Below are 57671 nucleotides of genomic sequence, written 5' to 3' on the forward strand. Positions count from 1 at the left end.
GGCGGGCCCGGCGGGAGCACCGCCGAAGGTGACCTGTCCGGTCCGGTGACTGCCGCGGGTGACCTGTCCGGTCCGGCGCGGGGTGACGTCCGGTGGGCGGTCGTGGGGCTGGTGGCGGGGCTCGCGGCCGGCGTCGGCGGCACGCTGCTGACACGCCGCGTGGCGGCCCGGCGGGAAGCCGGACCGCCACGGGAGGGGCCGCGTCAGGTGCTGATCGACCTGGACGAATGACGAGCCGTGGGCATCAGCCCAGGTCGATCTCCGGGTACAGCGGGAAACCGGCCACGAGGTCGGTCGCGCGGTGCGAGATCTCGTCGGCGATCTTCGCGTCGAGGACGTGGGACGCCTTGGAGGGGGCGCCCGACTTGGTCGTGCCCGCCTCCGCCGCGGTGAGGACACGGTCGATCAGACCGGCCACCTCGTCCATCTCCGCCGTGCCGAGACCACGGGTGGTCAGGGCCGGGGTGCCGATGCGGATGCCGGAGGTGTACCAGGCGCCGTTCGGGTCGGCGGGGATCGCGTTGCGGTTGGTGACGATGCCCGAGTCGAGCAGGGCGGCCTCGGCCTGGCGGCCGGTGAGGCCGTAGGAGGAGGCGACGTCGATCAGGTTCAGGTGGTTGTCCGTGCCGCCCGTCACCAGCGTCGCGCCGCGGCGCATCAGGCCCTCGGCGAGAGCGCGGGAGTTGTCGACGATGCGCTGGGCGTAGTCGCGGAAGGACTCCTGGCGGGCCTCCGCGAGGGCGACCGCCTTGGCGGCCATGACGTGCGGCAGCGGACCGCCGAGGACCATCGGGCAGCCCCGGTCGACCTGATCCTTCAGCGAGTCGTCGCACAGGACCATGCCGCCGCGGGGGCCGCGCAGCGACTTGTGGGTGGTCGTCGTCACGATCTGGGCGTGCGGGACCGGGTCGAAGTCGCCGGTGAGCACCTTGCCCGCGACCAGGCCGGCGAAGTGGGCCATGTCGACCATGAGCGTCGCGCCGACCTCGTCGGCGATCTCGCGCATGATCCGGAAGTTCACCAGGCGGGGGTAGGCCGAGTAGCCCGCGACGATGATCAGGGGCTTGAACTCGCGGGCCTGGGCGCGCAGGGCCTCGTAGTCGATGAGGCCGGTGGCCGGGTCCGTGCCGTAGGAGCGCTGGTCGAACATCTTGCCGGAGATGTTCGGGCGGAAGCCGTGGGTGAGGTGGCCGCCGGCGTCCAGGGACATGCCGAGCATCCGCTGGTTGCCGAAGGCCTGGCGCAGCTCGGCCCAGTCGGCCTCGGTCAGGTCGTTGATCTGGCGGACGCCGGTCTTCTCCAGGAAGGGCACCTCGACACGGGCGCCGAGGACGGCCCAGAAGGCGACGAGGTTGGCGTCGATGCCGGAGTGCGGCTGGACGTAGGCGTGACGGGCGCCGAAGAGCTCCTTGGCGTGCTCGGCGGCGAGGGACTCGACGGTGTCGACGTTGCGGCAGCCGGCGTAGAAGCGGCGGCCGATGGTGCCCTCGGCGTACTTGTCGCTGAACCAGTTGCCCATCGTCAGGAGCGTGGCCGGGGAGGCGTAGTTCTCGGAGGCGATCAGCTTGAGCATCTCGCGCTGGTCGGCGACCTCCTGGCCGATGGCGTCCGCTACACGGGGTTCGACGGCGCGGATGACGTCGAGGGCGGCGCGGTAGGCGGTGGAAGCGGTGGAGAGGGGCTCGGCTGACATGGATGGGACCTCCGGACGTTGTGTTCAGCGTTCACGGTACGGCCCAGGCGCACGGCTCTGTCTGCTCGGGCCGCTCCCCGATGGTTGGTCCCATCCCAGCGCGCCAGTCACGGCCCGGTGGTCAGCCTACCGGGTGGGGTGGGCGGGGAGCGTCTGCCGGGTTGCTCGTCGGTGCCGGGTGCGGGTGCATTGTGGTTGATCGCGCAGTTCCCCGCGCCCCTCAAGGGCGAGACCCCCGCACCCTGTCTAGAGGATCACGTGGGGCAGGAAGCGGGCGTACTCGTCCGTGATCAAGCCTGAGGACTCCCGGATGCCCAGGCCCGCCGACTCGTTCTCCACCACCCAGGCGCCCAGGACGACCCGGTTGCCGTCGAAGTCGGGGAGGGGGGCGAGCTGCTGGTAGCAGCAGGGTTCGTCGCGCAGGGCGGGGGCCGTGCCGGGCTCGTGGATCGTGACGCCCGCGCCCTCGCGGCCGAGGAGGGGCTTGGCGACCCAGCCCGTGGCGGGCAGGTCTCGGGGGCCGTCCAGGTACGCGGGGAGGAGGTTCGGGTGGCCGGGATACAGCTCCCAGAGGATCGCCAGGAGGGCCTTGTTGCTGAGGAGCATCTTCCAGGCCGGTTCTATCCACAGGGTGGAGCCCGTGCCGCCGCCGTTGTCGAGGGTGTCGAGGACGTGGTCCGCGAAACGGTCGGTGGTGAGCCACTCCCACGGGTAGAGCTTGAAGATGCTGCGGATGAAGCGGAGGCGGTTGTCGACGAAGCGGCCGGAGAGGCGGTCCCAGCCGATCTCCTCCATGGCGATCCAGTCGGTCGCCAGGCCCGCCTGCTCGGCCGTCTCCTTGAGGTAGGCGACCGTCATCATGTCCTCACCGAGCTCGTCGGCGGAGGAGTACGCGAAGTACAGGGGGCTGCCGGGCGGGAGGAGGGCGGCCTGTTTCCGCCAGGCGGCCAGGAGGCGCTCGTGGAGGGAGTTCCACTGGTCGGCGCCGGGGAAGCGGTCCTCCATCCAGAACCACTGGGGGGACGCCGCCTCCACCAGTGAGGTGGGGGTGTCGGCGTTGTACTCCAGGAGCTTGGCCGGGCCGGTGCCGTCGTAGCGGAGGTCGAAGCGGCCGTAGACGGAGGGGAGTTCGGCGCGGCGGCGCCAGGCCTCGGCGACCGCCCGGGCCACCCGGGGATCGGTGATGCCGAGGTCCGCGAAACGGTCCTCGGCGACGATGTGTTCGGCCGCCGCCAGGCACATGCGGTGGAGTTCCTCGACCACCTCCTCCAGTGCCTCGACCTCCGGGAGGGTGAAGACGTAGTAGGCGCTCTCGTCCCAGTAGGGGCGCAGGGAGTCGTCGGGGTAGCGGGTGAGGGGGTAGATCAGGCCCTGTTCCTCGACGGTCGGCTGCCAGTCGGGGCGGGGTTCGATGGTGCGGCGTTCCATCTGCGTGCGTCCCGGTCAGCCGCCGCCGCTGCCGGAGCCCGAGCAGCCGAAGCCGCCCCGGTCGACGGCCTCGCTGCGGCTGAAGGTGCCGTTGTCGGCGTAGCCGCTGCTGACGTCGGCGTCGTAGTACCAGTCGGCGTCCGTGCCCTTGGTCTTGCCGGTCTTCTTGCGGCCCTTGCCCGAGGAGGAGCTGCCCGACGCGCAGTTCTTGTCGGCGACGATCTTGTAGCCGTTGATGTAGTCGTAGCTGTCCCGGTCGACACAGCGGCGGTCCGGGTCGGAGCCGCAGGCGGACAGGGCCGCCGCGAGGACCCCCATGCCGCCCAGCACCACCGTGCTCGAGCGCAGTCGTCGCCGTGTTTCCGCCATGTCCGTGTCTCCCCGTCGTGTCCCCGTCATGTACTGCCGAGCGGTCAGCCTAGAGAGCGGTGTGAGCGGTCGCGCACGGCCCCCCGCCCGGGATCCCCTCCCCTGCCGTCGTTTTGTGATTTTTGGAATGGTGTGCGCCCTTGGTGCCAGTGCCGGTGCCGGTGCCGATCGGCGGTGCGGCTCATCGACGGGCTGGCGCCCGCCTCGTTCCTGTTGCCGACCTCGCCCTCCAGCGCGGGTCGGTGACCACCCCAGCCCCGGGGGCGGTGCCGCCGCAGTGATCGGAAGGGCTTTCCCATCTGCCGAAAGTCTCCAATCATCTGGACAGTCCGCGAGCAGCCGGAAAATTGTTTGTTGAATCTTGAACGCGCAGGGAGCGCTTTCCGTAAGGGACGGCGTGGCCAGTAATCCCGTCACGGTCACCGTGGCCTATCGCGTGCTGCCGGGCCGTGCGGCCGACTTCCACTCCTGGGGGTGGGCCATGCTGGGCGCGACCGCGCGGCAGCCGGGGTTCCTGGGGGGTGGGGTACTTGTCGACGGAGAGGCGGAGTGGCATGTCGTCTATCGCTTCGCCAGCGAGGGTTCGGCTCTGGCCTGGGAGCAATCGCCCTCCCGGGCACAGTGGGACGCCCGGCTGGAGGGCGTCGCCCGGGAGGCGGAGCGCAGGAGGGTGCCGGGCGCCCGGGCCTGGTTCGACGCGCAGACGCTGACTCCCAAGCCGCCGGCTCCGCCGTCGAAATGGAAACTGTGGTTCGTGAATATGAGCGCGGTATTTCCGCCGGTGCTCCTGTTCAATCTGACGGTGCTTCCCTATCTCGGTGACCTCAACGCCCTGATTCGCACGCTCCTGTTGTGTCTGTGTGTGACAGCCCTTGTCACCTGGATTCTCATGCCTCGGCTCCAGCGTTTCTTCCGGAAATGGCTGTACCCGTCGCTCCAGGCGCTGCGCGGGCGGCACAAACGCCGGGCCACCTAGGCCCGCGAACGAACAGAGGGAGGTGGGCGGGTGAAGACCCTGCTCATCGACAATTACGACTCGTACACGTACAACCTGTTCCAGTTGATCGCCGAAGTGAACGGCGAGGAGCCGGTGGTGGTCCGCAACGACACCCCCGCCGGTGAACTGCCGGACCTCCGGGGCTTCGACAACCTCGTGGTGTCCCCCGGCCCCGGGCACCCGGCCGACGCCCGTGACTTCGGCATCGGGACCAGGCTGCTCGCGTCGTCCCCGCTGCCCGTGCTCGGCGTGTGTCTCGGCCATCAGGGCATCGCGCTCGGGGAGCGTGGGATGGTGGAGCCCGCTCCGGAGCCGCGCCACGGGCATCTGTCCACGATCCGGCACGACGGACAGGACCTGTTCCACGGCCTGCCGCAGCACTTCACCGCCGTCCGCTACCACTCGCTGTCCGTGCGCGAGCCGCTGCCGGAGACGCTTCAGGCCACGGCCTGGGCGGAGGACGGTGTCCTGATGGGACTGCGGCACCGCAGCCGGCCGTTGTGGGGCGTGCAGTTCCATCCGGAGTCCGTCCTCAGCGAGTACGGCCACCGCATGCTCGTGAACTTCCGGAACATGACGGCCGAGCGGGCCGGCAAGCTGCGGACGAAGAACACGGCGGTGCCCTCGCACGAGGCGCCCGCCCGGCGGCGGACGGTCGTCCCGGAGTGCGACGCGGGGGTCCGGCGGCCGGCGGGACGAACGGCGGACGTTCCCCAGTCCCGGGCCACGGCCGCGGCCGTCTTCCAGGTGACCACCCTCTCCCAGGCCGCCGCAGGCGCGCCCGGCGGGGCCGTCGCGACCAACGGGACCGCAGCGCCCGGCGGGGCCGTCGCACCCAACAGGACCGTAGCGAGCAACAGGACCGTACCGAGCAGCGGGACCGTCGCAGCCAGGGGGACCAAGACGGCCACCCCGCCCGCCACGGCACCCACCGCCGCCATCCCCCGCCCCCGGCGCCCCGAACGGGTCGGCTACCGCCTGCACACCCGCCGCATCACCGGTGCCGTCGACACCGAAGCCGCCTTCACCCGGATGTACTCGGGCTCCTCGCGCGCCTTCTGGCTGGACAGTTCGCTCGTCGAGCCGGGACGGTCGCGCTTCTCGTTCCTCGGGGACGACAGCGGGCCGCTGGCCGAGTCGGTGCGGTACGACGTGACGACCGGCCGGTGCGAGATCGAACGGGCCGGGCGGCCGGTGCGGAAGGTCGCGGCGAGTGTCTTCGACTACCTCAAGCGGCAGTTGGCGAACCGCCGGGTCGACGCCACCGGGCTGCCCTTCGACTTCACCGGCGGGTACGTCGGCTACTTCGGCTACGAGATGAAGGCCGACTGCGGGTCCGCAAACCGGCACCGCTCCCCCGCCCCGGACGCCGCCTGGCTGTTCGCCGACCGGGTGATCGCGGTGGACCACCAGGAGGGCTTCACGTACGCCGTGTGCCTGGCGGAGGACACCCCGGAGGCCGCCCGGGAGGCCGCCGACTGGCTGGAGGGCGCGCTGGCCGACCTCTCCTGCGTGTCGACGGAGCGGCCGCCCCTGCCCGGGTCACCGGCCGCCGCGGATTCCGGCGCCGCCGAGCCGTGGCTGGTGCGCGACCGGGCGCGGTACCTCGCGGACATCGAGGCCTGCAAGCAGGAGCTGCGCGCGGGCAACAGCTACGAGATCTGCCTGACGAACGCCGCCCGTTTACCCGCTCCGCCCGACGCGTTCGCGTTCTACCGGACGCTGCGCCGCGACAACCCGGCCCCGTACGCGGCGTTCCTGAGGTTCGGGGAGCTGGAGGTGGCGGGCTCCTCGCCCGAGCGGTTCCTGCGGATCGATCGGTACGGAACCGCCGAGGCCCGGCCCATCAAGGGCACCGCGCCCCGGGGCGACGGGCCGGAGGAGGACGCCCGGCTGCGGGACGCCCTCGCGTCGGACGCCAAGACGCGGGCCGAGAACCTGATGATCGTCGACCTTCTCCGCAACGACCTGGGACAGGTGTGCCGGACGGGCACGGTACGGGTCTCCAAGCTCATGGCCACGGAGACGTACGCCACGGTGCACCAGCTCGTGTCGACCGTGGCGGGACGGCTGCGGCCGGGCACCGACGCGGTGGACTGCGTCCGGGCCTGCTTCCCCGGCGGGTCGATGACCGGCGCGCCGAAGCTGCGCACGCTGGAGATCATCGACTCGCTGGAGACCGAGGCCCGTGGCGTCTACTCGGGCGCGCTCGGCTACTTCGGGTGCGGCGGCGGCGCGGATCTCAGCATCGTCATCCGGACCGCCGTGTTCACCGGCGGTGAGATGCACCTGGGGGCGGGCGGCGCGATCGTCCTCGACTCCGATCCGGACGCGGAGTACGAGGAGATGCTGCTGAAGACCGCGGCTCCCATGCGCGCCCTGCACCAGCACACGGCCGACCGGATCCGGCAGCAGGGCCCGCCGGGGGACCGGGCCGGGGCGGCCGAGGAGGCCCGGCGATGACCAGTACCCAAGTCGCGCCGCATCCGGCCGAGACCGAGGCGCCCGGGAACCTCGCGGCCCAGCTGGCCGGGCTCGCCGAGCGGCGCGGGTGGGGCGGGCGGACCGCCTTCCACCAGGGTCACCGGGCCTGGACCCACGGCGAGGTGCACGACCTGGCGGCCCGGGCGGCCACCGTGCTCGCCGGGTACGGGGTGCGTCCCGGCGACCGGGTGCTGCTGGCGCTGCCCGATTCCGTCGCCTGGGTGACGGCCTTCCTCGCCACCGCCCGGCTCGGGGCGGTCGCGGTCGTGGTCAACCCCGAACTCCCCGCGGCCGACCACGCGTTCCTGGCCGAGGACACCGCGGCGGTGCTGTGCGTGACAGGGCCGGGTCTGGAGGAGCGGTTCACCGGCCGGCCGGGGCTCGGCGCCGACCAGCTGATGGCGCTCGCTCCCGCCGCCGACCCCGCCCCGGCCCACCAGGTCGACGCGCACAGCCCGCTGTACGTCCAGTACACGTCCGGCACCACGGGCCGCCCCAAGGGCGTGGTGCACACCCACGGCGACCCCCGGACATACCACGATCTGATCGGCCGGCGGGTGCTGCGGATCACCGCGGACGACGTGACCCTGTCGGTGTCGAAGCTGTTCTTCGCCTACGGCTTCGGCAACGCCTTCGTCTTCCCGCTGTTCTCCGGCTCGTCCGCGGTGCTGGTGGACCGGCGCCCCACTCCGGCCGTCATCGACGAGCTCGTCGCCCGGCACCGGGTGACGCTGCTCTACTCGGTGCCGTCCGCGTACGCCGCGCTGGTCGCCGAGCGGGGCCACGGGCACGAGGGCTGCTTCGCCTCGGTGCGGGCCGCGGTGTCGGCCGGTGAGGGGCTGCCGGAGGGGCTCGCGCGGCAGGTGGGCGCGCTGCTCGGCGCTCCGGTGCTGGAGCAGATCGGCTCCACCGAGGCCGGTCACGCGTTCTGCGCCAACGGCTTCGCCCACAACCACCCGGGCACCGTCGGCCGTCCCGTCCCCGGTTTCGAGGTGGAGCTGCGGGACCGGGACGGGGGGCCGGTGCCGGACGGTGAGGAGGGCGAGATGTGGGTGCGCGGGCCGACGGTGACGCCCGGCTACCTCAACCGGCCCGAGGAGACCGCCCGCACCCTCGTCGGCGGCTGGCTGGCCACCCGTGACCGGGCCTGCCGCGAGGCGGACGGCACCTACCGGCATCTGGGCCGCGCCGACGACATGGAGATGGTCGGCGGCATCACCGTCTCCCCGCTGGAGGTGGAGGCCGTGCTGCGCGGCCATCCGGCGGTCCGGGAGGTGGCCGTCGCGGCCGTGCCCGACGGGCGGGGCGCGAGCCGGCTGCGGGCCTTCGTGGTCCCTGAGCCGCCGGTACGGGACGGGCTGGCGGACGAACTCGTCGGCCTGGCGCGGGAGAGTCTCGCCGCGTTCAAGGTCCCCCGCAGCGTCAGCTTCGTCCCGTCGCTGCCCCGCACCCCCACCGGCAAGCTCCGCCGCCATCTGGTCCGCAGGGGCGCTTGGTGAACACCACGGAAAGGAACGGCCACATGCGACAGCGGCACCTTCTGCCCGGCGAGCGCGGCTTCTACCTGGGGCCGGTCTTCCGGCGCGCGGCCGACCGGCACGGGGCCGTCTTCGTCACCCTGGACCGGCCGCTGGACGTCGCCCCCGGCCTCGGGACCGACCTGAGCTACACCGTGCTGGCCGACCTGGTCGAGGAACTGTCCGGGCGGCTGTGGGAGGCCGGAGTGCGGCCCTCGGAGCAGGTCGTGGTGCACAAGGCGGACAACGTCGACATCATGCTGCTGACCTGCGCCGTGTCCCGCATCGGCGCGGTGCCGGTGCTGCTGTCGCCCACGCTGGCCCCGGCCGTGGCCGGGCAGCTCCTGGAACGGTTGCGCAGGCCCTGGCTGATCACCGACGGCGCCACCCTGGACGGCCTGCGGGAGCTCGCCCTGTCCGGGCTGGTGCGGCGGACGCTGACCGTGGACGACTCGCCCCATGCGGAGGCCCTGGCGAAGTACGCCGGCGCCGAGCCGCCCCCGCCCGTCCGGCTCCACCCCCGCGAACCCGCCCTGATCACCCACAGCTCGGGCACCACCGGCGTCCCGAAACTGGCCGTGCACTGCGCGCAGACCATGTGGAACCGGCTCGTGCCGCAGCAGGCGATGGGCTGGCCCACGCGCGGCGAACCGGCGGCGCTGCACATGTCCTTCGTGCACTCGCGCTTCTACCATCTGCTCGGCGTCCTGCTGCACTTCGGCAGCCCGCTCGTGCTGATCACCGACCCGGACCCGGCCTCGGTCGGCCCGCTGCTGGTGCGGCACCGGCCCGGCATCGTGGAGACGCACCCCAACACGTTCGTGCTGTGGGAGGAGCTGGTGGACGCGCCCGGCGCCCCGCTGTCCCGGGTCCGGGCCTACGGCTCCACGTTCGACGCCATCCATCCGCGCACCGTACGGCGGCTGCTGGACGCGTCCCGGCGCCGTACGCCCTGGCTGGTCCAGCTGTACGGGCAGAGCGAGACGGGTCCGGTGGCGTTCCAGGTGGTGACCCGGCGCAGCGCGGCCCGGGCGGACGGCCGCCGGGTCGGGTTCGGGATACCCGGCTTCACCCGGGTCCGGGTCACCGACGAGGAGGGCCGGCGGGTCCCGCCCGGCACCCCCGGCCGGATCGAGGCCCGCACCCGGGGCCGGATCCTCACCTACCTCGGCATGCCGGAGCGCTACGACCGTCAGCTCACCGACGGCTGGTGGGAGATGGGCGACATGGGCTACCGGAGCCGGCTGGGCGCGCTGCACCTCATCGACCGGGAGATCGACCGGATCGACGCGGTGCACAGCAACCTGGAGGTCGAGGACGAGCTGATGTCCCGGCTGGAGGAGCTGCGCGAGGTCGTCATCGTGCCGGGCGCGGACCGCGAGCCGGTGCCGGTGGTGTGCGTGCGCGGCGACCGGCCCCTGGACCCGGAGCGCTGGCGGCGGGCCACGGCCGGGCTGCCGACGATGGCCGAGCCGCGGCAGTGGCGGTTCGAGGACCTGCCGATGACCGCCACCTGGAAGGTGAAGCGCGTGGAGATCGCCCGGATGCTCACCGAGGGCGTGCGGGCATGACACCCGTCCTGGTCGTGGGCGCCGGTCCCGTGGGCCTGTCGGCGGCCCTCGCGCTCCGGGCGCACGGGCTGCCGGTCGTGCTGCTGGAGGCCGACGCCGAGGACCGGGAACGGCCCGGCAGTCGCGCCCTGTTCGTGCACCGGGAGACCCTCGGCCTGCTCGACGCCATGCTGCCGGGCCTCGCCGCCGAGATCACCGGGTACGGGCGGACCTGGCACACCAGGCGCACCTTCTACCGGGGGCGCGAGGTCTACGCCCGCACCTTCCCGCCGCCGTCCGGGCCACCGCCCTTCACCAGCCTGCGCCAGACGGACACCGAACGGTTCCTGCGCGCGGCCTGTGAGCGGGCCGGGGTGGAGTTCGTGTGGGGCGTGCGGGTTACGGGCGTCCGCACGACGGAGACGGAGGTCCGGCTGACGGGTGAGGACGGCCGGGTGTGGACCGGTGCGTACGCCGTCGCCGCGGACGGGGCCCGCTCGATGGTCCGGCGGGAGCTGGGCATCGAGCTGGAGGGCACGCACGGCGAGGGTTTCCACGTCGTGGTGGACGTCGCCGACGTGCCGGGCGCCGAACTGCCGCTGGAGCGGGTCTTCCACTACGAGCATCCCGGGGCCGGCGGGCGCAGTGTGATGCGGGTGCCGTTCACCGGCGGCTTCCAGGTCGACCTCCAGTGCCGGGACGACGACCGGGAGGAGGAGTACGGCACCGAGGAGGCCGTACGCCGCTGGCTGCCCGGAGTCGTCGGGGACGGCTACGGCGAGCGGATCCTGTGGGTGTCGACGTACCGCTTCCTGCGCAAGGTGGCCGCGTCGTTCACCGATCCGCACCGGCGGGTGCTGCTGGCCGGTGAGGCGGCGCACCTCTTCCCGCCGTTCGGTGCCCGGGGGATGAACAGCGGGATCGCGGACGCGGCGAGCGCCGCCGAGGCGATCGCCGCGGGGACCGGCGAAGCGGTCGCCGGGTTCGCCGAGGTGCGGCGCGCGGCAGCCCTGTTCAACAGCGCCGCCGCTGGTACGGCGCTGGACCATCTGCGGCCGCGCCGCCGGACCGTGCGGGTCAGGCAGCGGGCGGCGGCGGCTCTGGCGCCGGTGCTGCCGTGGTGCGGGTCGTGGCTGGAGCACGCGCCGTACGGTCCCCGGCACGGGGCGCCGGCCGTCGCGGGACGCAAGTACTGAGGAGGCTGTTGGTGATCGGACCGGCGGTGGCGGAAGGCCTGTGGACGTGGACGCCCGGCGGTGGCCTGGCCCCGGCCCCGGACCGGGCGGCCGGGGGACGGCTGCTCGTGGCGGACTCGTGGCTGCTGCGCGAGGGCCGGGTGCGGGCCTATGCCCGGCACCGGGAGCGGTTCTCGCGGTCCTGCGCTGAGTGCGGCGGGCCCGAGCCGCGCCGGCTCGCGGAGTTCTGGCAGGAGGTGACCGCCGTGCTGCCGCGCACGGGCGTGTGGTTCCCACGGGTGGAACTCGCGGCCGGGTCCCTGGAGTTGCGGCTGCTGCTGCGGCCCGCGCCGCCGCTCGGCACCGGGATCCGCCTGTGGGCGGCGGGCCAGTCCGATCCGCGGACCGTGCCCCGCCGCAAGGGCCCCGACCTGGACACGCTGGCCCGGGTGCGCCGCCGGGCCGTGGGCGAGGGAGCCGAGGAGGCGCTGCTGATCGCGCCCTCGGGCACGGTGCTGGAGTCGGCCACCGCCACTGTCCTGTGGTGGGAGGACGACACCCTCTGCCTGCCGCCTCCCGGGCTGCCCGTCCTGCCGGGCGTGACGGCCGGGCTGGTCCAGGAGAGGGCGCTGCGGACCGGGATCCGGATCGCCCACCGTGAGCGGACCGTGGCCGAGCTGGACGGCCGGGAGGTGTGGCTCGTCAACGCGCTGCACGGGATCCGGCCGGTGACGGGCTGGACGGGACGGCCGATGGGGGTGCCTCCGGTGGAGCGCGCCGGGGAATGGCGGACCTGGCTGGACGGTGTCATGGAGCCGCTGCCCGAAAAGTGAATTCAAGAACTACGACGGCGCCGGGCCGAAGGAATTCGACCCGGCGCGCATTGTGCTGCCCGATTCAGTTTTTCGGCACCATGCGCGTCGCTATCGCGATGCGGTTGTACGCGTTGATGACGGTGGCCGACCAGATGAGGGCCGCGATCTGGTTCTCGTCGAAGACCTCGGCCGCCTCGGCGTAGACCGCGTCCGGGACGCGCCCGTCGTGGACCAGCGTCACCGCCTCGGTCAAGGCCAGTGCGGCGCGCTCCCGTTCGGTGAAGAAGGGCGTCTCCCGCCAGGCGTTCAGCGTGTATATGCGCTGCTCGGTCTCGCCCTGGGCGCGGGCGTCCTTGGTGTGCATGTCCAGGCAGAACGCGCAGCCGTTGATCTGCGAGGCGCGGATCCTGACGAGTTCCAGCAGTTCCGGTTCGAGCTTGGCGTCCTGCGCCGCGGAAACGGCTGCGGCATGCAGGGAACCCATTGCCGCGGAGACGTCGGGGGTGATTTTCTTCAGGGCCACACGGGATATGGAAGGGCTTTCGCTCATGAGGTGACCATATCCTTCGTGCGTCATTCGGGAGGGGGAATTCACGCGATTATCCGGGGAGGACGGCGCACAGCGCGTCCAGCGCGCCCGACCACGCGTGGTCCGGCGGTGTCCCGTATCCGACGACCAGGGCGTCGAGCGGCTCGGTCGGCGCGGCGGGGTCGGTGTAGCGGGCGAGTCCGTGCAGCGCGAGACCCCGCCAGTGGGCCGCCTCGACCACCGACTGCTCGGTGCCGGGCGGCAGCCGCAGCAGGACGTGCAGTCCGGCCGCGATGCCGGTGACGCGGGCTTCGGGGGCCCGGGCCGCGACGGCGGCGACCAGGGCGTCCCGGCGGCGCCGGTAGCGCAGCCGGGTCGCGCGGACATGGCGGTCGTAGGCCCCGGAGGTGAGGAACTCGGCCAGGGTCAGCTGGTCCAGCACCCCGCAGGTGTCGACGCCGCCCTTCGCCTCGACGACCTCCTTCACGAGGTCCGGCGGCAGCACCGCCCAGGCCAGCCGCAGCCCGGGCGCGAGGGACTTGCTCGCGGTGCCCAGGTGGACCACCCGGTCGGGGTCCAGGCCCTGGAGCGCCCCCACGGGCTGGCGGTCGTAGCGGAACTCGCCGTCGTAGTCGTCCTCCAGCACCAGCCCGCCCGTGCGGCGCGCCCAGTCCACGACGGCCGCGCGGCGGTCGCGGTGCAGGGGCACGCCCATGGGGAACTGGTGGGCGGGGGTGAGGAGAACCGCGTCGGCGGCCCGTGACCCGGCCGGGTCGGTGCCCAGCCGGTCGAAGGGCAGCGGGGTGGTGCGCAGTCCGGACACGGCCAGGATCCTGCGGTGCACGTCGAGGCCGTACGACTCGACCGCGACCGTCCGCGCCCCGCGTGCCCGCAGGACCGTGCCGAGCAGCTTCAGACCGTGCGCGAAGCCGCCGCACACCACGATCCGTTCGGGATCCGCCCGTACGCCCCGGGCCCGGGAGAGGTAGCCGGCGAGCGCGGCCCGCAGTTCGGGGCGGCCGCGGGGGTCGCCGTAGTCCAGCGCGTCCGACGGGGCGGCGGTGAGGGCGCGGCGGGCGGCCTTGAGCCACTGGGCGCGCGGGAAGGACGCGAGGTCGGGGCTGCCGGGGCGCAGGTCGTAGGCGGGGCGGGTGGGTGCGCGCGGGTGGGGGGCCGTGCCCGCCGGCGGGACGACCAGACGTTCGGCCACCCGGGTCCCCGAGCCCTGCCGGGCGGTGAGCCAGCCCTCGGCGACCAGGTCGGCGTAGGCGTCGGCGACCGTGTTGCGGGCGATGCCGAGGTCGGCGGCGAGCGCCCGGGAGGAGGGCAGCCGGGTCCCGGGGGCCAGCCGGCCCGAGCGGACGGCCTCGCGCAGGGCGTCGGTCAGTCCCCGGCGCAGGGCCGGACCGGTCGGCTCCAGATGCAGGTCGACGCCGAAAGTGGCCCAATGATCCGCCATGGAAATGGACCATACCCCTGGGCTGCCTCGCTCCTAGGGTCGAGGGCATGACGACGCAACCCGACGACCCGACGACCACGGCCACGGCCACGGCCACCGTGGAGTACGCCGCCGAGCGGCCCGCCCGGCTGGAGTGGGCCAAGCACGCGCCCGACGTGTACAAGGCGATGGTCCGGCTGGAGGCCGCCGCCCGGCAGGGTCTCGACCACACGCTGTACGAGCTGGTGAAGATCCGCGCCTCGCAGATCAACCACTGCGCCTTCTGCATCGACATGCACACCAAGGACGCCCTCGCGGCGGGCGAGAGCGTCGAGCGGATCGTGCAGCTCGGCGCGTGGGACGAGTCGCGGCACTTCTACACCGAGAGGGAACTCGCGGCGCTGGAGCTGACGGAGGCCGTGACGGTCCTGACGGACGGATTCGTGCCGGACGAGGTGTACGCGCAGGCCGCCAAGCATTTCGAGGAGGCCGAGCTGGCGCAGCTGATCGCCGCGATCACGGTGATCAACGCCTGGAACCGGTTCGGGGTGACCTGCCGTATGGCGCCCGGGCACTACCAGCCGGGCCAGTACAAGTGACGCCCCGGACCCGGCTGCTGGATCCGGCGGTCGCCCGGGCCATGTCCGCCCTCAGCGCGGTGGCGAAGAAGGGCCTCGGCGACCCGGCCCTGGCCGAACTCGTCGTGCTCCGCGCCTCGCAGCTCAACCACTGCGCGTTCTGCCTCGACATGCACCTCGCGATCGCCCGCGAGTACGGGGTGAGTGAGAGGCAGCTCGATCTGCTGGCCACCTGGGAGGAGGCCGAGGACGTCTTCGACGAGCGGGAGCGGGCGGCGCTGACGCTGACCGAGGCCGTGACCGCCCTGACGGACGGATTCGTTCCGGACGAGGTGTACGCGCAGGCCGCCAAGCACTTCGACGAGGTGCGGCTCGCCCATCTCGTGGGGCTGGTCGTCGCCATCAACAACTGGAACCGGGTGATGGTCAGCCGCCGGATCCCGCCGGGGGGATACACACCATGAGCAAAGCCGACACGTTCCGCGCCCTGCACCACCACCGTGCGCCCGAGGATCCGCTGGTGCTGCCCGGGCCGTGGGACGCGGTCAGCGCCCGGGTGTTCGCGGAGGCCGGGTTCCCCGCGCTCGCCGTGCCCAGCGCCGGGGTCGCCGCCTGTCTCGGGTACGAGGACGGACAGGTCCCGGCCGACGAGATGTTCGCCGCGGTCGCCCGGATCGTCCGGGCCGTCGACGTGCCCGTGTCGGCGGACGTCGAGGGCGGCTACGGGCTCGCGCCGAAGGAGCTGGTGGAGCGGCTGCTGGAGACGGGTGCGGTGGGCTGCAACCTGGAGGACTCCGAGGACGGGCAGCTCAAGGACCCGCACGCGCACGCCGAGTGGCTCGCCGAGGTGCGGGCGGCGGCCGGTGACCGGCTCTTCGTGAACGCGCGCGTGGACACCTTCGCGTACGGGGCCCCCGACCCCGAACGGACCATCGAGCGGGCGGCGTTGTACGTGGCGGCCGGCGCCGACTGCGTCTACCCGATCGAGGCACCCACGGAGGTCCTGCCGCTGCTGCGGTCCGGGATCCAGGGGCCGGTCAACGTGGGGGTCTTCACCGAGGAAGGCCCCTCGCCCGCCGAACTCGGCGCGCGAGGGGCCACCCGGGTCACCTTCGGACCGGGGCTCCAGCGGCGGGCCACCCGCGCGCTGCGGGAGATCGCCGCTCGGCTGACGTAGCGGACGTCAGGACAGCCACTTCTTCCACGTGGACTTGTGGCTGTCCACCCACTTCTTCGCCGCGTCCTCCGGCGTCATCTTCTTGTCGGCGATCATCAGGGAGACCTCGTTCTGGTCCTCGGTCGTCCACTTGAACTTCTTCAGGAAGGCCGCCGCCTTGCCGCCCTTCTTCGCGAAGTCCGAGTTGAGGTACTTCTCCAGCGGCGTGTGCGGGTAGGCGCAGGCGACCTTGTCCGGGTCGGCGTCGCAGCCCTCCTTGTAGGCCGGCAGCTTCACCTCGGTCATCGGGACCTTCTTGAAGAGCCACTGCGGCGAGTACCAGTAGGTGAGGAAGGGCTTCTTCTCCTTGGCGAACTGTCGCATCTGCGTGATCTGCGCGGCCTCGGAGCCGGCGAACACCACCTGGTAGTCCAGCTTCAGGTTCTTCACCAGCGCCTTGTCGTTGGTGACGTAGGACGGCGAACCGTCCATCAGCTGGCCCTTGCTGCCGCTCTCCGGGGTGCGGAAGAGGTCGGCGTACTTGTTGAGGTTCTTCCAGTTGGTGATGTCCGGGTGCTGCTTGGCGAGGTACGTCGGGACGAACCAGCCGATGTGGCCGGTGACGCCGAGTCCGCCGCCGCGCGTGATCGTCTTCTTGTCGTCGACGTACCGCTTCTCCTGCTCCGGGTGACCCCAGTCCTCCAGGAGCGCGTCGACGCGGCCCTGGCTGAGCGCGTCCCAGGCGGGCACCTCGTCGACCTGGACGGTGTCGACCCGGTAGCCGAGCTCGTGCTCCAGGATGTACTGGGCGACGGCCACGTTGGACTGGGCGCCCACCCAGGACTGCACGGAGAGGGTCACGGTCTTGGAGCCCTGCGCGTTGGCGAAGGGCGAGGCCTGCTTGGTCATGTCGGCGGCACCGCAGCCGGTGAGCAGCGCCAGGGAGCTCGCCGCGGCGATCACGGCGGTCTTACGGACCTTACGGACTCGCATGTCACGCTCCCTTCGTCGCGCGGCGTTCGGTGGGCTGGGTCACCCGGTCGAGCATCAGGCCGAGGCAGACGATCGCGCCACCGGCCACCAGACCGGTCGCCAGGTCGCCCTGGGCGAGGCCGAAGACCACGTCGTAGCCGAGCGCGCCACCGCCGACCAGGCCGCCGATGACGACGACGGCGAGGACCAGCACGAGGCCCTGGTTGACGGCGAGCAACAGGGCCGGGCGGGCCAGCGGGAGCTGGACCTGCCGCAGTTGCTGCCAGCTGGTGGCGCCGAGCGAGCCGGAGGCCTCCAGCGCGGCCGGGTCGACCTGGCGCAGGCCCTGGGTGGTGATGCGGACGACCGCGGGGAGGGCGTAGACGATCGCGGCCGCGACGGCCGGGGCGCGGCCGACACCGAACAGGGCGACGACCGGGATCAGGTACACGAACTGCGGCATCGTCTGGAACACGTCCAGGACCGGGCGCAGCGCACGCTCCAGGCGATCGCTGCGGGCCGCGGCGATACCGATGGCGAAGCCGACGACGAGGGTGACGACGACGGCCGCGAGCACCTGCGACAGCGTGTCCAGGGACGGCTTCCAGACGCCCAGCACTCCGATCGCGGCCATGGCGAGGACGGCGGTGAGCGCGGTGCGCCAGGTGCCGATGACCCAGGCCAGGGCGGCGACGATCAGCAGCACCGACCACCAGGGCAGCCATTGCAGGCCGTCGCGCATCGGGTCGAGCACCCAGGTGGTGAAGTGGCCCGCCCAGTCGGCGGTGCCGCCGATGTAGGGGACGCCCGAGTACAGGTGCGCGGTCATCCAGTCGACGGCCCGGTTGACCGGCTCGGCGATGCCGACGGTCCAGGCTTCGGGCCAGTCGAGGCGGCCCGCGAGACGTCCGGCGACCGCCACGGCGACGACGCCGATCAGGGCGTAGAGCCAGCCGCGTCCGCTGTGGGGCTGCGGTTCGGCGCCGAGCCGCTCCCCCGCCGCGCCCGTGACGCGGTCCAGGACGACGGCCAGCAGCACGATCGGGATACCGGCGGCCAGCGCGGCGCCGACGTCGACCGAGGCCAGGGCCTGGTAGACGCGGTCACCGAGACCGCCCGCGCCGATGACGGCCGCGATGACGGCCATGGACAGCGCCATCATGATCGTCTGGTTGACGCCGAGCAGGAGTTCCTTGCGGGCCAGCGGGATCCGGGCGGTCAGCAGCCGCTGGCGTGCGGTGGAGCCGAGCGACTCGACGGCCTCCAGCACCGACTTGTCGGCGCCGCGCAGACCGAGCGAGGTCAGGCGGGCCATGGGCGGGGCGGCGTAGATGACGGTGGCCAGGACGGCCGCCGGGACGCCGATGCCGAAGATCAGCACGACCGGCAGCAGGTAGGCGAAGGCGGGCAGCACCTGCATGGTGTCCAGGACCGGGCGCAGGGCGCGCTCCATGCGGTCGGACAGCCCGGCGGCGAGCCCGAGCAGCACACCGACGACGACCGACGCGAGGACCGCGACGACCATCAGGGCGAGCGTCTGCATGGTCGGCACCCACATGCCGAGCAGGCCGCAGGCGAGGAACGCGGCGGCGGTGCCGAGGGCCAGCTTCACGCCCGCCACGCGCCAGGCGACCAGCGCGCCCAGGGCCGTGACGCCCGCCCAGCCGATGGCCAGGAGGGTGAGGTAGACGGCGCGTACGGCGATGACGACGACGTTGCTGACGTGGCCGAAGAAGTACAGGAACAGCGGGTGGCTGTCGCGGTTGTCGATGATCCAGTCGCTGGCCTTTTCGAGCGGCGCGGAGAAGTCGACGGTCAGCGCGCTCGGCCAGGTGCCGCTCGCCCAGCGGGCGTTCGCCAGCGGCACGAGGACCGCCGCGGCGAGGGCCAGCAGCAGCAGCTTCTGGAAGGCACGGTTCTTCAGCAGTCCGGGCAGGCCGAGGCGGGGCGGGGACGCGGTGATGGTCGCCATCACACCGCCTCCTTGGGCTGTTCGGTGCCCGGCGGCTCGGGCTGCTCCGTACCGGCGACGACCCCGAGGAGCGTGTCGGAGTCGACCACGCCCACGCAGCGGCCCTTGTCCACGACACGGGCCGGTGCGCCGGCGCGGGCGACCGCCTCGATCGCCTCGGAGACCGTCGCGTCGGGCCGGACCGCCGGTCCGTTGCCGTCCTGGTCGGCCGAGGGGCGGCGCATGGCGGTGCGCACGGTCATGACCTGCTCGCGCGGGACGTCCCGGACGAATTCGCGGACGTAGTCGTCGGCGGGCGAGCCCACGATCTCCTCGGGGGTGCCGAGCTGCACGATCCGGCCGCCCCGCATCAGGGCGATGCGGTCGCCCAGCTTGAGGGCCTCCTGGAGGTCGTGGGTGATGAAGACCATCGTCCGGCCCTCCTCGTGGTGGAGCCGGATCACCTCCTCCTGCATCTCGCGCCGGATCAGCGGGTCGAGCGCGCTGAACGGCTCGTCGAAGAGCAGCACCTCGGGGTCGACGGCGAGCGCGCGGGCCAGGCCGACGCGCTGCTGCTGGCCGCCGGAGAGCTGGCCGGGGCGGCGGTGCTCCATGCCCTCCAGGCCGACCTTGGCGATGACCTCGGCCGCCCGCTCGCGCCGCTCGGCCTTGCTCATGCCCTGGATCTCCAGGCCGTAGGCGACGTTGTCGAGGACCGTGCGGTGCGGCAGCAAACCGAAGTGCTGGAAGACCATGGCGGCGCGGTGCCGGCGCAGTTCGCGCAGCCGGGAGCGGTCCATGGCGCGGACGTCCTCGCCGTCGATGGCGATGGTGCCCGCCGTCGGCTCGATCAGCCGGGTCAGACAGCGCACCAGCGTGGACTTGCCGGAGCCGGACAGGCCCATGACGACGAAGACCTCGCCCTTGCGGACGTCGAAGCTGACGTCCCGGACGGCGGCCGTGCAGCCGGTGCGGGAGCGCAGCTCGGCCGGGTCGAGGGCGGTGAGGTCGGGATCGCCCGGGACGCGGTCGGCCTTCGGGCCGAACACCTTCCACAGGCCCTCGACCGAGAAGACGGGGGCGGTTTCCATGGTCTGCTCCGTAGGGGGCTCGAGGGTCGCGGTCACCGGGAACCACCACCGATCAGCTCGGCGGCCTTCTCCCCGACCATGAGCACGCCGATCATCGGGTTCACGGTGGTCATGGTGGGGAAAACGGAGGCGTCGGCGACGCGGATGCCTTCCAGGCCGCGGATGCGCAGCTCGGGGTCGACGACGGCGAGCCGGTCGTCGGCGGCGCCCATCTTGCAGGTGCCGGCGGGGTGGTAGACGGTGTGCGCGACCTTGCGGGCGTACTCGCTGAGCTCCTCGTCACCGGTGATGTCCGGGCCGGGGGCCACCTCGCGCTTGAGCCAGCCGGCCAGCGGCTCGGTCCTGGCTATCTCGCGGGCGATCTTGATGCCGTCGACGAGGGTGCGGCCGTCGTAGTCGTCCTCGTCGGTGAAGTAGCGGAAGTCCAAGGCGGGCTTGACCTCGGGGTCGGCGCTGGTCAGGTACAGCCGGCCGCGGCTCTTCGGCTTGGGGATGTTCGGGGTCATGGAGACGCCGAACTCGGGCCGCTCGTAGCCCAGTCGCTCCGGGTTGTCCGTGAACGGGATCTGGTAGAAGTGGAACATCAGGTCGGGATGGGGCAGTTCGGGGTCGCGCCGCACGAACAGGCCCGCGTCGGAGTCCATCGCGGAGTTCTCCGGGATGGGGCCGTTGGTCTCCCACACGATGACCGACTCGGGGTGGTCGAGCAGGTTCTCGCCGACGCCCGGCAGGTCGTGCGTGACGGGGATGCCGAGCTTCTCCAGGTCGGCCTTGGGGCCGATGCCGGAGTGCATCAGCAGCCGGGGCGAGTCGACGGCGCCGGCGCACAGCAGGACCTCGCTGCGGGCCTTGACGAGGAACTCCTCGCCGTCCTTGGTGCGGACGTGCACGCCCTCGGCGCGGTCGCCGTCCAGCTGAAGCTTGTACGCCCAGGTCTCCAGCAGGATCGTCAGGTTGGGCCGCTCGTCCATCACCGGGTGCAGGTACGCCACCGAGGCCGAGGACCGCTTGTTGTTCTCGGGGTGGTAGGCGAGGTCGAAGAAGCCGACGCCCTCGGTGAACGGCTTCTTGTTGAAGCCCTCCACGCGCGGCACGTTCAGCGCCGCCTGGGCCGCGTCCACGAAGTCCCGGGCGATGGCGTTGCGGTCCTGCTCGTCGACCGGGACGACGTTGTTGAGCAGCCGCGCGAAGTACGCCTCCATCTGCACCGCGCCCCAGCCCTTGGCCCCGGCGTCCTCCCACTCGTCCCAGTCGGCCGGCAGCGGCTTGAAGGCGATCAGGGTGTTGTGCGAGGAACAGCCGCCCAGGACCCGGGCCCGGCTGTGCCGGATATGCGAGTTTCCGCGTGGCTGTTCGGTGGTGGGGTAGTCGTAGTCGAGCTCGCCGCCCAGCAGGCCCATCCAACGGCGCAGGGTCAGTACGTCGTCACGGCCGACGTCGCTGGGGCCGCCCTCGATGACGGCGACGGTCACGTCGGGGTTCTCGGTCAGGCGGGAGGCAATGACGGAACCAGCGGTTCCGCCGCCTATCACGACATAGTCGTACTCATGGAGGGTGTGGGACATGGCTTGCTTGCTCCAGTGGGGATGAAGTGGACGAGCTCGAAGAGTGGGGAGGTCGGCCCGGGCCGGGGGGAGGTCGGCCCGGGCCCGTGGCTCAGCCCGCGAACCAGCGCACCGGCTTGGGAGCGAGGTTCTGGTAGACGTGCTTGGTCTCCCGGTACTCGGCGAGGCCGGCCGGGCCGAGCTCCCGGCCGACTCCGCTCTTGCCGAAGCCACCCCACTCCGCCTGCGGCAGGTAGGGGTGGAAGTCGTTGATCCAGATCGTGCCGTGGCGCAGCCGTCCGGCCACGCGGCGGGCGCGGCCCGCGTCGGCGGTCCAGACACCGCCCGCGAGTCCGTACTCGGTGTCGTTGGCCAGGGCGACGGCCTCGTCCTCGGTGCGGAAGGTCTCGACGGTGACGACCGGCCCGAAGACCTCCTCCCGTACGACGCGCATCTCGCGGTGGCAGTGGTCGAGGACGGTCGGCTCGTAGAAGTAGCCGTTCTCGGGGCGCTGCGGGGAGGGCTCGGGGCGCTTGCCGCCGGAGCGCAGCACCGCGCCCTCCTGGAGGGCGGACTCGACGTACGCCTCGACCTTGGCGCGCTGCTGCTCGGAGACCAGCGGACCGCACTCGACGCCGTCCTCGGTGCCGCGGCCCAGGCGGATCTTCTCGGCGCGCCGGGCGAGTTCGGTGACGAACCGGTCCCGGACCGACTCCTCGATGATGAGGCGGGCGCCGGCCGAGCAGACCTGACCGCTGTGGATGAAGGCGGCATTGAGGGCCTGGTCGACGGCGGTGTCGAAGCCCTCGTCGGTGGCGCAGGCGTCGGCGAAGACCACGTTGGGGTTCTTGCCGCCGAGTTCGAGGGCGACCTTCTTGACGCCGGGCGCGGCGGCCTGGGCCACCTTGGTACCGCTGATCAGGCCGCCGGTGAAGGAGACCAGGTCGACGTCGGGGTGCTCGGAGAGCCGCGCGCCCACCGAGTGGCCGGGGCCGGTGACGATGTTGGCGACGCCCTCGGGCAGCCCGGCCTCGACCAGCAGATCGATCAGCGCGATGGTCGTCATCGGGGTGATCTCGCTCGGCTTGATGACGAAGGTGTTGCCGGCGGCGAGGGCCGGGGCGACCTTCCAGCTGGCCTGGAGCAGCGGGTAGTTCCAGGGCGTGATCATCGCGCAGACACCGATGGGCTCGTGCACGACGACGCTGTGGACGTCGGGCGAGCCGGCGTCCACCACCCGGCCGGGAGCCTCGCCGGCGACCAGGTCGGCGAAGTAGCGGAAGGCGTCGGCGACACAGTCGATGTCGACGCGGCCCTCCTCGACGGTCTTGCCGGCGTCCTGGGCCTCCAGCCGCCCGAGCCGCTCGCGGTCGCGCACCAGCAGGTCGGCGACGCGGCGCAGCAGTGCGGCCCGCTCGGTGACGGGCGTGCGCGGCCAGTCCCCCTCGTCGAAGGCGCGCCGGGCGGCGGCTATCGCCAGGTCGGTGTCCTTCTCGTCCCCCTCCGCGACGACGGCGAAGGGCAGGGCGTCCGCGGGGTCGAGGATCTCCCGGGTGGCACCGGAGACGGCGGCACGCCATTCTCCCCCCGCGTGGATGGTTTTACGTGCCTGAAGTTCGGTACTTTCCGCCATGATCCGTAACTGCCCTTCCGTTCCTGTTCAGCGCCCTTGTCTCACACATGTGTGACACAGGAGACCGAGTTCGCCTGCCCGGGGCTCCCGGTTGCATGCGCAATCCATGGCTGAAAGTGCGCTGCATCACTGAAGATGCGAGCAAACATGGGCAAATCACCCACAAAACCTGCCGCTGAAACGTCCGCAGGCCCCCACCGGGAGCAACCGGTGGGGGCCTGCGGGAAACGCCTGCGGAGAACGCCTACGGAGAACGTCTGCCGAGCGACGCCTGCGCGGAAACGCGGAGGGGCTCCGGTCAGATGAGGCCGAGGCCGCGGACCGCGTCGCGCTCCTCCTCGAGCTCCTTGACGGAGGCGTCGATGCGGGCGCGGGAGAACTCGTTGATCTCCAGGCCCTGGACGATCTCGTACTTGCCGTCCTTGGTGGTGACGGGGAAGGAGGAGATGAGGCCCTCCGGGACGCCGTAGGAGCCGTCCGACGGGATGCCCATGGAGACCCAGTCGCCCTCGGCGGTGCCGTTGACCCAGGTGTGGACGTGGTCGATGGCGGCGTTGGCGGCGGAGGCGGCCGACGAGGCGCCGCGGGCCTCGATGATGGCGGCGCCGCGCTTGGCGACGGTCGGGATGAAGTCCTCGGCCAGCCACTTCTCGTCGTTCACGACCTCGGCGGCGTTCTTGCCGGCGACCGTGGCGTGGAAGATGTCCGGGTACTGGGTGGCGGAGTGGTTGCCCCAGATGGTGAGCCGCTTGATGTCGGCGACCGTCGAGCCCGTCTTCTTCGCGAGCTGGGTCAGGGCGCGGTTGTGGTCGAGGCGGGTCATCGCGGTGAACCGCTCGGCCGGTACGTCGGGCGCGGCAGCCTGCGCGATGAGCGCGTTCGTGTTCGCCGGGTTGCCGACGACGAGGACCTTGACGTCGTCCGCGGCGTGGTCGTTGATGGCCTTGCCCTGCGGCTTGAAGATGCCGCCGTTGGCCTCCAGCAGGTCGCCGCGCTCCATGCCCTTGGTGCGGGGGCGGGCGCCGACCAGCAGGCCCACGTTCGTGCCGTCGAAGGCGACGTTCGGGTCGTCCGTGATGTCGATGCCCTGGAGCAGCGGGAACGCGCAGTCGTCCAGCTCCATGGCCGTGCCCTCGGCGGCCTTCAGGGCCGGCGTGATCTCCAGGAGGCGCAGCTTCACCGGCACGTCCGCGCCGAGCAGCTGACCGGAGGCGATGCGGAAGAGCAGGGCGTAACCGATCTGGCCGGCCGCGCCGGTGACGGTGACGTTCACGGGAGTGCGGGTCATGGCGTTCTCCGTATGACAGCTGGCGGTGGGGCGGGGTCCCTGCCCCGGACGTCTGATCGATCTCTTGGCATCAAGAGATCCATCCAGCGGTCAGGCTATCGCGCATCCGGGATCCCGGACGGCCGGGTCGGTGTGGCCCACCCCACAACCCACCGCACGCCCACACGAGAGGCGGCCGCCCGTCCGGGAGAGGGGGACGAAGGCGGCCGCCTTGGGGGGAACCGACCGTGCCGGACTCCCGTGGGGGTACGGGTCGCGTGCCCCCGATTTGGGCGCCCAATCCTCCGTTTTCGAAATTCGTTTCCCCCCGGGCGGGCGACCGGGGCACGTGGCGGGGAGGGGCGGCGCCATGGCTGGTGCCGGGGGGCCACACGCCGGGCATGGGGCCGCCGACCGGGCAGGGGGCACCCGCCAGGCACGGGGCCACCGACCGGGCAGGGGGCACCCGCCAGGCACGGGCCGCCCGTCGGGCACGGGGCACCCGCCAGGCACGGGACCACCGACCGGGCACGGGGCACCCGCCAGGCACGGGCCACCCACCAGGCACGCGGCCACCCACCAGGCACGGGCCACCCACCAGGCACGGGGCCATCCACCAGGCACGGGTCACCCGCCGGCACGGGGCCATCCACCAAGCACGGGCCACCCACCAGGCACGGGCCACCCACCAGGCACAGGGCCACCGACCCGGCACGGGCCACCCACCAGGCACGGGCCACCCACCAGGCACAGGGCCACCGACCCGGCACGGGCCACCCACCAGGCACAGGGGCGCACACCGGGCACAGGGGCACCCACCGGGCACGGGTCACCCACCGGGCACGGGTCACCCGCCAGGCACGGGACCACCGACCGGGCACGGGCCCACCCACCGGCCCAGGGCCACCCGCCGATCGCAGGACGCCGAGCGACCCGCCGGGGCGGGACACGCCGGTGCCGGACACCGCGCCGGGCATCCCGCTGCCCCGCGTACGGGCGTCCCGCCGGTGCCGGGTGCCGCGCCAGGCATCCGACGGCCCCGCGCACGGACGTCCCGCCGCCCCGCGCGCGGGCATCCCGCCGCCCAGCGTGGGCCGCGCGCCGCATGCTGGGCGGACCGGCGTGTGGGTGGCAGTCGGCGTGCATGCGGGTGGCAGTCGGCGTGCGAGTGGCGGGGCTGCTGCCCGGTGCGGACCCCTGCTACTCGGTGCAGCCCTTCTGCCCGGACGCGAGCGTTGCGCAGGCCTTGGCGTCGGTGGCGCTCTTCACGGCCACCATCGGCGTGTACGCGATCGCGTCCCCGGCCTCGGTGATGCTGCCGGTCTCCTTCGTCTTGCCCACGCCGATCTGGACCTCGTCGCCCTGGGTCGCCTGGGTGATGCGTCCCCAGGCCGCCTTGCAGGTCTCGCTGTAGCGGACCTCGATCGTGGTCGTGCCGACGGTCGCCGTCCGGGCCGTGGTCACCAGGTCACCACTGCATCCCATGGCCTCCGCGTCCTTGCCGGTGCAACCGTCACCGCTGCACTTCACGCCGGGCGGCAGGTCCGGGTCCGTGCTGGCCGACGGCGAGGGGGACTTGGTGGCGCCCTTGGCCTCGTCGTCACCACCGCCACCGGTGAGGTAGAAGGCCCCGGCTATCACCACGAGGACGCCCACGACCCCCGCGACGAACGTCGCGGTCCGCTTCTTGCCGCCGATACCACCGGCGACACCGGCACCACCGGAACGGGCGGCGCCGCCCGCGCGGGCCGGAGCGGCGTCCCGCGGGGGCGTGTCGTACGCGCCCGCCCCGGCACCCCGCGCCGAGGCAGGGCCGCCGGACGCCCCGACGGAGCTCCCGGGCTCCGAGCCGGTCCGGGAGCCGGTACCCGTGCCGGAGCCACCGCCCGAACCGGTGCCGCGCTGGCCCGTCGGCGAGGGGCCCTTGTACCCGGCCAGTCCCCAGGAGTTGACCTCGGTCGAACCGCCCCGGCCGCCGTCCTCCCGCACACCGGCACCGGAACCGGCACCGGAACCGGTGGAGTCCTGGACCTCGGGGGCCGTCGGCTGCGCCGGCACCGTCGGGGAGACCCCGGCCGGGCCCGCGATGCCCGGCGTGACCGTGGTGTTGCCGCTCCTGCGGGACGTGTTGCCGCCGCCCGCCGAAGCCGCCCTGCCGTCGTCCTTGGAGGCGGCCGAAGGGCCGCCGAAGTCCTGCCCGCCGAACTCCCCGAGCGCGGCCCGCGCCTGGGAGATCCGGATGGCCTCCATCGTCATGTCGTGCCGCATCTCCGAGCGGCTCCAGGCGCGCTCGGCGAGCTCCCACATGGTGGTCAGGTGCACCGGGTTCGTCCCGGTGACCTCGGCCAGCGCCACGATCGCGCCCTTGGGCGCGAGCAGCCGGCCGTTCAGATAACGCTCCCAGGACGTCTTGCTGTAACCCGTGCGGTCCGCCACCGACGCGATGCTCAGACCACTGCGGTCCACGAGCCTGCGCAACTGGCTCGTGAACTCCCTGATCTGCGGATCGAGCTCATCCGGCAAGGCCTTCCAACGAGGCATTGCTTCCCCCCTCTTCCCCCCGGTTCGTGCTGTTGTTTCCCGCGCTGTTCGCCCCGCGCGTTGGCGGCCTCGGCCGAGTCCCCGTTCTGGCTACCCACAGGGATGCGCGCACTCAGGATCTCAGTTCCCTGACGGGGGGCGCACAGGAGCACGGTGACCGCGCGCGGTACACCCCGGACCGTCCTGATTGTCCATGCCATCCGGGGTGCCGCACCACTTCGTGCGGAATCAGACAAGGTACGTACCGGAACCGTCACTTCCGTGCCACAGCGTACTGACAGGCGTTGAACGGGTCGTTCGCGGTGCACGAGGGTGAGGCGTGGCGGCGGCCCGTCCTTCCTCGGGGGAGAGGACGGGCCGGCGTTCCTGTCACTCGTTGGTGACCGTGAAGTGCAGCGTGTCCTTCAGGAACGGGAGCTGAACCCACGGATTGGGCTGCGCCATCAGGGCCAGCAGGACGATCACCAGACCCATCACGCCGTACGTGACGATGTCCGTGAAGCGCGAGCGGACGGCGAGCATGCCGACGTCCGGCAGCAGCCAGCGCATCGCGCCGCCGCCCAGCAGCGCGACGCCGATCATCAGGACCCCGAGCCGGAACTGACCGAACGCGGTCACTGTCAGTCCGATTCCGACCAGTCCGAGTACGGCGAGCACGGGCCACTGCCGAGCCGGCGCGGGCGCGTCACCGGACGCCGCCCGGCCCCCGCCCTCGGGCCGTGCGGTGTCCTTGGTGAACAGCGGAAACCGCCGAGTCACCCGCCGCGGCCGCCCCTCGGCATCGGGAGCACTGACGGGATCCCGAACGGTGATCTCCTCGGCCGCCTCCTGCCCGCCCGAACCGACCTGCCCGTCCGAACCGACCTGCCCGTCCCCACCGGCCGCGCCCCCCTGCGCAACCGCGCCGCCCTGAGAGCCCTGCACAGCCCCGGCACTCCGGGGGCCCGGGGAGGCCGCGGCACTCTGCGTGCCCTCGACGGCCCCGGCGTCTTCCGCGCCCCCGGCACCCCCGACATGCTCGGCTCTCCGCGCGGTCTCGGTGTTCTGGGCGCCGACACGCTCGGCGCTCCGCGCGCCCTCGGTGTTGTGGGCTCCCCGGGCGCCCCCATCACTTTCGGCGCCCGCAGCGGGCCCGGCGCTCCGGGTGCTCCGGGTGCTCTGGGCGCTCTGGGAGCCCCGGACGACCCCGGCGTCCTTCGCGCCCCCGGCGCTCTGCGCCTCCTCGACGGCCCCGGTGTTCCGGGCACGCCGTGCGGCCCCCGGATCCCGGGGGTCCTGGGCGTCGGCGGCGTCCGTCCCGCTCTGCCCGTCCCCGGCACTCGGAGTGCTGTCGGCGCCCGTGACGCCCGGAGGGCTTCCCGCGCCCGCGGCGCCCCGCTCAGCCGACACTGCGCTCCGCCGCCTCGACCACGTTGACGAGCAGCTGGGCGCGGGTCATCGGGCCGACCCCGCCGGGGTTCGGGGAGATGAAGCCGGCGACCTCGGCCACGTCGGGGTGGACGTCGCCCACGATCTTGCCCTCGGCGCTGCGGGAGACGCCGACGTCGAGGACGGCCGCGCCCGGCTTGACGTCCTCCGCGCGGATCAGATGGGCGGAACCGGCCGCGGCGACGATGATGTCCGCGCGCTTGAGGTGCGCCGACAGGTCACGCGTGCCGGTGTGGCACTGGGTCACCGTCGCGTTCTCGCTGCGCCGCGTCAGCAGCAGCGGCATCGGCCGGCCGATGGTCACACCGCGGCCGACCACCACGACCTCGGCGCCCTTGATCTCCACGCCGTAGCGGCGGAGCAGGGTGAGGACGCCGTTGGGGGTGCAGGGCAGCGGCGCCGGCTCGTTGAGGACCAGCCGGCCGAGGTTCATCGGGTGCAGGCCGTCCGCGTCCTTGTCCGGGTCCATCAGTTCGAGGACGCGGTTCTCGTCGATGCCCTTGGGCAGTGGCAGTTGCACGATGTACCCCGTACACGCCGGGTCCTCGTTCAGCTCGCGCACGACCGCCTCGATCTCCTCCTGCGTGGCGGTGCCGGGCAGCTCCCGCTGGATGGAGGCGATGCCGACCTGCGCGCAGTCGCGGTGCTTGCCGGCGACGTACTTCTGGCTGCCGGGGTCGTCCCCGACGAGGATCGTGCCGAGGCCGGGCGTGACGCCCTTCTCCTTCAGCGCCGCCACGCGGGCGGTCAGATCGGACTTGATCGCGGCTGCGGTGGCCTTGCCATCGAGAATCTGGGCGGTCATGGCCCCATCCTCGCGGATGACCCCGCCACGGTTCCAATCCGGCCGCAATCCGGGCACCAGGGTGCCCGTCCTCACGTATGCACCCAAGATCAGTGATGTTGCACTTGCACAACACATCGGGAATGCGGCTGGACAAGCCCGTCAGTGGTGCAGAACGATGACCTGACAAGTGCCGCGGTGCTGTTCAACGGGGGGACGGTCGCAAACTTAAGAACTCTCCTCCGTGCGGATGCCCCGCGTCGTCCCCGCACTAGAGAAAACCCAACGGAGGAACGTTCGCCATGAGCTACGGCGACCCGAACAACCCCTACGGCGCGCCCCAGGGCCAGCAGCCGCAGCAGCCCCAGCAGCCGGGCTACGGCTACCCGCAGCAGCAGGGACAGGCGCCCGGTTACGGCTACCCGCAGGCCCCGCCCGTCTCCCCCTACGGCGCCGGCCCCGCCGCCCCGACCACGATGCCCGGCTCGGTGGGCGCGGCCCGCGTGATGATGTGGGTCATCGTCGGCCTCCAGGTCATCGGCGTGGTGCTCTTCGCCTTCGCCGCCGTGGCCCTCAACGCCGCGAAGGACGACGAGACCCTCCAGGACAACACCGCCTTCCAGGACCTGGTCGGCCAGTCGACCGGTGTGCTGTGGGGCTACGTGGTGTTCGGCGTGGCCTGGCTGGTGTTCGCGGCCGTCCTGGCGACGAAGTTCAAGAACGGCGGCAACGGCGCCCGGGTCACCATCCTGGTCTTCGCCATCATCACGGCCGTCCTCGGCCTCTACCCGTTCGTCATCGTCGGCCTGGTGCACACCATCCTGGCCATCCTGGTCGCGGTGTTCGTCGGCAACGCGAACGGCAAGGCCTGGTTCAACCGCCCCAGGTACTGAACGGACCCCGGCGACCGGACCAGTTCACGCCAATCACACCCAAGGGCCGTGTCTCACCCGTACGAGGGGGGCACGGCCCTGGTGCGTCGCCCTAGTCTGACGTCCGTAGCTGTCAGGCACGGGGAGAGCACCTTGTACAGCATCATCGTGGTACCTCCGCCGACCACGGAGGACGAACCGAACCGCCGCCAGATCAGACTCGCGCCCGGCGAACGCCTCACCTTCGGCCGGTCCGCGCAGGACAACGACCTCCACATCACCCACGACGGCGTCTCCCGGCGGGCCGGAGAGATCACCGCGCACGGCGCCTTCTGGATCCTCAGCAACCTCAGCCGCGAACAGACCTACGTGGTGGAGAACCCGGAGGGCGCGGGCGAACACGTCAAGGTGGCGCCCGGTCGGCTGGACGCGCCGATCCCGTTCGAGTTCTCGCGGATCGTGCTGCCCGCCGCCGGTGACCTGCTGACACTCCAGGTGTGGGCGCCGCGCCACGACTACCTCAGCGGCACGGGCGGCCTCGACGGCAGCACCACCGCACCGGCCTTCTCCCTCGACCGCAGCAAGCGCTACTTCGCGGTCCTGGCGGCCCTGTGCGAACCCCGCCTGCGCGGCACCCCGCACGCCCCGGTGCCGACCGTCGACCAGGTCGCGGACCGGCTGCGCGCCGCCTGGCCGGCCGCGTCCCGCACGTCGGTCCAGTGGAACATCGACTACCTCGCCGTGAAGCTGCGCCTCAAACCCGGCCCGGAGAGCGCGGACCCGGGCCCGCGGCTGAACGGCAAGAAGGAGTCCCTGGTCTCCCTGGCGCTCCGCTTCGACCTGGTCCGCGAGGACGACCTGGCCGTGCTGGCCGCCCCGCCGGGCGGGGAGACCCGGTGACCGAGCCCTACGCCCTGCCCGTGCCGAAGGGCTACCGGGTCGGCGTCTGGGAGGTGCGTGAGCCCCTCGCGACCGGCGCGTTCGGCAGTGTGTACGCGGCCCGGCGCGTCGGGGAGAGCACGGAGCTGCCCCCGACGGCCGCCCTGAAGTTCCTGCCCACCGGCACCGCCACGCCGCGCCGGCTCAGCCATCTGCGGGACCTGATCGAGCGCGAGGTCGAGCTGTACCGGCGGCTGAGACATCCGCGGCTGGTGCGGATGTACGAGACGCTGACGGTCGACGACCCGGACCGCCCGGAGCTGGACGGCGCCACCGTCCTCGTCCTGGAGCGGGCCGAGGGCTCCCTGTCCGCCCTGCTCGCCGCGACGCCCCGGCCCGAGGCGGGCCCCGCGCTGCTCGCGCAGATCTGCGAGGGCCTGGCCCAGTTGCACGAGGCCGGCTGGGTGCACGGCGATCTGAAGCCGGCCAACGTGCTGCTGATGGCCGACGGTTCGGTCCGCCTCGCCGACTTCAACATGGCGGCCGAGCTGGAGGGCACCCACGCCTACACACCGGCCTTCTCCACGCCCGACTACACCCCGCCCGAGCTCCTGTGGACCGAGATCGGCGAACGAGGACGCCGTATCCGCCCGTCGGCCGACGTGTGGGCCTTCGGCGTCCTCGCCCACCTGGTCCTCACGGACACCTTCCCGCTGCCCGGCGCCACCCCGACCGCCCGCCGCGACGCGGCCGCCGCCTACGCCCGCGGCACCGACGAACTGCGTCTGTCGCCCGAACTCCCCGAGGAGTGGCGGCAGATCGCGTCCGCCTGCCTGACCCGCACCCACGAGGACCGCATCGCCGGCGACGCCCTGCTGCGCCGCGTCCGGTCGGCTGCCGCCGGCGTCGCTCACCGCCCCTTCCGGCTGCCTCTCCCGCACCCGGCCCGCCGTCGCTTCCGCCGTACTCTCGCCGCGGTGGGCGCGGCGTCCGCCGCCACCGCCCTCGCCGCCCTCGCCTACGGCATCAGCGTCTGGGCCGACGGCACCCCCGGCGGCAGTGGCTCCGGCGCGACCGCGGACGTCTCCGCCGCCGACTACGGCGCCTCCGAGCTGCGCACCGACCGGGGCATCCCGCCCGCCTACCGGCTGCTGATCGTGGAGACAGCGCACGACTGCGACCAGCGGGATGTCACGCCGGTCCTGATCGCCGCCATGCTGAAGGTGGAGAGCGACTTCGACCCGGACCTCTCCGACCCCGCCAACGACGAGTACGGCATCGCCCGCTGGACCCCGCGCGTCCTGCGCTGGTGGATGAACGAGGACGGCACACCCGGCGAGACCGTCCCCCAACCACCCTTCCCGCCCGCGGAGTCCATCCCGGCGATGGGCCGCTACCTGTGCTGGATCGCCCCGCGCCTGGAGCCCGGGGCGCGCGGTGACCGCCGCGTGCTGATCGCCACCGCCTACCGGACGTCGTACAAGACGGTGAACAAGGCGGGCGGCATTCCCCCGCAGACCCGCGCGTACGCCGACCGCGTGGCGCACTACCTCAAGGAGTACACGGTTCCCGGGGGCTGACCGGCGGCGGTCGGAAAACGCGCTGCTCCGCGCGGCGCGAGATGTGAGGATGTCCGCACCGTCGGCCCGGGGATCCGCCCGGCGCCGACGGGAGTCCCGAACTCCTCCTCGCTGAAGGCAGGTTCACATATGAGACGCACCGCCGGTGCCCTGATAGTCGCCGCCGCCCTGACGCCGGCCCTCCTCGTCGCCACGCCGGCCGTCGCCGCCGACCCGGCCTCCTCGGCCCCGGCCCTGACGGCCGCCGCGGTGACGGACGCCGCGGTGACGGACGGCACGCCGGTGGACGAGATGTCGGAGGACGATCTGCGTGTCGCGATCGCCCGCATCCTCGCCGACGAGGACAGCGGCCGAGGCGTCGTCAGGGAGGCCAACAAGGCCCTCGACGGCACCGTGGAGGACATGCGCGCCTTCCTGAAGACGGGCTACCGCCTCGCCCAGGCCGAGGACGACCGTGTCGCCATCGTCCGCATCCTGGCCGACCCGGACTCCGGCCGGGGCGTCAAGCGGGAAGCCACCAAGGCCCTCGACGTGAACACCCCGGAAGCCCTGCGGGCCTTCCTGGAGACCGGCCACCGCCTCGCCCAGGCCGAGGACGACCGCGTCGCCATCGCCCGCATCCTCGCCGACCCGACCATCAGCGACGCGCTCCGCGCGGCCGCCGAGCAGGCCATCGACGGCACTCCGGAGGAACTGCGGTACTTCCTGGAGGTCGGGCGCTACGAAGTCGACGGCTGAGACGGCTGACGGCTGACGGCTGAGACGGCTGAGACGTACGGAGCGGGCCGGCGGTACCGCCGGCCCGCTTCCGCCTGAGCGGAACGCCGTCAGTGGAAGAAGTGGCGCGTCCCCGTGAAGTACATCGTGACGCCGGCCTTCTGCGCGGCCTCGACGACCAGTTCGTCGCGGACCGACCCGCCGGGCTGCACCACGGCCTTCACACCGGCCTCGGTGAGGATCTCCAGGCCGTCGGGGAAGGGGAAGAAGGCGTCGGAAGCCGCGTAGGAGCCCTGCGCGCGCTCGGCGCCCGCCCGCTCCACGGCCAGCTTGGCGGAGTCGACGCGGTTGACCTGACCCATGCCGACACCCACCGAGGCACCGTCCTTGGCGAGCAGGATCGCGTTGGACTTGACGGCCCGGCAGGCCTTCCACGCGAAGGCCAGCTCGCTCAGCTCCGCGGCGCTCAGCGCCTCGCCGGTCGCCAGCGTCCAGTTCGCCGGGTCGTCGCCGTCGGCCTGGAGCCGGTCGGTCACCTGGAGCAGCGCGCCGCCGTCGATGGGCTTGATCTCGACAGGTGCCGAAGGCCCCTCGGGGCAGCGCAGCACACGGATGTTCTTCTTCTTGGTGAGGGCCTCCAGCGCGCCGTCCTCGTAGTCCGGCGCGACGATGACCTCGGTGAAGATCTCCGCGACCTGCTCGGCCATCTCCTTGCTGACCGGGCGGTTGACGGCGATCACGCCGCCGAACGCCGACAGCGGGTCACAGGCGTGGGCCTTGCGGTGCGCCTCGGCCACGTCCGAACCGACCGCGATACCGCAGGGGTTGGCGTGCTTGATGATCGCGACGGCCGGCTCGGTGTGGTCGTACGCGGCACGGCGGGCGGCGTCCGTGTCCGTGTAGTTGTTGTACGACATCTCCTTGCCGTGCAGCTGCTCGGCCTCGGCGAGGCCGCCGGTGCCCGACACGTACAGGGCCGCGGGCTGGTGCGGGTTCTCGCCGTAGCGCAGAGTGTGCTCGCGCTCCCAGGTGGCGCCGAGGAAGTCGGGGAACCGCGACTCGTCCACGGGCGCGTAGGAGGAGGCGAACCAGGAGGCGACGGCGACGTCGTAGGCGGCCGTGTGCTGGAAGGCCTCGGCGGCGAGCCGCTTGCGGGTGGCGAGGTCGAAGCCGCCGCCCTGGACGGCCTTGAGCACGTCGGCGTACCGGGCCGGGCTGGTGACGACCGCGACCGACGGGTGGTTCTTGGCGGCGGCCCGGACCATCGACGGCCCGCCGATGTCGATCTGCTCCACGCACTCGTCGGGCGAGGCGCCGGAGGCGACGGTCTCGCGGAACGGGTAGAGGTTGACGACGACGAGGTCGAACGGCTCGACACCCAGCTCGGCGAGCTGCTCGCGGTGGCTGTCCAGGCGCAGGTCGGCGAGGATGCCCGCGTGGACCCGGGGGTGCAGGGTCTTGACGCGGCCGTCCAGGCACTCGGGGAAGCCGGTGAGCTCCTCGACCTTGGTGACGGGGACGCCGGCAGCGGCGATCTTCGCGGCGGTGGAGCCGGTGGAGACGAGCTCGACCCCGGCCTCGTGGAGCCCGCGCGCGAGCTCCTCGAGCCCGGTCTTGTCGTAGACGCTGACGAGCGCCCGGCGAAGGGGCCGCTTGTTGCTCTCGGCGGTCACTGGATAACTACCTTTCGTCCCTCAATGCGATAGCCGTTGCGGGCGATCCGCCCCACGACCTCGACGAGCAGCCTTCGCTCGACGTCCTTGATGCGCTCGTGCAGAGCGCTCTCGTCGTCCTCGTCCCGGACCTCCACCACGCCCTGCGCGATGATCGGGCCGGTGTCGACGCCGTCGTCGACGAAGTGGACGGTGCAGCCGGTGACCTTGGCGCCGTACGCGAGCGCGTCCCGCACGCCGTGGGCTCCCGGGAAACTGGGCAGCAGGGCGGGGTGGGTGTTGACGAACCGCCCGCCGAACCGCGTGAGGAACTCCTTGCCGACGATCTTCATGAACCCGGCGGAGACGACGAGGTCGGGTTCGTGGGCGGCGACGGCTTCGGTGAGGGCGGCGTCCCACTCCTCGCGGCCGCCGTAGTCCTTGACCTTCCGCACGAAGGTCGGCAGTCCGGCGCGCTCGGCGCGGGCCAGCCCCTCGATGCCTTCGCGGTCGGCGCCGACGGCCACGATCTCGGCCCCGTACGCCTGCGCGCCGACGGCGGTGATCTCGTCGAGGAGCGACTGCAGGTTGGTGCCGGATCCGGAGACCAGCACGACGAGGCGCTTGGCGCGCGGGGCCACGGGCTTGGCGGCCACGGTGGGGGCCTTTCTCGGGGGAGCGTCTGTCCGGGCGGCCGGCGCTTGGCGCGTGGCGTGGCGTTTGTGCATTCATACGAATGCTTCGCGCCCCCGGATACGGGGAAGCCTACGAACCGGCCGACCGTCAGCAACGATACCGGCACTCCGGACGGCCCCCACGGGACGGGGGCGCGGCCGGAAGGTAGCGTCTGGGCGGAGCCGGTTCGGGAACGTCGTCCGGATGTGGTGCGTTCAGAAGGTGACGGACCCGGATCCGACACCTTTCCGTCCCGTCCACTCGCCAGTCCACTCGTTCCTACTCACCAACGGGAAGACGCTCACTTGATGCCGGACCGCAGCCTGCGACTCCTCACGTTCCCCCCGCTGTCGGCACAGGGAGGGAAGCGCGGCGCCGTGCTGCTGCGGGAGCGCCCCAGCTCGCCGCCCGACGCGCCGTCCGGCGGCGACAGCGGGGACGGGCGAGGGCGCGGCTCCCAGGAGGACAACCCGTTCGCCCCGCCGCCCGAGGGCACCCCGGACCGGCCCTGGCAGCCGCGGCACCCGTCGGGCAGGGACTCGCAGGACGGCGCGGGGGGCGACGGCTCCCGAGGTGACGGCGCGGGCGGCCGCTCCCCGTGGGGCGGTCAGTGGAGCGACCGGCAGCCCGGCCGCTCCTCCGGCGGCTTCGGTGAGCGCCCGCGCGGCGGCCCCGAGGGGCAGGGCGGTCCGCAGGGAGGCTCGAACCCGCGCTGGGACCCGACGGACCCCGCCCAGCGCCGCGCGCGCTACGCCCTGCTGTCGGGCATGTGGGCCTTCTTCTTCGCCCTGTTCAGCTGGCCGTACGTGGCGCTGCTGCTCGGCGCGCTCGCCCTCTACTGGGGCATCAGCTCCCTGCGCGCCAAGCCCCGCAGGCCCGACCCGGACTCCCCCGCCCCCGAGCAGCAGGGCCGTCCGCAGACGACGGCGGCGGTGAGCGGCCTGGTCACGGCGTCCCTGGCCATCGCCCTGGTCGCCGCGACCTTCACGGCCCAGCTGGTCTACAGCGACTACTACACCTGCACGAACGACGCCCTCACCAACGAGGCCAAGCAGTCCTGCACGCATCTGCTGCCGGACGAGCTGCGGGGACTGCTGGGGACGAACGACTGACGGGCCTTTGCCGCACTCAGGGGCTGTCCCGCTCGGCCTGGGCGTCGTCGTGGGCGGGCAGGAAGCCGTACGACTCGGGGCCCGGGTCGTACGGCAGGAAGTCGTACGGTTCGAAGTCGGTGTCGTCCCGGGCGTAGGGCTCCTCCGGCCGGGAGTCCGAGGTCCGCTGTGCCCTGCCCCTGCCGGTCGTCGCGGCACCGCCCCCGGCGGTTCCGGTGCGTTCGAACCGGTCCCGGCCGAGGCGTGAGCGCTCGCGGGGCCGCCCACCGCGGTGGACGCCGCTCTCAGACTTCTTCTCCTCCCGCCCCGGGCCCGTGGCCGGCCCCTTTGTCCGGGGCGTCCGGCACCGCCAGGCCCGTACTCCGAGTGCCGTCGGGACCGCCACCAGCACCAGCCAGGCCAGCGCCGCCGCCCCGACCTGCCACCACACCGGCCCGAAGCGGGCCAGTACGGCGACCCCGAGCGGCCCGCCCGACAGCGCGGCGAGACCGGTGAGCACGGCCGCGCACAGCACCGCGGCCAGTCCGGCCGCCCGAGCGGTGCGCCACGGCGACCAGACGGCACCCGGACCGCCGCCGGGCCGCGTCCCGCCGCGCTCCCCCGCGACCGCCCCCTTCGCCACCACCCGGCCGACGACCACCCCGGCGACCACCGGCACGACTCCGGCCAGCCAGTGCACCAGCCGCCCCTCGCCCGCCTCCGGCACCGCCGCCAGCAGCGGAAACGGGGGCAGGAGCGGCGCCGGGGCGGAGGACAGCGGGCTGACGAGGTGACCGGCGCCGAGGGCGAAGCCGGGGCCGAGGGCGTAGGCGGCACCCCACACCGCCGCGTTCGGCAGCAGGGCCGCGCACAGCAGCAGCACGGCGAACCGCCCCGACCACCCTTCCGTCAGCCCCAGCCACGCCCCCTGGGCCGCCGCACCGTGCCCCACCAGCGACACCGCCACCAGCATCACGCCGCCCCCGAGGAGCGCCGCGAGCCCGGCCGCCGCGGCCCGGGCGGCGACACCCGGGCGTCCGCCGGGGCCGACGACCAGCGGCCGTACGCCCGTCGGCAGCACGCCCAGCAGCGGCCGCAGCGGCCCGCCCGGACGGCCGTACGCCGACCACACGCCCGTCCCCGCCGCCACGACGGCGACCAGCGGGACGCACGCTGCCACCCAGACCCACGACGGCCGCAGCGCACCGCCGGCGGCGTAGAGGGCGGCGAGCGCGGCGACGGTGACGTAGCCGAGGACGACACCCGTCCACGCCGTGCGGGCGGGGACCAGCGGCGGCCCCGGGACCACCGCGACGGCCTCGGCCTCCTCGCCGAAGCCGTCGTCCGCGTCCCCCCGCCCGCCGTCGGCCGTGTCCCGCGCCGCCCGGTGCAGCAGCCAGACCGGCAGGGCGAGCAGCAGCAGGGGCGGGATGCCCACGGGGGTGGGGGCGCCGGAGAGCGTGTCGGTGCGGACCAGCTCGGCCCCGTGCGCCAGCAGCCACAGCGCCGCCGCGACGTGCATCGCACCGCCCGGCCCGCTGTCGGGGTAGGGCGAGCTGATCCACAGCAGCAACACGAGCACGGCGAACGAGGCGAGCCCCAGGCCCGCCGCGAACGCACCACCCATGAGGGCGTCGACCAGTCCGGGCGAAGGGTCGCGCAATCGGGTGAGCAGGGGCGACGGCGAACGTCGGCGAGCGGTCATCTCGATCACGCCCGCCATGCTCCCAACGACACGCGCTTTCACGTCGTAACAGACGAACCACCGTTGTGTCGCCCAATATACGTTTATGTACTTTTCCGCACGGAGGGGCGCCCGGTGACGCAGAGCCCTGCCATCCCGCTCCCCCCGCCCGACGAGCGCCGACGCCTGCGCGAGGCCGCCTCGTTGACGCGGGCTCAGCTGGCCTCCCGGGTGGGTGTCACCAGCGAGAAGGTGCGCGGATGGGAGACCGGCCGCTCCACACCGCGCGGCCGGAAAGGGGAGAAGTACGCGAGGCTGCTGAACTCACTGGGTGCGGAAAAGGAACTGACGGCCTCCCACATCCCCGCCGCCGGCCCTGACGGTCCGGCACGACGGCGTCGTGGCTGGGTCCGCGACCGCGCCGTGGGCCGGCGGCGGCACGGCGACGCCGCCGGTGCCCTGACCCCTGATCAGGCCTTCGACGCGCTGTACTCCTTCTGCGCCCCCGCGCTCGTCCGGCAGACCTACCTGCTGACGGGCCGCCGCGAGCTGGCCCGGGAGTCGGTCGAGCGTGCCTTTCACCTCGCCTGGCAGCGGTGGCCCGAGGTGGCCCGCGATCGCGACCCGGCGGGATGGGTGCGCGCGGTCGCCTACGACTGCGCCCTCTCGCCGTGGCACCGGTTCCGCCTCCGCCACCGGCACCCCGAACCACCGCCCCCCGACGCGTTCGACCGCGCACTGATGGACACCCTGCTGAAGCTCCCGCCCTCGTACCGCCGCACACTGCTGCTGTACGACGGAGTCGGTCTCGGCCTGCCGGAGACCGCGGCGGAGACGGAGGCCAGCACCCGCGCGGCCGCGAACCGGCTGGTGCACGCGCGTGAGGCGGTCGCCGAGCGACTGCCGGAGCTGGCGGATCCGGAGGTGCTGCACTGGCGGCTCGTCGAACTGGCCTCCATCGAGCGGCTGCGGGCCGCCAAACCGCTGGTCGTACGGCGCAGCGGGGAACGCCGGGCCCGCCTGTGGACCCGGGCCGCCATCGCCTTCACGGTGGCCCTGATCGCGACCACGGTGCTCACCGTGCGCACGGCCCCGGCCCGCTACGAGCCCCCGGTGCCGGCCGGGGAGACCGTTCAGGGCGTGCCCCCGCGGGTCGCACCCGGGCCGCTGTCGGAGAAGGAGCAGAGGCTGCGGAAGAAGCTCCGCAAGGAACAGCAGCGCGGGCCGGACCGCTTGCTGCCGCAGCCGCGTTGACGGCGGACCGTGCGCTGACAGCGGTGGGCCCGCCCCCTCGAAGGGGACGGGCCCACCAGTGGTTCAGGCAGTCGCTCAGCCGGCGAGGCCGTGCTCAGTTGCCGAGAATGGCCCGCGCGAGCTTGGCCGTCTCGGTCGGCGTCTTGCCGACCTTGACGCCGGCGGCCTCGAGGGCCTCCTTCTTCGCCTGCGCGGTGCCGGAGGAGCCGGAGACGATGGCACCGGCGTGGCCCATGGTCTTGCCCTCGGGCGCCGTGAAGCCCGCGACGTAGCCGACGACCGGCTTGGTCACGTTCTCCTTGATGAAGGCCGCGGCCCGCTCCTCGGCGTCGCCGCCGATCTCGCCGATCATGACGATCAGGTCGGTGTCGGGGTCGTCCTGGAAGGCCTTCAGCGCGTCGATGTGGGTGGTGCCGATGATCGGGTCACCGCCGATGCCGACGCAGGTGGAGAAGCCGATGTCACGCAGCTCGTACATCATCTGGTACGTCAGCGTGCCGGACTTCGAGACCAGGCCGATGCGGCCCGGCTTGGTGATGTCGGCCGGGATGATGCCGGCGTTCGACTGACCGGGGGTGATCAGGCCGGGGCAGTTCGGACCGATGATGCGGGTCTTGTTGCCCTTCTTGCCGGCGTAGGCCCAGAAGGACGCCGTGTCGTGCACCGCGATGCCCTCGGTGATGACGACCGCGAGCGGGATCTCGGCGTCGATGGCCTCGACGACCGCGTCCTTGGTGAACTTCTCCGGGACGAAGATGACCGAGACGTCGGCACCGGTCTTCTCGATGGCCTCCTTGACGGAGCCGAAGACGGGTACCTCGGTGCCGTCGAAGTCGACGCTGGTGCCCGCCTTGCGGGGGTTCACGCCACCGACGATGTTGGTGCCGGAAGCCAGCATGCGCTTGGTGTGCTTCTGGCCCTCGGAGCCGGTCATGCCCTGGACGATGACCTTGGATTCCTTGGTGAGGAAGATAGCCATGGTGTTGTGTGACCTCGTCCCTTACTTCGCGGCAGCAGCCAGCTCGGCGGCCTTGTCGGCCGCGCCGTCCATGGTGTCCACACGCTGCACGAGCGGGTGGTTGCGGTCGTCCAGGATCTGGCGGCCGAGCTCGGCGTTGTTGCCGTCGAGACGGACGACCAGGGGCTTGGTGACCTCCTCGCCCTTGCTCTCGAGGAGCTCCAGGGCCTGCACGATGCCGTTGGCGACGGCGTCGCAGGCGGTGATGCCGCCGAAGACGTTGACGAAGACGGACTTGACGTCCGGGTCGCCGAGGATGATCTCCAGGCCGTTCGCCATGACCTCGGCGGAGGCGCCGCCGCCGATGTCGAGGAAGTTGGCGGGCTTGACGTTCTTGTGGGCCTCACCGGCGTACGCGACGACGTCCAGGGTGCTCATCACGAGACCCGCGCCGTTGCCGATGATGCCGACCTCGCCCTCGAGCTTCACGTAGTTCAGGCCCTTGGCCTTGGCGGCCGCCTCGAGCGGGTTGGCGGCCTCCTTGTCGTGGAGCTCCTCGTACTCGGGGTGGCGGAACTCGGCGTTCTCGTCGAGCGACACCTTGCCGTCGAGGGCGATGACGTCACCGGAGGCGACCTTCGCGAGCGGGTTGACCTCGACGAGGAGGGCGTCCGACTTGACGAAGGTGTCCCACAGCTTGATCAGGACGTCGGCGACCTTGTCCGCGACCTCGGCCGGGAACTTGGCGGCGGCGACGATCTCCTGGGCCTTGGCCTTGTCGACACCGTCGATCGCGTCGATGGCGATCTTGGCGACGGCCTCCGGACGGGTGGCCGCCACCTCCTCGATCTCCATGCCGCCCTCGACGGAGGCGATGGAGAGGAAGGTGCGGTTGGCACGGTCCAGGAGGAAGGAGACGTAGTACTCCTCCAGGATCTCCGGAGCCGTCTCGGCGATCATCACCTTGTGGACCGTGTGGCCCTTGATGTCCATGCCGAGGATGTTGGTCGCATGCTCGACGGCCTCGTCGGTGGTGGCGGCGAGCTTCACGCCACCGGCCTTGCCACGGCCGCCGACCTTCACCTGGGCCTTGACGACGGACTTGCCACCGAGGCGCTCGGTGGCTGCGCGGGCCGCCTCAGGCGTGTCGATGACTTCACCGGCCAGCACCGGTACATCGTGCTTGGCGAAGAGGTCCCTCGCCTGGTACTCGAACAGGTCCACGCGCTTCCGTCCCTATCAGTGATCTCGCGGTTCGTTGTCTGCGTGGGCGTGCCGCGAGGGCAACGTGACGTCCGCCGTCTGTCAGTCACAAGGGAGGCGCACACGGTGTCCGAGCGCGCGGCATGTCCGTCTCGCAGGTTATCGCTGCTTGCAGGAGGCCCCTAAATCGAGGGTCACACCTGAGCGGTGATACCTGTCACATGATGCCGCGCTCTCCGGCACGGCGTGCCTGGAGTGAGGGGCCTCACCGGGCTGGGGTTGACCCGGTGAGGCCCGCCGAACACCCCCGAAGGAGCACGAAGGTCCGGTTCCGGGCCCTGCTCTTCGGGGCGTGGGTCAGTTGGTCCCCACCCCAATGGGGACCAACCGGCCCGATCCACGAGGTCTTGGCCTCGGACGACCGACGGCTTTCGATCGCCCTGGGCCGATGGCTCGCGGAGTCGGTGGGGTGAGGGTGCGGTGGGCACCCTTCGGTGGTGGATCAGGGGTTTCGCGAGTGCCGGTGCCGCTGCCGTCGGCGGCGGGGAACGGCGGTCCGTCCGCGCTAGCCGGGGAAGAGGGGGACGTCCCGGTGGCTGTCCCGGGTGCCGGCCGCGTGGGAGCGGGCCACGGCATCGGGGACGAGCCTGAGCGGCACGCGCAGGCTCAGGGTGACGGCGTGCGCGTCGCCGTGGCGGGGGGTGCCGTTGTCGACGGTGGCCCGGTTGCCGAGCATGCCGTCGGGGCGGTCGGGGTGCCCGGGGGCGCCCGGGGCGTGCGCGACGTGGGCGGCGGACGGCTGTGCGGGCGGGGCGGCGTCGTGTGCCCGTCTGTCGGGGTCTGCGAAGTGCACGCGGTGTGCGCCGCCGGTGCGGGCGGGACGGTGCACGGCGCCGTGTGCCATGGCCTCCGTCCCGGCATCGGCGGCTTCCGCCGCGGTGGCCGGGTCGGCCGACGCGGGCGCGTCGGCTGACGGTGTCGCCACCCGGCCCGGGGCCGGGTCGTACGTGACCGGGGCCGGGAGAGGGACGGCCGGGCGATCAGGCCGGCCGGGGAGAGGGCCTTCTCCGGGGAGAAGGGCCTCAGCCGTGGGAGGCGCGGGCAGGAGGCCGGGCAACGCAGGAAGCTCGACGAGGGACGGCGGCTTGGGCAGCGACGGCGGGTCGGGCAGAGCCGACGGGCCAGGCAATACCGGCAGCTTGGGGAGGCCCGGCGGGTCGGACAGCGTCGGCAGCTTGGGCAGTACCGGCGGGTCGGACAGCGCGGGCGGATCGGACGGGGCTGGGTGCGTCGGTGGCTTGGGCAGCTGCGACGGGGAGGGCGACGAGAGTTCCTTGGTCGGCGCCTCTCCCAACCCCCGGCTCACAGCCTCCCCCGCGTCACCGGCCTCAGCGACCACCCGTACGACCCGTTGCCCCACGGCCCCCGGACGGTGACCACTGCCGCCCCGCTCGGAGACGGGCCGGACATCTGACGGCCCGCGCCGGTCGACCGGGGCATGCGCCTCGGGCCGGGCCGGGGACCGCTGGTCGCTGACGACCCGCCGCACCGCCCTGTCCGTCAGTCCCCGCACGCCGTCCGCCGCGGACGCCCGCTCGCCGCACAGCAGCCCGATGACGAGCACCCCGCCCACCAGCAGCACCACTTGGAGGGCACGCCGCCCGGCCGCAGTGCGCAGCATGCGCAACGCGGCACCGGGCAGGGCTGCTGACCAGGTCAAGAGGGGGAGCTTCTTCCCGTGCGACGGAACAAGCGCGGAACGCTCCACACGTTACGAGCAACGCGTCGGCCCACCGCGATACTGCCCGGCGCAGCACGACGCACCGCCGAGCAGGCGCCGATCCTCGCACGGGAGTGCGCCGGTTGCGCAAGCCCTTGCGAACCGATGGGCCGTCATGTCCGTTTTGCTGCCCTCGAGTCGGACGACGACGCCTCTTCGGCTCGTCACGCCGCGTCCGGTATCGGCAGCGGCCGCTTCTCGATCGCCGCCGCCATCACCTCCGGAAACAGGTCGGGCGTACAGGCGAACGCCGGAGCCCCCAGGGCGGCGAGCGCGGCCGCGTGCTCCCTGTCGTAGGCCGGCGCCCCCTCGTCCGAGAGCGCCAGCAGCGTCACGAACTGCACCCCCGACGCCTTCATCGCCGAGACCCGCTTGAGCATCTCGTTCCGGATCCCGCCCTCGTAGAGGTCGCTGATGAGCACGACCACCGTCTCCGCGGGCCGGGTGATCTGCGACTGGCAGTAGGCGAGCGCCCGGTTGATGTCCGTGCCGCCGCCCAACTGCGTCCCGAACAGGACGTCGACGGGGTCGTCGAGCTGGTCCGTGAGGTCGACGACCGCCGTGTCGAAGACGACGAGTCGCGTGGAGATCGTCCGCATCGAGGCGAGCACCGCTCCGAACACCGATGCGTACACGACCGATGCCGCCATGGATCCCGACTGGTCGATACAGAGGATGACCTCCTTCTTCGTGGACTGGGTCGCCCGCCCGTACCCGATGAGCCGCTCCGGCACGATCGTTCGGTACTCGGGCAGGTAGTGCTTGAGGTTGGCCGCGATGGTGCGGTTCCAGTCGATGTCGTGGTGGCGGGGCCGGTTGATCCGCGCACTGCGGTCGAGGGCGCCGGTGAGGGTGGCCCGGGTGCGGGTGGCGAGCCGCTTCTCGAGATCCTCGACGACCTTGCGCACGACGGCCCGTGCCGTCTCCTTCGTCGTCTCCGGCATCGCCTTGTTGAGCGACAGCAGCGTCCCGACGAGATGCACGTCGGCCTCCACGGCCTCCAGCATCTCCGGTTCCAGCAGCAGCGTGGCGAGACCGAGCCGGTCGATGGCGTCCCGCTGCATGACCTGTACGACGGAGGACGGGAAGTACGTCCTGATGTCCCCGAGCCAGCGCGCCACGGACGGCGCCGACGCCCCGAGTCCCGCCGAACGGTCCCGGCTGCCCGGCGACTTGTTGTCCCCCTTGCCGTAGAGGGCGGTGAGCGCCCCGTCCATCGCCGCGTCCCGCCCCGACAGGGTGCAGCCGGTGCCGTCCGCCGCGTCACCGCCGAGCACGAGCCGCCACCGCCGCAAGCGCTCCTGCGCCGGGTCCGTCCCCACCGCCTCGGGCGTCATCCGCGTCCTCCCCTGCTCAGCCGTTCCCACAGCGGGATCACCGGCACGGTCGTGGTCGGCTGGCCTTCCGCTCCGGGTTGGTTCCTGACGGCGCCCTCCGCCGCCGCCATCCTCGTCGCCGCTTTCCTCGGTCCATCGGTCGTCATCCGGTAACCCCCGCCAATTCCTCGCCCGCTGTCCCCGCCGCCTCGTCCAGTCCGAGCAGCAGCCGCACGACCGGCAGCACGGCGTCCGCGCGCTCCTGGTCGAGGTCTGCCGCGAAGCCGGGTATGCCGGAGCCGGCCGGTGCCGCACCGCCCCCGGCCGCCGGTCCACGCCGGACCAGTTCGCCGAGGGTGCGGCGCACTCCGGGCTCGTACGCCGAGAAGGTCCGCCGCAGCAGGGGCAGCACGTCCGTGAACGCCTCCGCCGGCACCCCGGTCAGCCACGTGTCGACCAGCCCGAGCAGCCGCTCGTCGTGGACCAGGAGCATCCCGCCGCCGGAGCCTCCTCCGACGAAGCCCTCGATCCACGCGGCGGCGTCCGCGGGCGGCGTGCCCGGGGAGAGGACGAGCCCCATGAGCCGCGCCGCCTCCTCCTGCGCCAGCTCCCCGTCGTCGAGCAGGAGCCGCACGGCCCGCCCCCGGATCACACCGGGCACGGTCTCCCGCGCACACAGCACACGCAGCACCGACTGCCACCGGGTTCTCAGACGCCCCTGGGCCGCCGCGGGGGCATCCCCCAGAAGCCCCACGGCCCCGTGCACGGCGTCGACATGACGCCGCATCTCCTCCGCCGCGTCCGCGTCGAGCGCGGCGCACGCCGGGGGCAGGCCGACGAAGACCCGCTCGGCCAGCCCCGCGGCGACCTCGCCCAGAGCTCCAGTGTCCGTGCCGCGCACATCGCCGTAGCGCAGGGAGCGGACCAGCGCCGGCAGCGCCTGGGCGAGGTGGCCGACGTCCGTATCGAGGGCCGCCCGTTCGGCGAGGACCCGCATCACCGTGGGCAGCGCCTCGGGCAGTTCGGCCAGCAGGCAGCGCTCGGCGAGCGCGGTGACGTCGGCGAGGCCCTGCGCGGCGACCGCGTCCGCCTCGGCCTTCGCGGTCGCGGCCGACACGACGGTCGTCCCCCACACCCCGGCCTCGGCGACCCGCACGGACAGCTCGGGCTCCCAGCGCAGCCGCCATGTCTCCCGGAACGTGCCCGTGCTGCCCCGCGAGGCGGCAGGTTCGCCCCAGGCGATCCCGAGCAGCCGCAGCCGGTGCAGCAGCCCGCTGCGGGCGGCGTCGGTCTCCTTGCGCAGGTCGAGCTCCAGTTCCCGTTCCAACGCCTCGGGTTTCAGCCGCAGGCGGCGCTGGAGGCGGGCGAGGTCCCGCTGCAACGGGACCGCCGGTGCCGCCGACGGCACCTCCCCCAGCACGTCCCCCACGACCAGCCGGTCCCGCACCAGCGCCAGCGGTATGTCCGAGCCCTCGCACATCACCGCCCGCACCGCGTCGGTCGTCTCGCTCAGGCCGGGCAGCGGACGGCCGCGCATCGCGGCGAGCGTCTCGGCCAGCCGCACGGCCTCGATGACGTGTGCGGAGGAGACGATCCGGTCCTCGGCGCGCAGCAGCCCCGCCACCTTCGTCATCCACCGCTCGACCGGCCGGTCCGGGGCGCTGAACAAGTGCCCGTACCAGCCCGGCGATTCGATGCCGGCTCCGTACCCGCTGGTCCGGGACAGCCTGCGGTGGGTCCACGGCACCCAGGTCATGTCCGTCTTGACCTTGGCCAGCCCCTTCAGCAGCGCCCTGTCGGCGGCGACGGTGGTCTTCTGCCGCAGTGCGGGCACGTGCCAGGCCCCGCAGACGACGGCCACACCGCCCTCGAACTCGCGCTGCGCGGCCCGCACCTGGAGCCGCATGTAGGCCTCCCGCACCAGGTCCCGGTCATGTCCCCCGCTGCCGTAGGTCTCCCGCAGGGCCGCCATGGCCTCCTCCAGCACGGTGAACGGCGCGAGTGCGTCCCCCTTTCCCGCGCCCCGGTGCTCCACGACGTCCTCCCACCACCGCTCCGGGTCGTCGTAACCAGCGGTCTGCGCCAGCACGCCGAGCGGGTCGATCCGCACGTCGTCGGGGTCGGGGGCGGAATCGGGAGTGGGGTCGGGTGCGGAATGCGGAATGGGGTCGGGTGCGGTGTCGCACGCGGAGTCGGCCTCGGCAGTGTCGGCGTCGGCTGCGGTGTCGGCCTTGGCTGCGTCGGCATCGGCGTCCAGTGGACGTTCGCCCGCCACGCCCGCCTCGTCCTGCTGTCTCCCCCAGGCCAGCGTGTGCGTGGCCGGCAGGTCGATGAAGCGGGCCGGGACGTCGTGCTCCAGGGCCCAGCGGACGGCGACCCACTCCGGGGAGAACTCCGCCAGCGGCCAGAACGCCGAGCGGCCGGGTTCGTCCACCGCATGGGCGAGCAGGGCGACCGGCGGCCGCATCTCCTCGTCCGCGGCGAGCGGAACCAGCGCATCGGCCTCCGGCGGCCCCTCGATCAGCACGACCCGCGGCCGGGCCTCCTCCAGCGCCGCCCGCACGGCCCGCGCCGACCCCGGCCCGTGATGCCGCACCCCGAGCAGCAACGGCCCCGCTCCGGCCCCCCGGCCCACAGCACTTGCCACGCTCGTCACTCCCTCCCCCTCTCGTCCTCGACGTCCCAGCCGAGCCCGTCAGCAGCAACCGCCGTCCCGCCGCCCAAGGCCCCCCGCCCCCTGTCGCTCACACGCTCACCTCCCGGCAGGCCCGGTAGAAGTCCTTCCAGCCGTCCCGCTCACGGACGACCGTCTCCAGGTACTCCTGCCAGATCACCCGGTCCGCCGCCGGGTCGCGGACCACCGCGCCGAGAATGCCCGCGGCGACATCGCTCGGCCGCAGCACGCCGTCACCGAAGTGGGCCGCCAGGGCGAGCCCGTTGGTGACGACGGAGATCGCCTCGGCCGTGGACAGCGTGCCGCTGGGCGACTTCAGCTTCGTCCGGCCGTCGCCGGTGACGCCGTCGCGCAGCTCACGGAAGACCGTGACCACACGGCGGATCTCGTCGAGGCCGTCGGGCGCGGCCGGCAGGTCGAGGGACCGGCCGATCTGGTCGACACGGCGCGAGACGATGTCGACCTCGGCCTCGGGGCTCTCCGGCAGGGGCAGCACCACCGTGTTGAAGCGCCGGCGCAGTGCGCTGGACAGGTCGTTGACCCCGCGGTCCCGGTCGTTGGCGGTGGCGATCAGGTTGAAGCCGCGGACCGCCTGCACCTCCTGGCCCAGCTCCGGTATCGGCAGCGTCTTCTCGGACAGGATCGTGATGAGCGTGTCCTGCACGTCCGCCGGGATACGGGTCAGTTCCTCGACGCGGGCCGTCATGCCGTCGGCCATGGCCCGCATGACGGGGCTGGGCACGAGGGCGTCACGGCTCGGGCCGTGGGCGAGCAGCCGTGCGTAGTTCCAGCCGTACCGGATCGCCTCTTCCGGTGTGCCTGCGGTGCCCTGCACCAGCAGCGTGGAGTCACCGCTGACCGCCGCGGCCAGATGCTCGGACACCCAGGTCTTGGCCGTGCCGGGCACGCCGAGCAGGAGCAGGGCGCGGTCGGTGGCGAGCGTGGTGACGGCGACCTCGACGATGCGGCGCGGGCCCACGTACTTCGGTGTGATCACCGTGCCGTCCGGCAGCGTGCCGCCGAGCAGGTACGTGGCGACGGCCCACGGCGACAGCTTCCAGCGGGCCGGGCGCGGACGGTCGTCCTGGGCGGCCAGCGCGGCGAGTTCACCGGCGAAGGCGTCCTCGGCGTGCGGTCGCAACGTCTGGGTCGATTCCGTCTCCCCCGCTTCGACGGACGTCGGCTCAACGGACACAGTCATGGCAAAGTCCCCCTCCAGCTCAGCCGGTTCGGATCTGGCATCCACGTTGCACCACACCACTGACAATGCGTTCTGACCTGCGAAAACTCTTTGCCGGGACGGCTCGTGGACCCGATTGTCAGTGGTGGGATCTACCTTCGGTGACATGACTCAGCAGGGGGTGCGCTGGACCGCGGACCAGGTGCTGGCACTGGCGCCTGACACCGCGTCACGCAAAGCGGGAAGCAAACTCGGCGCGGCGGGGCCGTGGTCCGAGGCGGGGAGTTCCGACGAGGGGACGGTGTGGGGGCTGTGCAAGGGCAGCGGAAGCAAGCCGTATCAGACGGTCGTCGACATCGCGGACGCCTCGGGGCCCGCGTACAAGTGCAGTTGTCCGAGCCGCAAGTTCCCGTGCAAGCACGCCCTCGGCCTGCTGCTGCTCTGGGCCGGCGGCGACGGAGCGGTGCCGCGGGGGGAGGCGCCGGAGTGGGCCGGCCAGTGGATAGCGGGGCGGCGCAAGCGCGCGGAGGAGAAGAGGTCCGGGGAGAGTCCGGGTTCGCCGTCCGGGTCCGCTGATCCGGAGGCGGCGTTGCGCCGGGCGGAGCGCCGTGCCGAGCGGGTCACGGCGGGCGCGGTGGAGCTGGAGCAGCGCCTGGCTGATCTGCTGCGCGGCGGTCTGGCGACGGCGGAGCAGTCCGGGTACGGCCTCTGGGAGGAGACGGCGGCCCGGATGGTCGACGCGCAGGCGCAGGGCCTGGCCGGCCGGGTACGGGAGTTGGGTGCCATCCCGTCCACGGGTCCGGGCTGGCCGGTGCGGCTGCTGGAGGAGTGCGCGCTGCTGCATCTGCTCGGCCAGGGCTGGCTGCGCCGCGAGCGGCTGCCGGAGGGCCTTGCCGCCACGGTCCGTTCCCGGATCGGCCTGCCGGCCTCCGCGGACGGCCCGCCGCTGCGGGACCGCTGGCTGGTGCTCGCCCAGTACGACACGGCGGACACGCGCCTGACGACCCGCCGGATCTGGCTGTACGGCGCCGACTCCCACCGCACGGTGCTGCTCCTCTCCTACGGCGCCGCAGGCCGCGCCCCGGAGCTGGCGCTTCCGGTGGGCCTGGCCCTGGAGGCCGAGGTGTCCTCCTTTCCGGGGGCCGGGCAGTTGCGAGTGGCGTTGGGCGAACAGTTCTCGCCGCCGGCACCGGCGCAGACACGGCCGCCAGGTGTGACGACGTCCCAGGCGGTGGCCCGTTACGGCGACGCCCTGCGCGACGATCCGTGGCTGGAGTCGGTCCCGGTGACGCTGGACCGGGTCGTGCCCACCCCGGACGGCGACTCATGGCAGCTGGCGGACGCCGACGGGGACGCGGCGCTGCCGCTCACACCGGCCGCGCGGACCCGGCCCGGTCTGTGGCGGCTCGTCTCCCTGTCGGGCGGCGCCCCGGTCAGGGTCTTCGGCGAATGCGGCCACCAGGGTTTCACCCCGCTGACGGCCTGGCCCGAGGGCCCGGGCGAGGCGGTCGGGCTGTGCTGAGCACGTGCCGCCGACGGCGGCGCTCCCGCCCCTTCGACCCAACCCGCACTTCTCACGAATGCACGCATCTTTCAGGCATCACGGGACAACCGATCAGGGTGAGTCTTCAACCATCCCCGGGCGCCCCGCGGAAAGGACCCGTATGAACAGGACTTCAGCTCCTGTGGACGCGCCCGCCACGGCCGCCTGGGAGGGGCTCGTCACCACGACACTGCTGGGCACGGCCCGGCGCACCCCGCCGGGCACCGGGCCGGGCCCGGAGGCGCCGGTGGCCCTGCTGGACGCGGCGGCCGTGGAGACCGTACGGCGACGGGCCGGTCTGCGTCCGGCGCGGGCGGCGGAGCGTCCGCACCCCGCCCCGGAGGATTCGCGTCCGCCTCTTCCGCCGGCTGCCGCCCGCAGACTGGCGATGCTGCTGGCCGATCGCCCCGGCGCGTCCGGCGGCGGGCGCCGTGGCACCGCACCCGATCTGATGGAGCTGCTGCCCCAGTGGCTCGCGGCGGCGAACGCCCGCGGTTTTGCGCCGCCTCCGCAAGTGCTGCCCGCGCTGCTGGACGCGGCCCGGGGGCGGACCGACCTGCGCCCGGCGGCGCTGGAGTTCGCGGGTCCCAGGGCCTTGTGGCTGGCGCGGCTGAACCCGGACTGGCGGTTCGCCCTGCGCTCGGCACCCGGCGGTGGAGCGGCCCTGCCGCACCTGGAGGACGACGGAAGCATCCGGCAGCTGTGGCAGGAGGGCCTGTTCGCCGAACGGGTCGCCCTCCTGTCCGCCCTGCGCTCCCGCGAACCCGCAGCCGCTCGGGAACTGCTCGCGACGACGTGGGCGACGGAACGGGCCGAGGACCGGCTGATGTTCCTGGACTCGCTGCGCACGGGCCTGTGCCCGGACGACGAGCCGTTCCTGGAACAGGCCCTGGCCGACCGCAGCCGCAATGTCCGGGCGACGGCGGCGGAACTGCTGTCGGCGCTGCCCGGTTCGGCGCTCGCCGCGCGGATGGCTCTCCGGGCGGAGGCGTGCGTGGCGATCGACCGCACACTGAGCGCGCCGGCCATCGCCGTCGAGGCTCCGCACGAGTGCGATCCGGGCATGGAGCGCGACGGTGTCGTGGCGAAGGCACCCGCGGGCCGGGGTGAGCGGTCGTGGTGGTTCGGCCAGTTGGTGGAGGCGGCACCGCTCGGAACCTGGTCGCGGCGGCTGGGTGGGCGGACGCCCCGGGAGATCGTCGCGCTGCCGGTCTCGGACGACTGGCAGGGCGAGCTGCACGCGGCGTGGTGCCGGGCCGCCGTGCGTCAGCGGGACGCCGAGTGGTCGCGCACCCTGCTGGGAGAGCCCTCGGCGCCGGAAGCGGGCGGTCCGGGCGCCGTGTCCCTGGCGGAGCGCGCCAAGCTGCTCGGCACGCTGGACGCGGCCGAGCGGGCCGAGTGGGTCGCCGGTTTCATCGCGGCGCACGGCCTGTCCGAGGCCTTCCAACTGCTCGGGGTGTGTGCGGTGCCGTGGGCGGCGCCGCTGGGCCGGGCGGTGGTGGACGCGCTCAACATCGCTCGGGACGCGGGGAGTTATCCATGGAGTTTCAGCGGGGTCATGGGCCTGGCGGAACGCTGCCTCGACCCGTCCGAGGCCGGCCGTCTCGACGCGCTGCTGGCCGTACCGGACGAACCGGAGAACGCGTCGCCCGGAGCCGGCGGCTACTGGGCGGAGTCCTTCCAGCGCCTGTCGACGACCCTGCGGCTGCGCGCGGCGATGACCGAGGAACTGTGCACGCCGTAACTCCGGCCGGGTCCACCGACGCCCGCCCGGACCCGCCCGGCACCAGTCCGACAGCCCCGTGGAACCACGGGCCCGCCACTCGGCCCGACCACCCGCCCGCCACCCCGCTGGGCTGCGGACCTGTCACCCCGGCGAGCCGCGGACCTGTCACCCCGGTGGGCCGCGCGCCCGTCACCACAGCCAACGACGGGCCCGCCAACCGGCTCGGGCCCGCCACCCCGGCCAACGACAAACCCGCCACCCCGGTGGTCCGCGCGCCCGTCAAACGGCTCGGCTCTGCCACCCCGGTCGTCGACACACCCGTCACCCCGACCGACCGCAGCCCTGCCGGCTCGCCCGGCGGAAGCCCGCTCCGGCGTCTACGCCTCAGCCGGCTGCCGGGCGTTGGCGCGGACCCAGTCCACGATCGAGGCCGTCGTCGCGCCGGGCGTGAAGATCTCCGCGACGCCCTTCTCCTTCAGCAGCGGGATGTCCGCCTCGGGGATGATCCCGCCGCCGAAGACCAGGATGTCCTCGGCGTCCCGCTCCCGGAGCAGCTCGATCACGGCGGTGAAGAGCGTGTTGTGCGCGCCGGAGAGGATGGAGAGGCCGATCGCGTCGGCGTCCTCCTGGAGCGCCGTGTCGACGATCTGCTCGGGAGTCTGGTGGAGCCCCGTGTAGATGACCTCCATACCGGCGTCGCGCAGGGCCCGCGCGATCACCTTGGCCCCGCGATCATGGCCGTCGAGCCCCGGCTTGGCCACCACCACGCGGATCGGACCGGCTGCCACACCCATCACTGCCTCCATGAAGCGATTACATCCATCCGTACCGACAAGTACCGCACACATCGCGCAAGCGGTACACGCCGCACCGCACGGACACCCCGCCCCGAACCGTCCGGGCAAGTGAACGAACGTTATCTCCAGGATCCCGCAACCGGCAGTTTCGCGGTGTGGAGCGAGGGGGAAATCACACGCAGGGACACGTTCGCCGCGCACCGTTCCGAGTTTTCGCGGCATCGGTGCCGCGCTCTTCCGCGGCACACGGACCACATCGGGACCGAGCGCAAGGGGAGCCGCGACGAGGTCGCCGTACCACCGCCCCACCCACCACGCACAGCGGCGGTACGACACTTCGGCGAGGGCACGCGGGACACGCAGGGCACGCGCAGCACGCAGGGCAGACACGGCGCAACAGCGGGGAGCTTCGTCGCCACACCGACAGGGACCCCGGTCGCTTCACTGGCGTCACACGCGCCACACGCCGCGCTCGGTCCCCGCGGCTCACGCCGCTCGCGCGGTCGTCGTCGGCCGTCTTCGCAGCTGCTTTCCACGAGGGCACACGGGGGGCGGTCGCCCTCCCGCGTGCCGACAGGAGGTCGGCCATGAAGGTCACCGGGGCCGTTCTGCCCTTTCTTCCGTTCTGCCGGCGTCTGCTGCCGAGCCGGCCGGCCGGACTCTCCATGGCTCTGCTGAAGGCCACCGCCCTGGAGATCGCGATCCTGGCGGGGCACCTCCTCCTCTATCCCTCCGGCATCACCCAGGAGCGACGGATCCCCGCCCCGGCACTGCCCACGCACGGCACCGCCCAACTACCGACGGAGGCCAAGCCCCCGGTCGTCCTGCTGCACGGCTTCATCGACAACCGCTCGGTCTTCGTCCTGCTGCGCCGCAGTCTCGCCCAGCACGGCAGGCAGCGGATCGAGTCCCTCAACTACTCGCCGCTGACCTGCGATCTGCGCATCGCGGCAGAGCTGCTCGGCCGGCGCATAGAGGAGATCTGCGAACGCACCGGCGCCGAGCAGGTGGACGTCGTCGGGCACAGCCTCGGCGGCCTGATAGCGCGGTACTACGTGCAGCGGCTCGGCGGGGACACCCGCGTCCGGACCCTGGTCACACTCGGCACGCCGCACTCCGGAACCCGGGCGGTGCCCCTGGCCGACGCGCACCCCATCGTGCGCCAGATGCGCCCCGGCTCACCGGTGCTCGAGGAGCTCACTCGACCGGCCCCGGGCTGCCGCACGCACTTCGTCAGCTTCTGGAGCGACCTTGACACGGTGATGGACCCGGTGGAGACGGCCCGCATCGACCATCCCGATCTGACAGCGCAGAACGTGCGAGTGACCGGCATCGGCCACCTCGCCCTGCCCGTGCACCCCGCCATCGCCAACGGCATACGGCAGGTTCTCGACACGGCCCGCCCGGGTGAACCGTCCACCGGCCACGCCGACGGGCTGACGGTGGCCTAAAACCATCCACGCCACCCGCACGCCCCGCCGCGCGGAACTCGTCATACAACCGACGCTCAGTACTCAAGCCCCGATCAACCTCGAACAAACTTCGAACACAGGGCCAAACCCGCGCCCGCAGTCCGCCAAAACACGGCCGAATGCCCGTTTCCTGCGCGCGTGAAACCTGCCGAAGATTGTCGTGCCCGCGTACCGCCGGGTACAGTCGCCGCACTGCTCTGGCAGCCCCTGTTGTCGAGGCGAAAGAGAAGTTGGTGAACGACCGTCACCCGTCGGGGACCATGACCCCGGCTCCGGCTTCCGACGCCGACTCGGCGCACTACGCGTCGTACGGCACCCAGGAAGCCCAGTACGGCGACTTCACCACGTACGGCGACTACGCCGCCACCGGTTTTGACGCCACCGGCACCGACGGCAGCGGTTTCGCCGCCACCGGCCACACCACCGCGACCTTCGCCACCGACCCCCTCTTCGGCGATCTGCCGGACAGCGGCCACCACACGGGCACGTACGGCACCGGCCACTGGCCCACCGGCACCCACGAGAACGTGCACTACGACGCGTACGCGGCCCAGCACCACGCCGCCGCCTACGACACCGGCGTGTACGACACGACGAGCTGGACGACCGGGCAGCCGCTCCCGGTCATCCCGCCGCAGGCCACCTCCCCGGACGCGACCGGGCAGTGGGACACCGGCGCCTGGCACCAGCCCGACCAGTCCGGCAACCCGGCCGACCAGACCCAGCAGTGGGACTGGGGCACGCAGTCCTTCGACACCGGCGCCTACGACGCCACCCAGTGGAACTCCGACGGCACGGCCGCGGCGGCCCCCGAGGCGTACGAGCAGCACGGCGAAGCCTTCGACCAGCTCGAGACCGCGACGTTCGAGCAGGTCGGCTACGACGAATCCACCGGTGCCCTCCATCTCGACCCCGCCGCGGACGGCGGTGATCCGGCGACCACCGGTGAACTGCCCACCGTGGCCCCACTCCTGGACGGCCAGGAGGAGGACGCTCCGCCCCCGGGCTCACGGGCGGCCTCACGTGCCGCGTCCCGTTCCCGCCGCCGTACGCCCCCCAAGCGCTCGGCGCTGTTGACGATCGCGGTGCCCTCCGCGTGCGTGATGGGTGTCGCGGGGATCGCCGCGGCCTCCGTCGGCAGCCTCACCGACGACAGTGCCGCGGAGGCGCACACGACCGCGGCGGACGCGCAGCCGGTCAAACCGGCCGCCGCCAACAACAAGCTCGACACCCAGTTGCAGAGCCTCTCCGCCGGCGCCGACGACTTCGCCGACCGGGCCAGCCGCACGCAGGAACGCATCGACCTCAAGGCCCAGCAGGCGGCCGAGCGGAAGCGGGCGGCGGAGGAGGCGGCCCGCAAGGAGCGGCTGCGCCCGAAGTTCGCCATGCCGGTCGCCCGCCACGGACTCAGCGCCCAGTACGGCCAGGCCGGCATCAACTGGATGTCCCTGCACACCGGCATCGACTTCCCCGTCTCGTACGGCACGACCGTGATGGCCGCGACCGACGGCACCGTCCGCACCCAGTGGAACAGCGCGTACGGCAACATGCTGATCCTGACCGGGAAGGACGGCACGGAGACGTGGTACTGCCACCTCTCCACCTACACGGTCCCCTCCGGCACGTCCGTGAAGGCCGGCGATCCGATCGCCCGGTCCGGCAACTCCGGCAACTCGACCGGTCCTCACCTGCACTTCGAGGTGCGCCCGGCCGGCGGCTCGCCGATCGACCCGCTCCCGTGGCTGCGCAGCCACGGCGTCGACCCGACGTAACGTCTCAGCAGCCCCCGCCGCGCGTGCGAGCGGGGGCCGGCATCCGACCGGGCTAGAGCTTCTCCACCGGTGCGTACCGCAGCAGCAGCCGCTTCGGCTTGGTGTCCCCGAAGTCGATCGTCGCCTCCGCGTTCGCGCCCGTGCCCTTGACCGCGACGACGGTCCCGAGCCCGAACTGGTCGTGCGTGACACGGTCCCCGGCCGCCAGCGCCACGACCGGCTTCTCGGAGGTCCGGCGCGTGGCGAAACCGGAGGCGCCCGACGCCGACGAACGCGAGCGGGACGACGACAGCGAGGCCGCCACCGCCGAGACGGGTCCGGAGGACGCGGGCGCGGTCGCTCCCGTCCGCTTCCACTCCAGGTGAGTCGGGGGAATCTCCTCCAGGAACCGGGAGGGCGGGTTGTACGACGGCTGACCCCAGGCGCTGCGCATCGTCGACCGCGTCAGGTACAGCCGTTCCCGTGCGCGTGTGATGCCGACGTAGGCCAGGCGGCGCTCCTCCTCCAGCTCCTTGGTCTGGCCGAGGGCGCGCATGTGCGGGAAGACGCCGTCCTCCATGCCGGTGAGGAAGACGACCGGGAACTCCAGGCCCTTGGCGGTGTGCAGGGTCATCAGCGTGATGACCCCGTCGCCGTCCTCCTCGTCCGGGATCTGGTCGGAGTCGGCGACCAGGGCGACCTGCTCGAGGAAGTCGGCGAGGGTGCCCTGCTCGTCTTCGCCGCGCTCCTGCTCGAACTCCATGGCGACGGCGGCGAGCTCCTGGAGGTTCTCGATCCGGGTCTCGTCCTGCGGGTCGGTGGAGGCCTGCAACTCGGCGAGGTACCCGGTGCGTTCCAGCACGGCCTCCAGCACGGTGGCGGGTCCGGCGCCGGACTCGACGATCGTACGGAGGTCCTCCATCAGCGCGTTGAACCGCCTGACCGCGTTGGTGGAGCGCGCGGCCATGCCGTACGCCTCGTCGACGCGCTTCAGGGCCTGCGGGAAGCTGATCTTCTCGCGCTGGGAGAGGGCGTCGATCATCGCCTCGGCGCGGTCGCCGATGCCCCTCTTGGGGACGTTGAGGATCCGGCGCAGCGGCACCGAGTCCTCCGGGTTGGCCAGCACGCGCAGGTAGGCCAGGACGTCCCGGACCTCCTTGCGCTCGTAGAAGCGGACACCGCCGACGACCTTGTAGGGCAGGCCGACGCGGATGAAGATCTCCTCGAAGACACGGGACTGGGCGTTGGTGCGGTAGAAGACGGCGACGTCGCCCGCCTTCGCCTCGCCCGCGTCGGTCAGGCGGTCTATCTCCTCGGCGACGAACTGCGCCTCGTCGTGCTCGGTGTCGGCGACGTACCCGGTGATCTGCGCGCCGGTGCCCGCGTTGGTCCACAGGTTCTTGGGGCGGCGGGACTCGTTGCGCTCGATGACCGCGTTGGCGGCGCTGAGGATGGTCTGCGTGGAGCGGTAGTTCTGCTCGAGCAGGATCGTCGTCGCGTCCGGGTAGTCCTCCTCGAACTGGAGGATGTTGCGGATCGTCGCCCCGCGGAAGGCGTAGATCGACTGGTCGGCGTCACCCACCACGCACAGCTCGGCGGGCGGGACCTCGGCCTCGGGCGGCACGTCGACCGGGTGCTCGGAGGTGCCGACCAGCTCGCGGACCAGGGCGTACTGGGCGTGGTTGGTGTCCTGGTACTCGTCCACCAGCACGTGCCGGAAGCGGCGGCGGTAGTGCTCGGCGACGTCCGGGAAGGCGCGCAGCAGGTTGACCGTCGTCATGATCAGGTCGTCGAAGTCGAGGGCGTTGGCCTCGCGCAGTCGCGACTGGTACATCGCGTAGGCCTGGGCGAGGGTCTTCTCGAAGCCGTCGCTCGCCTGCGCCGCGAAGTCCTCCTCGTCGATCAGCTCGTTCTTCAGGTTGCTGAT

Annotated in this window: 45 protein-coding genes and 1 riboswitch (2 of these 46 only partly in view); of the genes, 20 read left to right on the forward strand and 25 right to left on the reverse strand. The window is 72.6% G+C overall.

Going from position 1 to position 57671, the window contains the following annotated elements; translation table 11 throughout:
- Positions 1-231: the 3' portion of a hypothetical protein gene (locus ABEA82_RS07735; protein WP_425588493.1), read on the forward strand. 540 nt of this gene lie to the left of the window's left edge; only the last 231 of its 771 coding nucleotides appear in the window; its start codon lies off the left edge, out of view; the stop codon is at positions 229-231.
- 13 nt (positions 232-244) lie between these two features.
- On the opposite strand, the gene ABEA82_RS07740 is transcribed toward ABEA82_RS07735, so the two are convergent.
- The 3 genes from ABEA82_RS07740 to ABEA82_RS07750 all read right to left on the reverse strand — a co-directional run bounded on the left by ABEA82_RS07740 (position 245) and on the right by ABEA82_RS07750 (position 3490).
- A complete protein-coding gene (locus ABEA82_RS07740) occupies positions 245-1693 on the reverse strand; it encodes a glycine hydroxymethyltransferase (RefSeq protein WP_345660631.1) in 1449 nt (482 codons plus the stop codon).
- Positions 1694-1727: 34 nt separating this feature from the next.
- Positions 1728-1814: riboswitch (ZMP/ZTP riboswitch) on the reverse strand.
- A gap of 125 nt (positions 1815-1939) precedes the next feature.
- The gene (locus ABEA82_RS07745) at positions 1940-3121 is read right to left on the reverse strand and encodes a glutathionylspermidine synthase family protein (protein WP_345660632.1); all 1182 of its coding nucleotides are present in this window, start codon (positions 3119-3121) and stop codon (positions 1940-1942) included.
- Between the two features lie 15 nt (positions 3122-3136).
- Positions 3137-3490, reverse strand: coding sequence for a hypothetical protein (locus tag ABEA82_RS07750; protein ID WP_345660633.1), 354 nt, complete (start codon positions 3488-3490; stop codon positions 3137-3139).
- A 397-nt stretch (positions 3491-3887) separates the two neighbouring features.
- Here ABEA82_RS07750 and ABEA82_RS07755 point away from each other — a divergent pair, with 397 nt between their 5' ends.
- From ABEA82_RS07755 to ABEA82_RS07780, 6 genes are read left to right on the forward strand one after another with little or no spacing between them, the layout of a single operon-like run.
- On the forward strand, positions 3888-4466 hold the full coding sequence (locus tag ABEA82_RS07755) for an antibiotic biosynthesis monooxygenase (protein WP_345660634.1): 579 nt from the start codon (positions 3888-3890) through the stop codon (positions 4464-4466).
- Positions 4467-4496: 30 nt separating this feature from the next.
- Positions 4497-6950 carry an aminodeoxychorismate synthase component I gene (pabB, locus tag ABEA82_RS07760; protein ID WP_345660635.1) on the forward strand — a complete coding sequence of 818 codons (2454 nt, stop codon included), beginning with the start codon at positions 4497-4499 and terminating at the stop codon, positions 6948-6950.
- Complete coding sequence (locus ABEA82_RS07765) at positions 6947-8470, forward strand: benzoate-CoA ligase family protein (RefSeq protein ID WP_345660636.1); 1524 nt, start codon at positions 6947-6949, stop codon at positions 8468-8470. Before pabB ends, ABEA82_RS07765 begins: the two co-directional genes overlap by 4 nt.
- A gap of 23 nt (positions 8471-8493) precedes the next feature.
- The gene (locus ABEA82_RS07770; RefSeq protein WP_345660637.1) at positions 8494-10059 is read left to right on the forward strand and encodes a class I adenylate-forming enzyme family protein; all 1566 of its coding nucleotides are present in this window, start codon (positions 8494-8496) and stop codon (positions 10057-10059) included.
- A complete protein-coding gene (locus ABEA82_RS07775) occupies positions 10056-11234 on the forward strand; it encodes an FAD-dependent monooxygenase (protein ID WP_345660638.1) in 1179 nt (392 codons plus the stop codon). The genes ABEA82_RS07770 and ABEA82_RS07775 overlap by 4 nt, the downstream gene beginning before the upstream one ends.
- An 11-nt stretch (positions 11235-11245) precedes the next feature.
- Positions 11246-12046 (forward strand): aminotransferase class IV, encoded by an 801-nt coding sequence (locus ABEA82_RS07780; RefSeq protein ID WP_345660639.1) that lies wholly within the window; start codon positions 11246-11248, stop codon positions 12044-12046.
- Positions 12047-12110: 64 nt separating this feature from the next.
- Here the strand turns inward: ABEA82_RS07780 and ABEA82_RS07785 are convergent, their stop codons facing one another.
- On the reverse strand, positions 12111-12578 hold the full coding sequence (locus ABEA82_RS07785) for a carboxymuconolactone decarboxylase family protein (protein ID WP_345660640.1): 468 nt from the start codon (positions 12576-12578) through the stop codon (positions 12111-12113).
- A gap of 49 nt (positions 12579-12627) precedes the next feature.
- Positions 12628-14016, reverse strand: a complete 1389-nt coding sequence (gene pdxR, locus ABEA82_RS07790; RefSeq protein WP_345660641.1) for a MocR-like pyridoxine biosynthesis transcription factor PdxR — start codon at positions 14014-14016, stop codon at positions 12628-12630.
- A 47-nt stretch (positions 14017-14063) separates the two neighbouring features.
- Between pdxR and ABEA82_RS07795 the strand changes: the two genes are divergently transcribed.
- The 3 genes from ABEA82_RS07795 to ABEA82_RS07805 are packed head-to-tail and all read left to right on the forward strand — an operon-like array spanning position 14064 to position 15750.
- Positions 14064-14594, forward strand: a complete 531-nt coding sequence (locus ABEA82_RS07795; protein WP_345660642.1) for a carboxymuconolactone decarboxylase family protein — start codon at positions 14064-14066, stop codon at positions 14592-14594.
- Entirely contained in the window at positions 14591-15037 is a 447-nt protein-coding gene (locus ABEA82_RS07800; protein ID WP_345660643.1) for a carboxymuconolactone decarboxylase family protein, read from the forward strand. Before ABEA82_RS07795 ends, ABEA82_RS07800 begins: the two co-directional genes overlap by 4 nt.
- Complete coding sequence (locus tag ABEA82_RS07805; protein ID WP_345660644.1) at positions 15034-15750, forward strand: isocitrate lyase/PEP mutase family protein; 717 nt, start codon at positions 15034-15036, stop codon at positions 15748-15750. The genes ABEA82_RS07800 and ABEA82_RS07805 overlap by 4 nt, the downstream gene beginning before the upstream one ends.
- A 6-nt stretch (positions 15751-15756) precedes the next feature.
- Here ABEA82_RS07805 and ABEA82_RS07810 read toward each other — a convergent pair whose 3' ends face one another.
- The 9 genes from ABEA82_RS07810 to ABEA82_RS07850 all read right to left on the reverse strand — a co-directional run bounded on the left by ABEA82_RS07810 (position 15757) and on the right by ABEA82_RS07850 (position 28961).
- Positions 15757-16722, reverse strand: coding sequence for an ABC transporter substrate-binding protein (locus tag ABEA82_RS07810; RefSeq protein WP_345660645.1), 966 nt, complete (start codon positions 16720-16722; stop codon positions 15757-15759).
- 1 nt (position 16723) lies between these two features.
- Positions 16724-18673, reverse strand: a complete 1950-nt coding sequence (locus tag ABEA82_RS07815; protein WP_345660646.1) for an ABC transporter permease — start codon at positions 18671-18673, stop codon at positions 16724-16726.
- Positions 18673-19743, reverse strand: a complete 1071-nt coding sequence (locus tag ABEA82_RS07820) for a quaternary amine ABC transporter ATP-binding protein (protein ID WP_345660647.1) — start codon at positions 19741-19743, stop codon at positions 18673-18675. The genes ABEA82_RS07815 and ABEA82_RS07820 overlap by 1 nt, the downstream gene beginning before the upstream one ends.
- A 32-nt stretch (positions 19744-19775) precedes the next feature.
- Complete coding sequence (locus ABEA82_RS07825) at positions 19776-21308, reverse strand: GMC family oxidoreductase (RefSeq protein ID WP_345660648.1); 1533 nt, start codon at positions 21306-21308, stop codon at positions 19776-19778.
- Between the two features lie 91 nt (positions 21309-21399).
- A complete protein-coding gene (locus ABEA82_RS07830; protein ID WP_345660649.1) occupies positions 21400-22920 on the reverse strand; it encodes an aldehyde dehydrogenase family protein in 1521 nt (506 codons plus the stop codon).
- A 298-nt stretch (positions 22921-23218) separates the two neighbouring features.
- The gene (locus ABEA82_RS07835; RefSeq protein WP_345660650.1) at positions 23219-24208 is read right to left on the reverse strand and encodes a malate dehydrogenase; all 990 of its coding nucleotides are present in this window, start codon (positions 24206-24208) and stop codon (positions 23219-23221) included.
- Between the two features lie 1179 nt (positions 24209-25387).
- The gene (locus ABEA82_RS07840) at positions 25388-26728 is read right to left on the reverse strand and encodes a helix-turn-helix domain-containing protein (protein WP_345660651.1); all 1341 of its coding nucleotides are present in this window, start codon (positions 26726-26728) and stop codon (positions 25388-25390) included.
- Positions 26729-27097: 369 nt separating this feature from the next.
- On the reverse strand, positions 27098-27541 hold the full coding sequence (locus ABEA82_RS07845) for a DUF3017 domain-containing protein (protein WP_425588501.1): 444 nt from the start codon (positions 27539-27541) through the stop codon (positions 27098-27100).
- Between the two features lie 565 nt (positions 27542-28106).
- Complete coding sequence (locus ABEA82_RS07850) at positions 28107-28961, reverse strand: bifunctional methylenetetrahydrofolate dehydrogenase/methenyltetrahydrofolate cyclohydrolase (RefSeq protein WP_345660652.1); 855 nt, start codon at positions 28959-28961, stop codon at positions 28107-28109.
- 281 nt (positions 28962-29242) lie between these two features.
- Between ABEA82_RS07850 and ABEA82_RS07855 the strand changes: the two genes are divergently transcribed.
- The 4 genes from ABEA82_RS07855 (at position 29243) to ABEA82_RS07870 (ending at position 33009) form a co-directional block, all read left to right on the forward strand.
- Positions 29243-29833, forward strand: a complete 591-nt coding sequence (locus tag ABEA82_RS07855; RefSeq protein WP_345660653.1) for a hypothetical protein — start codon at positions 29243-29245, stop codon at positions 29831-29833.
- Positions 29834-29965: 132 nt separating this feature from the next.
- A complete protein-coding gene (locus ABEA82_RS07860; protein WP_345660654.1) occupies positions 29966-30712 on the forward strand; it encodes an FHA domain-containing protein in 747 nt (248 codons plus the stop codon).
- Complete coding sequence (locus ABEA82_RS07865) at positions 30709-32271, forward strand: serine/threonine protein kinase (protein WP_345660655.1); 1563 nt, start codon at positions 30709-30711, stop codon at positions 32269-32271. Before ABEA82_RS07860 ends, ABEA82_RS07865 begins: the two co-directional genes overlap by 4 nt.
- A gap of 129 nt (positions 32272-32400) precedes the next feature.
- Positions 32401-33009 (forward strand): ALF repeat-containing protein, encoded by a 609-nt coding sequence (locus ABEA82_RS07870; RefSeq protein ID WP_345660656.1) that lies wholly within the window; start codon positions 32401-32403, stop codon positions 33007-33009.
- Positions 33010-33098: 89 nt separating this feature from the next.
- On the opposite strand, the gene purH is transcribed toward ABEA82_RS07870, so the two are convergent.
- Complete coding sequence (gene purH, locus ABEA82_RS07875) at positions 33099-34661, reverse strand: bifunctional phosphoribosylaminoimidazolecarboxamide formyltransferase/IMP cyclohydrolase (protein WP_345660657.1); 1563 nt, start codon at positions 34659-34661, stop codon at positions 33099-33101.
- The gene (gene purN / locus ABEA82_RS07880; protein ID WP_345660658.1) at positions 34658-35296 is read right to left on the reverse strand and encodes a phosphoribosylglycinamide formyltransferase; all 639 of its coding nucleotides are present in this window, start codon (positions 35294-35296) and stop codon (positions 34658-34660) included. The genes purH and purN overlap by 4 nt, the downstream gene beginning before the upstream one ends.
- A 327-nt stretch (positions 35297-35623) precedes the next feature.
- On the opposite strand from purN, the gene ABEA82_RS07885 reads away from it, so the two are divergent.
- On the forward strand, positions 35624-36427 hold the full coding sequence (locus ABEA82_RS07885; RefSeq protein WP_345660659.1) for a hypothetical protein: 804 nt from the start codon (positions 35624-35626) through the stop codon (positions 36425-36427).
- A 16-nt stretch (positions 36428-36443) separates the two neighbouring features.
- Here the strand turns inward: ABEA82_RS07885 and ABEA82_RS07890 are convergent, their stop codons facing one another.
- On the reverse strand, positions 36444-38129 hold the full coding sequence (locus tag ABEA82_RS07890; protein WP_345660660.1) for a cell division protein PerM: 1686 nt from the start codon (positions 38127-38129) through the stop codon (positions 36444-36446).
- Positions 38130-38225: 96 nt separating this feature from the next.
- On the opposite strand from ABEA82_RS07890, the gene ABEA82_RS07895 reads away from it, so the two are divergent.
- A complete protein-coding gene (locus ABEA82_RS07895) occupies positions 38226-39344 on the forward strand; it encodes a helix-turn-helix domain-containing protein (RefSeq protein WP_345660661.1) in 1119 nt (372 codons plus the stop codon).
- 94 nt (positions 39345-39438) lie between these two features.
- On the opposite strand, the gene sucD is transcribed toward ABEA82_RS07895, so the two are convergent.
- From sucD to ABEA82_RS07925, 6 genes are all read right to left on the reverse strand, one after another.
- Positions 39439-40323, reverse strand: a complete 885-nt coding sequence (sucD, locus tag ABEA82_RS07900) for a succinate--CoA ligase subunit alpha (RefSeq protein WP_345660662.1) — start codon at positions 40321-40323, stop codon at positions 39439-39441.
- Positions 40324-40344: 21 nt separating this feature from the next.
- Positions 40345-41526, reverse strand: a complete 1182-nt coding sequence (gene sucC, locus ABEA82_RS07905) for an ADP-forming succinate--CoA ligase subunit beta (protein WP_003992458.1) — start codon at positions 41524-41526, stop codon at positions 40345-40347.
- A 544-nt stretch (positions 41527-42070) separates the two neighbouring features.
- A complete protein-coding gene (locus ABEA82_RS07910) occupies positions 42071-43225 on the reverse strand; it encodes a hypothetical protein (protein ID WP_345660663.1) in 1155 nt (384 codons plus the stop codon).
- A gap of 224 nt (positions 43226-43449) precedes the next feature.
- Positions 43450-44622 (reverse strand): VWA domain-containing protein, encoded by a 1173-nt coding sequence (locus ABEA82_RS07915; protein WP_345660664.1) that lies wholly within the window; start codon positions 44620-44622, stop codon positions 43450-43452.
- 142 nt (positions 44623-44764) lie between these two features.
- A complete protein-coding gene (locus tag ABEA82_RS07920; RefSeq protein ID WP_345660665.1) occupies positions 44765-47248 on the reverse strand; it encodes a DUF5682 family protein in 2484 nt (827 codons plus the stop codon).
- A 97-nt stretch (positions 47249-47345) separates the two neighbouring features.
- Complete coding sequence (locus ABEA82_RS07925) at positions 47346-48476, reverse strand: ATP-binding protein (protein WP_345660666.1); 1131 nt, start codon at positions 48474-48476, stop codon at positions 47346-47348.
- 145 nt (positions 48477-48621) lie between these two features.
- On the opposite strand from ABEA82_RS07925, the gene ABEA82_RS07930 reads away from it, so the two are divergent.
- Entirely contained in the window at positions 48622-49977 is a 1356-nt protein-coding gene (locus tag ABEA82_RS07930) for an SWIM zinc finger family protein (RefSeq protein ID WP_345660667.1), read from the forward strand.
- 142 nt (positions 49978-50119) lie between these two features.
- Positions 50120-51742, forward strand: coding sequence for a DUF5691 domain-containing protein (locus tag ABEA82_RS07935; protein WP_345660668.1), 1623 nt, complete (start codon positions 50120-50122; stop codon positions 51740-51742).
- Between the two features lie 359 nt (positions 51743-52101).
- Here ABEA82_RS07935 and icmB read toward each other — a convergent pair whose 3' ends face one another.
- A complete protein-coding gene (gene icmB, locus ABEA82_RS07940) occupies positions 52102-52518 on the reverse strand; it encodes a coenzyme B12-dependent isobutyryl CoA mutase small subunit (protein WP_345660669.1) in 417 nt (138 codons plus the stop codon).
- A gap of 590 nt (positions 52519-53108) precedes the next feature.
- On the opposite strand from icmB, the gene ABEA82_RS07945 reads away from it, so the two are divergent.
- Both ABEA82_RS07945 and ABEA82_RS07950 read left to right on the forward strand, forming a co-directional pair.
- On the forward strand, positions 53109-53972 hold the full coding sequence (locus tag ABEA82_RS07945) for an esterase/lipase family protein (RefSeq protein ID WP_345660670.1): 864 nt from the start codon (positions 53109-53111) through the stop codon (positions 53970-53972).
- 140 nt (positions 53973-54112) lie between these two features.
- Positions 54113-55765: a M23 family metallopeptidase gene (locus tag ABEA82_RS07950; protein ID WP_345660671.1), complete on the forward strand. Its 1653-nt coding sequence runs from the start codon at positions 54113-54115 to the stop codon at positions 55763-55765.
- Positions 55766-55817: 52 nt separating this feature from the next.
- Here ABEA82_RS07950 and pcrA read toward each other — a convergent pair whose 3' ends face one another.
- A protein-coding gene (gene pcrA / locus ABEA82_RS07955; RefSeq protein WP_345660672.1) for a DNA helicase PcrA crosses the window boundary here: on the reverse strand, positions 55818-57671 show its 3' portion. 624 nt of this gene lie beyond the right edge of the window; only the last 1854 of its 2478 coding nucleotides appear in the window; its start codon lies off the right edge, out of view; the stop codon is at positions 55818-55820.

It is taken from the genome of Streptomyces venetus, assembly GCF_039540295.1.
GTDB lineage: Bacteria > Actinomycetota > Actinomycetes > Streptomycetales > Streptomycetaceae > Streptomyces > Streptomyces venetus.

Excerpts from the sequence above, each read along its gene's own strand:
- ABEA82_RS07740 (WP_345660631.1), bottom strand. The coding sequence starts at position 1,693 with ATGTCAGCCGAGCCCCTCTCCACCGCTTCCACCGCCTACCGCGCCGCC.
- ABEA82_RS07745 (WP_345660632.1), bottom strand. The coding sequence starts at position 3,121 with ATGGAACGCCGCACCATCGAACCCCGCCCCGACTGGCAGCCGACCGTC.
- ABEA82_RS07750 (WP_345660633.1), bottom strand. The coding sequence starts at position 3,490 with ATGGCGGAAACACGGCGACGACTGCGCTCGAGCACGGTGGTGCTGGGC.
- ABEA82_RS07765 (WP_345660636.1), top strand. The coding sequence starts at position 6,947 with ATGACCAGTACCCAAGTCGCGCCGCATCCGGCCGAGACCGAGGCGCCC.
- ABEA82_RS07770 (WP_345660637.1), top strand. The coding sequence starts at position 8,494 with ATGCGACAGCGGCACCTTCTGCCCGGCGAGCGCGGCTTCTACCTGGGG.
- ABEA82_RS07775 (WP_345660638.1), top strand. The coding sequence starts at position 10,056 with ATGACACCCGTCCTGGTCGTGGGCGCCGGTCCCGTGGGCCTGTCGGCG.
- ABEA82_RS07785 (WP_345660640.1), bottom strand. The coding sequence starts at position 12,578 with ATGAGCGAAAGCCCTTCCATATCCCGTGTGGCCCTGAAGAAAATCACC.
- pdxR (WP_345660641.1), bottom strand. The coding sequence starts at position 14,016 with ATGGCGGATCATTGGGCCACTTTCGGCGTCGACCTGCATCTGGAGCCG.
- ABEA82_RS07795 (WP_345660642.1), top strand. The coding sequence starts at position 14,064 with ATGACGACGCAACCCGACGACCCGACGACCACGGCCACGGCCACGGCC.
- ABEA82_RS07805 (WP_345660644.1), top strand. The coding sequence starts at position 15,034 with ATGAGCAAAGCCGACACGTTCCGCGCCCTGCACCACCACCGTGCGCCC.
- ABEA82_RS07810 (WP_345660645.1), bottom strand. The coding sequence starts at position 16,722 with ATGCGAGTCCGTAAGGTCCGTAAGACCGCCGTGATCGCCGCGGCGAGC.
- ABEA82_RS07815 (WP_345660646.1), bottom strand. The coding sequence starts at position 18,673 with ATGGCGACCATCACCGCGTCCCCGCCCCGCCTCGGCCTGCCCGGACTG.
- ABEA82_RS07820 (WP_345660647.1), bottom strand. The coding sequence starts at position 19,743 with ATGGAAACCGCCCCCGTCTTCTCGGTCGAGGGCCTGTGGAAGGTGTTC.
- ABEA82_RS07825 (WP_345660648.1), bottom strand. The coding sequence starts at position 21,308 with ATGTCCCACACCCTCCATGAGTACGACTATGTCGTGATAGGCGGCGGA.
- ABEA82_RS07830 (WP_345660649.1), bottom strand. The coding sequence starts at position 22,920 with ATGGCGGAAAGTACCGAACTTCAGGCACGTAAAACCATCCACGCGGGG.
- ABEA82_RS07835 (WP_345660650.1), bottom strand. The coding sequence starts at position 24,208 with ATGACCCGCACTCCCGTGAACGTCACCGTCACCGGCGCGGCCGGCCAG.
- ABEA82_RS07840 (WP_345660651.1), bottom strand. The coding sequence starts at position 26,728 with ATGCCTCGTTGGAAGGCCTTGCCGGATGAGCTCGATCCGCAGATCAGG.
- ABEA82_RS07850 (WP_345660652.1), bottom strand. The coding sequence starts at position 28,961 with ATGACCGCCCAGATTCTCGATGGCAAGGCCACCGCAGCCGCGATCAAG.
- ABEA82_RS07855 (WP_345660653.1), top strand. The coding sequence starts at position 29,243 with ATGAGCTACGGCGACCCGAACAACCCCTACGGCGCGCCCCAGGGCCAG.
- ABEA82_RS07870 (WP_345660656.1), top strand. The coding sequence starts at position 32,401 with ATGAGACGCACCGCCGGTGCCCTGATAGTCGCCGCCGCCCTGACGCCG.
- ABEA82_RS07885 (WP_345660659.1), top strand. The coding sequence starts at position 35,624 with ATGCCGGACCGCAGCCTGCGACTCCTCACGTTCCCCCCGCTGTCGGCA.
- ABEA82_RS07890 (WP_345660660.1), bottom strand. The coding sequence starts at position 38,129 with ATGGCGGGCGTGATCGAGATGACCGCTCGCCGACGTTCGCCGTCGCCC.
- sucD (WP_345660662.1), bottom strand. The coding sequence starts at position 40,323 with ATGGCTATCTTCCTCACCAAGGAATCCAAGGTCATCGTCCAGGGCATG.
- ABEA82_RS07915 (WP_345660664.1), bottom strand. The coding sequence starts at position 44,622 with ATGACGCCCGAGGCGGTGGGGACGGACCCGGCGCAGGAGCGCTTGCGG.
- ABEA82_RS07925 (WP_345660666.1), bottom strand. The coding sequence starts at position 48,476 with ATGACTGTGTCCGTTGAGCCGACGTCCGTCGAAGCGGGGGAGACGGAA.
- ABEA82_RS07930 (WP_345660667.1), top strand. The coding sequence starts at position 48,622 with ATGACTCAGCAGGGGGTGCGCTGGACCGCGGACCAGGTGCTGGCACTG.
- ABEA82_RS07935 (WP_345660668.1), top strand. The coding sequence starts at position 50,120 with ATGAACAGGACTTCAGCTCCTGTGGACGCGCCCGCCACGGCCGCCTGG.
- icmB (WP_345660669.1), bottom strand. The coding sequence starts at position 52,518 with ATGGGTGTGGCAGCCGGTCCGATCCGCGTGGTGGTGGCCAAGCCGGGG.
- ABEA82_RS07945 (WP_345660670.1), top strand. The coding sequence starts at position 53,109 with ATGAAGGTCACCGGGGCCGTTCTGCCCTTTCTTCCGTTCTGCCGGCGT.
- ABEA82_RS07950 (WP_345660671.1), top strand. The coding sequence starts at position 54,113 with ATGCCCGTTTCCTGCGCGCGTGAAACCTGCCGAAGATTGTCGTGCCCG.